Origin of the sequence: Pseudomonas sp. BNK-15 (assembly GCF_047456105.1) — a bacterium.
In the GTDB taxonomy this organism is placed as follows: Bacteria; Pseudomonadota; Gammaproteobacteria; order Pseudomonadales; family Pseudomonadaceae; genus Aquipseudomonas; species Aquipseudomonas putida_E.
In genome coordinates, this window is the sequence record NZ_CP179898.1 from 2,478,533 (window position 1) to 2,536,203 (window position 57,671).

Below are 57,671 nucleotides of genomic sequence, written 5' to 3' on the forward strand. Positions count from 1 at the left end.
GCCCAAGGTGCAGGCGCAACTGGACCAGCAGCGCAACCGGCGCATGCTGCAACGCTTGACGCGCGAACTGGAGGCGGCCAGGGCGTTCAATGCGTCCATCCTGGAGAATGCCGCCGAAGGTATTCTGGTGGTCGACGCCCACGGCAACATCAGCTTTGCCAACCCGGCGATCTCGCGCTTGCTCGATGCCCCGGTCGAGCAATTGCAGGGCGTGCAGTTACTTGAGTTGCTGCAACTGCCCAATGCCACCCTCTGGAGCGAATCGGATTTCCATCAGGCCTACCAGTCACGGCAGATCTTCCGTGTACACGACGCCCACCTGCGCACGGCAGGCGGTCATCTGGTCCCGGTGGCATTGTCCTGCGCACCGCTGCCGGCCGATCAGCAGGCGATGGTGGTGACGGTGCTGGACATGTCGGCGGTGCGCAATTTGCACCAGCAGCTCGAATACCAGGCGGTCACCGACCCGCTTACCGGCCTGCTCAACCGCCGTGGGTTCTATCAGGCCGCTGAAAGCGTGCTGCTGCGCAACGAACGCTCAGACAAGGCCCAGGCCTTGATGTACATGGATTTGGATGGTTTCAAGCGGATCAATGACTCGCTCGGCCACGAGGCCGGGGACCGGGTACTGGGTTGGGTTGCCGAGCAGCTCAAAGACTGCCTTGGTAGTGAGGCGTTGCTGGCACGCATGGGCGGCGACGAGTTCACGGCGCTGTTCGATGGCCTGCCGTATCCGGAACAAGCCGGCCGCTTTGCCGAGCAACTGCTCGAGCGTATGTCCGTCCAGCGCCAGGTGGCCGGCCTGGATGTCTGCCTGGGTGTCAGCATCGGCATTGCCACCTTCCCGGACTGCGGTGCCACTGTCGAAGGCCTGTTGCGTGCCGCCGATGCGGCGATGTATGCGGCCAAGCAGGCTGGGCGCGGGCAGTACCGCTTCTATGACCAGGAGCTCAATGGCCGGGCGCGTTCACGGCTGATGCTTGAGGACAGCGTGCGGGGCGCCGTCGAGTCGCAAGGCTTCAACATGGTGTACCAGCCCCAGGTCGCTTTCGCCGATGGTCACCTGCGCGGTTTCGAAGCCCTGCTGCGCTGGCAGCACCCCAGCGTCGGCGATGTACCGCCGGGGCTGTTCATCCCTTTGCTTGAGGAGGCGCGACTGATAACGCGCCTGGCCAGCTGGATCTACCGCCAGGGGGCGGCGCAGCGTCAGGCCTGGTGTGAGCGTTTTGCCCCGGATCTGGTGCTGGGTATCAGCCTGAGCCGCGCTCAGTTCGCCATGCCTGGGCTTGTCGATGAGCTGCAGCGGGTGATACAGGATTACCGGCTCAACCCGGCGCAACTGGAAGTGGAAGTTGCCGAGACCTCACTGATGTACAACATCGACGCGGCGATCAAGCAGATCCACCGCCTGCGCGAGCTGGGAGTGCGCGTGGCGCTGGACGACTTTGGTGCTGGTGACTGCTCGCTGCGCATGCTGCGCGACTTGCCTGTCGACACCTTGAAGCTGGACCGCCATTTGGTGGCGCGCCTGCCCGATTCGGCGCCGGACGCCGCGTTGGTGCGCAGTGTCATCGGCCTGTGCGCCGAGTACAACGTCACGGTCATCGCCGAAGGCGTGGAAACTGCGGCCCAGGCTGCTTGGCTCAAGGCAAACGGTTGCGCCTACGTGCAGGGCTTCCTTGTCGCCCGGCCGATGACCGCCGCCGATGCCAGCGGCTTTCCGGCAATTTTTCCCTGGCCGCAGTCCTGATTGGCTAGAATCGGTATTCGTTACGCCGAATGTCATGCCATGACCGTATTACGCTATTTGCAAGCTTACCCGCCGCACCTGCAAGAGCAGGTGCAGCAGATGATCGACAGCGACCGCCTGGGCGACTACCTGCAACGCCGCTATCCCGATCGCCATGAAGTGCAGAGCGACAAGGCGCTGTACGGCTACGCCCAGGATATGCGCCAGCAATACCTGCGCAGTGCGCCAAGCCTGGACAAGGTACTGTTCGACAACCGCCTGGACCTCACCCACCGTGCGCTGGGGCTCAATACTGCGGTGTCGCGGGTACAGGGTGGCAAGCTCAAGGCGAAGAAGGAAATCCGCATCGCCTCGCTGTTCAAGGAGGCGGCGCCGCAGTTCCTGCGCATGATCGTGGTACATGAACTGGCGCACCTGCGCGAGCGTGACCACAGCAAAGCCTTCTACCAGCTTTGTCAGCACATGGAGCCGGACTACCACCAACTGGAATTCGACCTGCGCGTCTACCTGACCTATCGGGAGCTGCCGGGTAACCTGTAAGGATCACGCAGCATGGATGTGAGCAAGACCAAGAGCAGTTTCTATCGCCGCCTGTACGTGGCCTGGCTGATCGACAGCCAGACCGCTACCAGCGTGCCAGCCTTGATGGAAGCCACCGGGATGCCGCGCCGCACCGCGCAGGACACCATCGCTGCGTTGGCTGACCTGGACATTGTCTGCGAGTTCGAGCAGCAGGAAGGGGCGCGCAACCATGCCGGGCATTATCGCATCCATGACTGGGGTGCGATCGACAAGCAGTGGATCATCCGCCATCTGCGCCAGATCAGGGAAGTGCTCGGCTACCCGTAAATGCGGGGGGCTGCCTGCTTCGGCCAAAATAGAGGCTAATTGACACTATTGGCCGCTGCCCTGTGCGGCGGCTTTGTGTAGTCTCATGACTTGCGTTATCGAAGACCGCCATCAACAGCCTGTGCCTACCACTGCAAAAGGACTTGAGCATGCGGCCACTGCTTTGCGTTCTGGGATTGTTGGGTGTGATGCTGGCTGGGCCAGCCTTGGGCCAGGGCAAACTACGGCTGGTGGCCGATACCTGGCCGCCGTTCACTGATGCCGGCATGCCCGGTGGTGGCCTTGCCACCAGCATCGTCACCACGGCGCTGGCGCGTGCAGGTTACCCCAGCGAGTACGAGGAAGTACCGTGGGCGCGGGCGCTGCTCGGGGTTAGCGAAGGCCGTTACGACGTACTGATCAATGCCTGGTACAACGATACGCGTACCCGCATCGGCCAGTTTTCCAAGGCCTACCTGACCAACCGCATCCGTTTGCTCAAGCGCAAGGGCGACAGCTTCCGTTACAGGCGCCAGGCTGATCTGTATCCCTACAGCATTGCCGTGGTGCGTGATTATGCCTACTCACCCGAATTCGATAGCGACACCCGCTTGCACAAGGTGCCGGTACGCAACTTTTCCTCCGCCGTGCGCATGCTGGCGGCAGGGCGGGTGGATCTGGCAGTGGAAGATGAGTTCGTGGCGCGCTACAACCTGCAGCGCGAACCCGAGCAGGTGCGTGATGGGGTAGTGCTGGTCGAACCCGCGCTGGGCGAGAACACCCTGCATATTCTGGTGAGCCTCAAGCACCCTGAGCATCGGCAGATCGTCGAGCGGTTCGAACGCAGCATTGCAGCGATGAAGGCAGACGGCAGCTATGCACGGCTTCTGCGCCAGCATGGCTTTTGATGTGCAGCGCAGGCAACGAACAATCAGGCCGGTGAGCCCTCTTTGATCAGGTGCGCGGCCAAGGTCCGCAAGGGCCCCAACTGCCGGCAGATCAGCGCCAACTGAGTCTGCACCAATCGTTGATGTTCATCCAGTTCCTCAGGCATCTGCTCCAGCGTATTGGCCAAGGCTTCTTCGGCATCGCTGTGAATCGCCACGGGTAACCGCGCGGCCAGGCCGTTGGCGATTTCGTCGAGGCTGGCGGCCAACGCCTGCCCCGCCCCCTCTATCAACTGTTCATGGACCTCTGCCGGCAGCGCCGTATCACGGTGTGCCCCCAGCCCTGAGAGGTAGCTGAGCAAGGTATGCGACAGCACCAGGAAGCGGAAGCCCACGTCGGCCTCCTTACGGAAGTGCCCCGGCTCCATGAGCATGTTGGCCAGCGTGGTGGACAGCGCCGCGTCAGCGTTGTGTGCGTTGCGCCGGGCCAGGCGGTAAGCCAGGTCATCGCGCTTGCCGTGGGCATACTGCTGCATGATCTGACGCAGGTACACACTGGCGCAGGCTAAGGTATTGGCCAGCGCCTTGTTAAGGCGGCGGCCCTGCCAGTCGGGGAGGAACAGGAACACGGCGAGAATGGCGATCAGGCTACCGACCAAGGTATCGAACAGCCGTGGCAGGAACAGGCCGTAGCCATCGCCGATCTGGTTGAAGCAGAACAGGATCATCAGCGTGATCGCCGCCGTGGCCAAGGTGTAGCGGGTGGTCCGGTTGACGAAGAACACCACCCCGGCCACCACTGCGAACGCCGACTGGATGAGCGGATTCGGGAACAGGTCGAACAGGGCCCAGCCCACGGTCAGGCCGATGGCTGTGCCGAAGATCCTCTGCACCAGTTTGCGCCGGGTGGCGCCATAGTTGGGCTGGCAGACGAACAGGGTGGTGAGGATGATCCAGTAGCCTTGGGTCGGGTGAATCAAGTGCACCATGCCGTAGCCCACCGACAGCGCCAGCGACAGGCGCAGGGCATGGCGGAACAGCAGCGAGGTAGGTGTGAGCTGGGTGCGCAACCGCTTCCACACATCCTTGAGGTTGCGTGGCGAACGGTCGAGCAGGCTGCTGTCGCTGGCGTCGGCCAGGCTGTCGGGGTTGCTGGCGGCGCCAAGCAGGCGGTCCAGCGTGGCCAGGTTTGCGGCCAGGGCGCGTAGTGAGCGCAACAGGCCACGCCAGGCCGGGTTGTTCTGGTTACGCAGGTGCTCAAGCGAGGCATTGAGGTCCTCGAGGGCCTCGGCGAAGCCGGTGGCCAGAACGAACGGCTGGCGCAGCCGGATCGAGCGTGCCAGTTCCTGGCAGGATGCCCCTTGTTTGCGCAGTAGGCGCTGGCAGCGGAACATCACGTCGCTGTGGAAGAACGCCTCGGTGAGGGCGTTGTAAGGGTAGTGCGAGGCGCTCACCCTTTCGTGGATGTCCTGGGCCAGGAAGTACAGCTTCAGGTAGCGGCTGACCTTGGAGTTGGGCTGGCTGTTGCCTACCCGGTGCAGAATGATTTCCTTGGCGGCATTCAGCGCGGCCACCACCTTGCCGTTTTGCTGGGCCAGTGCCAGGCGCTGGGCTTCGACATCGAGTGTGCGAATCGGCTCGAACAGGCTGGCCTTGAGCTTGAGGTAAGTGCCCAGTTCGAAGAACAGTTTGGCCAGGCTCTGCTGTACCGGTTGGTTGGAGAACAGCGCCTGCCACAGCACCGAGAGCAGGCCATACCAGGCGGCACCGGCCACCAGCAGCAACGGTTCATGCCAGAAGTCGCTGACTTCGCCGCCGCGCTGGTCCACGCCGATCATGGTGTACACCGACAGAATCAGCGTTGCCGATGCGATCGCGCCGTAGCGTTCACCCAATGCGCCAAGCATGGTCAGGGAGAAGGCGGCCAAGGCCATGGAGACGGCGAAGATCCAGGGGTAGGGGAACAGCAGTTCCACCGAAAGCGCGGCAATGGCGAAACACAGCAGGGTGACGAGCAACGCGCTGAGGCGGCCTTGCCAGCTATCGTCGGTCTCGGCCAGGGCGCTGGCGATGATGCCGAGGAACAGCGGGATGAGCAGGCTCATCTCGTTCTGGTACCAGCACCAGGCCATGCTGCCGGTGAGCGCGATGGTCACGCGGATGGCGTAGCTGAACTTGTCTTGACCCCACAGGCGACGCAATGACTGACGGAACGAGCTCGATGACATGATGGCCTGCTGGCAGTGATCGATTGAATGCATTGCGGCACGGACCAGCAAGAAGCGTTCCGTGCTGCTGAATGGATTCTACTCTACACGAACTGTGCTGCAGCGTTGGCCGATGCCCAGGCCCATTGGAAATTGAAACCGCCCAGGTGGCCGGTGACATCCAGCACTTCACCGATGAAATAGAGGTTGGGGCTCTTCAGCGATTCCATGGTTTTCGACGACACCTCACGGGTATCGACGCCACCCAGGGTGACTTCGGCGGTGCGATAGCCTTCGGTACCTGCCGGTACCAGCTGCCAGGCCGCCAGCTTGTCGGCGATCTGCGCCAGCTCCGCCGGGGTGTACTGCTTCATCGGCTTTGACTCGAACCACTGCTCGGCCAGCAGGTTGGCCAGTTTGCGGGTGAACACCTCGCCCAATACGGTCTTGAGTTCCGCATTGGCGCGCTCGGTCTGCTGCTGTTGCAGCCAGGTCAGGGCATCACGGTCGGGCAGCAGGTTGATTTCGACCGTGTCGCCGGCCTCCCAGAACGACGAAATCTGCAGGATCGCCGGGCCGCTGAGGCCGCGGTGGGTGAACAGCAGGTTTTCGCGGAAGCTGGTGCCGTTGCAGCTGGCTGTGCAATCGAGCGAGGTGCCCGACAGCTCGGTGCACAGTGCCTTGAGTTGAGGCTCGGTAATGGTGAACGGCACCAGACCTGCGCGGGTCGGCAGCAAGGTATGGCCGAACTGGCGCGCTACCTGATAGCCGAAGCCGGTTGCGCCCAGCGTTGGAATCGACAGGCCTCCGGTGGCGATCACCAGCGACTGGCAGGCAAACTGGCCGGCGCTGGTTTGCAGCAGATAGCCGCTTTCGGTCTTCTCGATATGCTCGATGCTGGTTTGCATGCGCAGTTCGGCACCGGCTTCGTCGCATTCGGCCAACAGCATGTCGAGGATGTCGCTGGCCTTGTTGTCACAGAACAGCTGGCCGAGCTTCTTTTCGTGGTAGGGCACGCCATACTTGGCCACCAGCTCGATGAAGTCCCACTGTGTGTAGCGGGCAAGGGCCGACTTGCAGAAGTGTGCGTTCTGGGAGAGGAAGTTGGCCGGCTCGGTGTACAGGTTGGTGAAGTTGCAGCGCCCGCCACCAGACATGAGGATCTTCTTGCCTGGCTTGTTGGCGTGGTCGAGCAGCAGCACCCGGCGGCCACGGCGGGCGCTGAGCTGGGCGCACATCAGGCCGGCGGCGCCGGCGCCGAGGATGATCACGTCGGTGGTGTGCACGGGGTACCTCATTAAGAGTGCTGGGGCTGCTGCGCAGCCCTTTCGCTACAGGCGTACGCAACCCATTGTAGGAGCGGCCTTGTGTCGCGAAGGGCCGCAAAGCGGCCCCAAAAGATTTCAGAGAATGCGAACTTTCAGGGCGCGGCCCTTGATCTTGCCGCTGTTCAGGCGCTGCATCGCCTGCTTGGCCAGGGCCCGCTCCACCGCCACGAAGGCCTGGAAGTCGAAGATGGCGATCTTGCCCACCTGCTTGCCCGGGATGCCGGCATCACCGGTCAGCGCACCGAGGATGTCACCCGGGCGCAGCTTGTCCTTGCGGCCAGCGGCGATGCACAGCGTGGTCATGACCGGCAGCAGCGGTTCGCCACCTTTGTTCTTCAGGCTGTCTAGCTGGTCCCAGCGCAGCGGGCTCTTCTGCAGCGCCTCGATGGCCTGGGCCCGATGGCCTTCGGCCGGAGCGACCAGGCTCACGGCAAGGCCTTTCTCGCCCGCGCGACCGGTACGGCCGACGCGGTGCACGTGGATCTCGGCATCGCGCGCCAGCTCCACGTTGATGACCATGTCCAGGCCATCGATATCCAGGCCGCGTGCGGCTACATCAGTGGCCACCAGCACCGAACTGCTGCGGTTGGCGAACATGGTCAGCACCTGGTCGCGGTCGCGCTGCTCGAGGTCGCCGTGCAGGGCCTGGGCCACGATGCCCTTGGCGGTGAGGTGGGCGACCACGTCCTCGCACTGCTGCTTGGTGAAGCAGAACGCCACGCAGGACTGCGGGCGGTAGTGGCCGAGCACGCGGGTGACAGCCTCCAGGCGCTGTTGCGGGTCGATTTCGATGAAGCGCTGTTCGATCTGGTTGTCGGTGTGCAGGCTCTCGACCTTGACCTGCTGCGGCTTGCGCATGAAGTCGGCGGCCAATTGCTCGATACCGGCGGGGTAAGTGGCCGAGAACAGCAGGGTCTGGCGGCGCGACGGGGTCTTGCCGATGATGCTGGCGATAGCGTCGAAAAAGCCCATGTCGAGCATACGGTCGGCTTCGTCCAGCACCAGGGTATTGAGCCCGTCGAGCACCAGGGTGCCTTTGTCCAGGTGCTGCTGGATGCGCCCTGGGGTGCCGACGATGATGTGCGCGCCATGCTCCAGCGAAGCGATCTGCGGGCCCAGCGAGACGCCACCGCACAGGGTGAGGATCTTGATGTTGTCTTCAGCGCGGGCCAGGCGGCGCAGCTCTTTGGCAACCTGGTCGGCAAGCTCGCGGGTGGGGCACAGTACCAGTGCCTGGCAACCGAAGTAGCGCGGGTTGATCGGGTTGAGCAGGCCGATGCCGAAGGCGGCGGTCTTGCCGCTGCCGGTCTTGGCCTGGGCAATCAGGTCCTGGCCCCTGAGGATGACGGGCAGGCTCTGGGCCTGGATCGGCGTCATCGAGGCATAGCCGAGGGCGTCCAGGTTGGCCAGCATGGCGGCGGACAGCGGCAAGGTGGCAAAAGCGGTGGATTCGGTGGTCACGAGGCGGGCCTGCGTTGCGAAGCGAAAAATGCCGCATAGTCTACCAGCCTCGTGGCCATTCGCCCTAAGACTCCATGTGCGGTTCCGGACGACGGGCACGCCTTCCGTCCGTCGGCGACAGCTGCAGGAAGATCGCCGCCGCCAGCATGGCCATGATACCGATGGTCACGAAGGTCAGCTGGAAGGCGCCCAGGGTGGTTTCCACACCATCGGCATTGCCGGCTGCAGTGAAACCGCCCAGCAGTGCGCCTGCGCAGGCCACGCCCAGGCTCAGTGACAGCTGCGCGACCACCGACAGCAGGCTGTTGCCGCTGCTGGCGCTGGCATCGTCGAGGTCGATCAGGGTTACCGTGTTCATGGCGGTGAACTGCATGGAGTTCACGGCGCCCAGCAGGGCCAGTTGCACCAGCAGTACGGCATACGGGGTCTGCCCGTCGACCAGCCCCAGGCTGGCCAGCAGCAGGCCGAGCAGCACGGTGTTGCCGGTGAGGACGATGCGGTAACCGAGGCGTTCGATCAGCGGCCGGGCAACGGACTTGGCGACCATTGCCGCCGCCGCCAGCGGGATCATGCTCATGCCGGCCTGCGCCGGCGAATAGCCCAGTGCCACCTGCAGCAGCAACGGCACCAGGAAGGGCAGGGCGCCGCTGCCCAGGCGTGCGAACAGGTTGCCCAGAATACCGATGGCGAAGGTGCGCACCCGGAACAGGCTGGGCGAGAACAGTGGTTCGGGATCGCGCCCGGCGCGCAGCCAGTAGGCCGCCAGGCAGGCCATGCCGGCGAACAACAGGAGCATCACCCGCAGGTGCGGCAGGTGCAACTCGCCCAGGCCTTCCATGGCGATGGTGATCAGCACCATCGCCGCGCCGAACAGGATGAAGCCTGGGCCATCGAAGGTGGTGCGTTCGGCACCGCGCAGGTCGGGGATGAACTTCCACACGGCGTAACAGCCCAGCGCGCCCACGGGCAGGTTGAGCAGGAAGATCCAGTGCCAGGTGAGGATCTCGACCAACCAGCCGCCCAACGTCGGGCCTAGCAGTGGGCCCAGCAGGCCGGGGATGGTGATGAAGCTCATGATCCGCACCAGTTCGCTACGTGGATAGGCGCGCAGCACCACCAGCCGCCCGACCGGCAGCATCAGTGCGCCGCCCAGGCCCTGCACCACACGGGCGAAAATCAGAAAGCCCAGGCTGTTGGCCATGGCACACAGCAGTGAACCGAAACTGAACAGCACGATGGCGCTGAAGAAGATACGCTTGGTGCCGAAACGGTCGGCGATCCAGCCCGAGGCGGGGATCAGCAGGGCCACGGTGAGCATGTAGGCGATGATCACACCCTGCATGCGCAGCGGGTTCTCTTCGAGCGAGCGGGCCATGGCCGGCAGTGCGGTGTTGAGGATGGTGCCGTCCAGGGATTGCATGAAGAAGGCGATCGCCACTACCCAGGGGATCCAGCGGGCGGTGACAGGGTCCAGCGGAGTGCGTTCGGGCATATGAACCTCAATGTTCAGTGTTGCCTGTCCTGGCCTCATCGCAGGCAAGCCGGCGATGAGGCCGGGATAGCCGATCACAATGTCAGGGTCAGCCCTTTGACCAGCGCCCCCGGCAAATGACTCGAACCGGTACTGCGCTGTCCATAGGTGCTGGTCGACAGGATCATCTCTCGCTCACAGGTCAGGTCTTCCAGCTGGCTGCCCAGCAGACTGTACAGGCTGTCATCGAAACGCATGGTGCTTACCGGCCCCTGAATCTGGCCGTTTTCCACCCAGAAGGTGGCGAAGCGGGTGAGCCCGGTCATGCGCGCAGCCGGCAGGTCCGAGTAGTTCAGGTACCACAGGTTGCTGATGTACAAGCCAGTGCCCAACCGCGCAAGGATGTCTGCGTTGGCAAGATTCCCCGCTGCAAGGCTGAGTGCGCAGGGCGATTCGTAGCTGTCCGCGCCATTGGCAAGCAGCTCGAACTCGGCGGCACTGCGGGCACTGACCAGCCTGCCCAGCGCTTGCCCTTCCCTTATCAGTGGTACGTCCTGGCGCGGCGAACCCTCATCGGAAAACGCCGGGCTCAACGACCCGCTGACCTGCTCGTGGAAACACACCAGCGGGCTCAGCCGGGCATCGCCGCTGTACAGGCGCTGCAACGCACTGTTGCCAGTGGCCAGAGACTGCGCAGAGAAACCGCCCCAGCACAGCATGCCGGCGATTTCGTCCATCGCGGCAGGCGCCAGATAGGCGCGGTAGCTACCAGGCTTCAGGGTAATTGCCGGGCGGCCGAGGAAGCCCAGCTGTTCGCGGGCCTGGCGCAGGCGGGCGGTGAATTCGTCTGCATTCCACGCCTGGCCGGCATAATTCGCCTTCACGGCCTGGCCGTTACTGTGGAACAGGCTCCAGTCGAAGTTGAAACTGTTGGCCTGGTGCCAGCCGAAGGCCCCGTAAGAGCTGGCAAAGCCCCTGCAGATCGGGCCAGCGGCATAGATCCCAACCAGGTCCAGGTCGCCTGCTTCGCCGTCGAGCAGCGCCAGTACTTCGCCCAGCTCAGGCAGCGCCTGATCCTGCAGGCTGTGGCTGTGCCAAGCGCTCTGGTCCAGGCGCAGGTAGGGGTCCGCAGGCAGAAGGGGCAGCGTCTGGCGCAGCTGTTCAAGGGCTTCGCCCAGGCGCTGACGGTCCACTTGCGCATCGCCGCTCAGGGTCACTTGCTGTTCAGCCTGGCGCCCGTCGCGGATCAGCCTCAGGTGCGCACTGGCCTGGCTGACCTCGCCGGCCTGGCGCACCTTGGCATGGTTGAAACGCACGAATTGCGATTGTTCAGCGCTGTAGCCCAGGGTGAACTGTTCTTCTGCATGTTTCACTTCACGCAAGGCACTGACCAGTTGTTCGAAAGCATGCTGTGGTGTTGCGCTCATCAGGCGTCCCCCCCGAATACGTCGATCTGGCGGAACACGCAGGCCGGAGCGGCATGGCCCACCCGCACCACCTGGTTGGGTTCGCCCTTGCCGCAGTTGGGCGTGCCCAGTACCTGGAAGGTGCTACGGTCACCAACCGCCGCGAGGTTGCGCCAGAACTGCGCGGAGATGCCGCGGTAGTTGGGGTTTTTGACGATGCCTTTGAGCTCGCCGTTTTCAATCAACTGGCCCCATTCACAGCCAAACTGGAACTTGTTGCGCGCATCGTCGATGGACCAGGAACGGTTGGTGCGCATCAGGATGCCGTGCTCGATTCCCTGAATCAGTTGTTCAAGGGTTCGATCACCCGGCTCGACATTGAGGTTGGCCATACGGTCGATCGGTGCGCGGTTCCAGCCGCAGGCGCGGCTGTTGGCCACGCCATCGAGCCCGGAACGGAACTGCGACAGCGCGCCGCCCAGCGGGCGCAGCAACAGACCGTCACGGATCAGGAACTGCTTGCTGGCTTGGCTGCCGTCGTCGTCATGGCTGTAGCTGGCGAGTTCCTCCCCGATGGTCGGGTCGAAGGTCACGTTGAGCACTGGCGAGCCGTATTGCAGGTGGCCGAAATCACTGGCTTTGACGAAGCTGGTGCCCGCGTAGTTGCGCTCGTCGCCGAGGATGCGGTCCATTTCCAGTGGGTGGCCGATCGACTCATGGATCTGCAGCATCATCTGGTCTGGCATCAGCAGCAGGTCACGCTGGCCGCTGGGTGTGTTGGCCGCCAGCAGCAGCTGCAGCGCCTCGTCGGCCACATGCTGAGCAGCACCGACCAGGCCGCAGCGTTCGATGATTTCGAAGCCACCCTGCTGGCCGAAGTTGTCCCGGCCCAGGCTACGGGTCTGGCTGTCCTGGCCGTCGCTGGCGGTGACACTCAGCCCCGGGAACAGGAACCGCTGAGCATGGCGCAGTTCGGCACCGGCGGAGTTCAGGTAGGTCTGCTCGACCAGGCTTTGGCTCAGGCTGGTCTGCCAGTCCACCAGGCGGCTGTCCTTGGGTATGCTGGCTGATTCGGCGGCGAGCAGGCCCAGGCAGTCGGCGAGGCTGGGCAGTGGGCGGTCGAAATTTGGCGAAACATGGTCGTGGCGCGAGCTGGGCACCGGCTGGTCGCGCAGGTCAAGCAGGCTGTGCCTGGCGATCTGCCGGGCCATGGCTTCGGCATGTTCCAATGCTCGTTGTAGCCCTTGCTGGGACAGATCGGCGGTGGCCGCGTAGGCCTCTACGCCGTTGACCCGCACCGTGAGCATGGCGCCCTCGTCCTGGCTGAAGAATGGCGGTTCGGCCACGTTACGGCGTACCGAAAGCGCCTGGTGGGACTGTTTCACATGGCGCAGGGAAAACAACTCGGCCGTGCTGCGCAGCGTGGCAAAGCGCTGGCGCAGCAGGGCGCTGGAATCGAACATGGAAAACCTCCGTGTGCACGGTGGCTCCCCCTAGAACCACCCATCTTGCATGGCCAGGCAGGTATCGTCGCGTGCCTCGAGCAATGCCAGCTCATTATGGCAGCCTGGTACCTCCCAGGTCAGGAAATAACGGGCTGCCTGCAGTTTGCCCAGGTAGAAGTCGCGGTCTGCGGCATTGCCCTTGAGCAGGCCTAGCTCGGCATGTATCGCTTGTTCCAGCCAGCGCCAGCCGATCACGCAATGGCCAAAGGCCTTGAGGTACAGGGCCGAGTTGGCAAGGGCGCCGGCAGTCTGGCCTTGGGCGAGATCACCCAGCAGGCCGAGGGTCACGGCTTGCAGGCGAGTGACCAGTTGCTCAAGCGGTTGGCGCAAGGCATCAAGATTGGGGTGGTGGCTGGCGCGCTCACCGGTACTTGCGATCAGGCGAATCAGTTGTTTGAGGCCGGCTCCGTTGTGCTGTGCCAGCTTACGGCCCAGCAGGTCGAGTGACTGGATGCCTTCGGTGCCCTCGTGGATCGGGTTCAGGCGGTTGTCGCGGTAGTATTGTTCTACCGGGTATTCGCGGGTGTAACCGTGGCCACCCAGGATCTGGATGGCCAGTTCGTTGGCCTTCAGGCAGAAGGTCGAAGGCCAGGATTTGACAATCGGCGTCAGCAGATCGAGCAACGCTTGTGCCTGCTGGCGTGCACTTTCGTCCTCTGCGGTCTGGGTGTCGTCGAATAGGCGCGCCGCGTACAGGCCCAGGTCGAAGGCGCCTTCCACGTAAGCCTTCTGTGCCAGCAGCATGCGTTTCACATCGGTGTGCTCGATGATCGGCACCGCCGGGCTGAGAGGGTCCTTGCTGTCCGGCAGCCGGCCTTGCGGCCGCTGGCGGGCATACTCCAGCGAATACAGGTAGCCAGCGTAGCCCAGCATCACTGCGCCCATGCCAACACCGATGCGTGCCTCGTTCATCATCTGGAACATGCAGGCAAGGCCCTGGTGTGGCTGGCCGATCAGGTAGCCGACGCACTGGCCGTTGTCGCCAAAGTTCAGTGCCGTGGAGGTGGTGCCGCGCCAACCCATCTTGTGGAACAGCCCGGCCAGCAGTACGTCGTTGCGCTCGCCACGGCGGCCATCCTGATTGACCAGATACTTGGGCACGATGAACAGCGAGATGCCTTTCACACCGGGTGGCGCGTCCGGCAGCTTGGCCAGGACCATGTGCACGATGTTTTCCGACAGTTCGTGGTCCCCGCCGGAGATGAAGATCTTGTTGCCCTTGATCCGGTAGCTGCCGTCTGCGCAGGGTTCGGCGCGTGTGCGGATGTCGGCCAGGGACGAACCTGCGTGCGGCTCGGTCAGCGCCATGGTGCCGAAGAACCGGCCTTCGATCATTGGCTGCAGGAACAGGCGTTTTTGCTCGTCGCTGCCGAAGCTTTCGATCAGGTTGGCCGCGCCCATGGTCAGGAAGGGGTAGGCCGTGGTACCAGCGTTGGCGGCCTGGAAGTGGGCGAAGCAGGCCTGCGAGACCAGGCTGGGTAGCTGCATGCCGCCGACCTCGAAGTCGCGATTGGCGTTGAGGAAGCCGGCCTTGAGGAAGGCATCGACGGCAGGCTTGACCTCGGGGATCAGTTCAGCGCGGCCGTCCACGTAGCGCGGCTCGTTTTCGTCGGCCTTGCGGTTGTGCGGGGCGAAGTACTTTTCGGCGATGGTGCGCGCGGTGGTCAGCGCCGCGTCGAAGGTTTCGCGGCTGTGCTCGGCAAAGCGCGGGCGCTGGGTGAGGGCTTGGGCGTCGAGCACTTCGTAGAGTTCGAAGGCCAGGTTGCGGGGGCTGAGCAGGGTCTCGGGCATGGGGGCGGTCCTTGAGCGGGCTTGAGGCGAGTCTAGGATTGGCCGAATAAGACTGGCTACCATGATTGATTGAGATGATGTTCAGTCAAAAATCCTCGCATTTGGAGCCTCTGATGTTGGTTGACGGGGGAAGGGGCTGGGTTGAGTGAGCGTCAAGGCCACCCGTTCGCAGCAAATCTTGAAGCACGTGTGAGATCAAAAGGCATTCATCTGTCAGCCTTGGCACCTTTTAAGCTCTGCTATTCCACTGACTGCATGAAAAATTTGAGGCGTCAGAGGCGTGCTTGTAGAAGGCGACAGGAATATTCCTACGCGCTGCGCCGAAATCTCCTACGACCGCAGTGATGGAAAATGAGGTAGATATTGATTCTTCACTGTGGAGGAATTCTATGGACAGGATTTGTGAGTGGCGCGACGTTTGGAAAGAAGATTTAGAGAGGGTTGAAGACCCTTTTTTTGCTTGTTCGGTAGTTCAGAGGGCTTTGCTGGAAAATACGACCCTGCGTGGATTGTGTGACTTCCAGAAAGCATGTGATTTGCCTCTGGGGCGTCCTTTGCTGCAGGATGATATCTGGCGAGCTTTGAAGCTGGTGGAAGACGGCAGGTGGTTCCTTATTCGGGAGCAGCCAATTTCTCCAATTGATGTGTCGCGTTACCCTCGTTTGAGATGGGCGGAATCAAAGCTGGATTTACTGCTGTCTGAGAGTAAATACCCAGAAGCTGATGGCCCTGGCAAGTGGAAAACATTTAGTATTGATACAGATTTATTGTGGTCTGGGGTGGCGTTGGCCGCAAACTTTTTAACATCCCGAGGTGACGAGGGACGTCTTTTTTCGAGCGAGGGGAAAGACTATGCTAATACCCGTAGATTGGTAAGTCAGAGGTGGGTGCCATTAGGCGAAAAGGAGCGGAGCTTCGCCAGACTATCGGCTACACATCGATATGGGGATGTACGACGGATAACGCAAAACTATGTACAGGCAGATGATGCCTGGGCGATCACGGGGGAGTCCTGGCACTGGCGTCCTGTGGTACCTGACGAGGAGTATGAATATAGAATAGGGGCCTATTGATGGTGTCAACTACCAATAAGCAGCGAGCTCTATATTTGCTTTGGGCAAGTATGGATGCGTTTTATATTATTTTGTACATCTTGCGTAATATCGCCCGAGGCGCAATACCTTTTTTGTCGGATTTGAATAGTGGTCTTGACGTAGTGCGGAATTGGGGTGGTTCAGGCATTGTGATCTGGGCCGGGCTGTTTTTACAGTTTTCAGTTATTGTTACATGCGTGGGTTTTTTCAGGTGTAAAAAAATCGTGGTGTTTTTGGCGCTGGTGCAGATGCCATTCAGATTTTTTTTCATCGTTCCGTCAGTTTCGGTGGTTTTGCTCTTGCCTATGGTCGTTGCTGGCATCAATAACTGGATATGGGTTGGGTTGTTGCTTGCTTCAGAAGCGTTTAAGGGGTGGAGTATCTGGTGGCTTTGGCGTAACTCTGGGGCGCGCATGGTGGAAAGATAGCGTGGCAACTGCTCGGCCATGGTTGCCCGCTTTGTGGTTTGACGGTATTTCCCTGTTGGCGCGGCTGCCGCCCCGCATTCCTTCGCTCATGCGACAAGGCTGACAACCATGGCCTCACAGGCATGGCCACGTTGCAACAAATGTGAGCAGCCTTGTGCTGCGCAGCGCCGCGCGGGCGGCGCTCGGCCTCACAGGCGCTGAAAAGGGTGAGGCGCGAACACCTGCCAGTCTCACCGCATTCCGGCCAGTTTCGGCAGATCATTTTAGGTTTTCACCTATTCCATGTAGTCCATTTCCCAAACATACTCCCAACCCCCTCCAAGCCATTGCGGTGCTCTGGGTAGGGCCCTAGTCTCGGGTGGTCGCTGCCGAATCAGTGACCGGCTTTGACAGGCCGCTTAGGTCAAACCGAATCGCTTTGCCTTTATGGCAGCTGTGCATGGGGCACTTCGTGTGCGCCGGGTTTTGGTTTGCCTACCGGTCTGTCAACCCATGTACAGCTGCCACCCTCTTGTTTGACAGCAGGTGTGTAGTGGCCTTTATCACTAGGTGAACCATGATGCTGAAGATAGTCCCCGATCCACCCTAACGCCCATTCCCTTGAAGACACCCTGATCCAGGCCACGGATCACGCGCTGTGTGCCGCAACCGTGGTGCACCACGCCATGCAGCTGCAGCCCAGGTCGCCGGCTTCGATCCTGATGATGACCACGATGCATGAACTGGAGGCGCTGCGGGCTTTGCTTGAGTCTGCATTGGTTCAGGTGCAGATGCCCGCTGAGGCCAGACCTGTGCATTGAGGCTGCGTAATGTGTTGCCTGGGCTGGCCTCTTCGCGGGTAAACCCGCTCCCACAGGTACTGTGCAAGCCTTGGGGCTTGTGATGAACCTGTGGGAGCGGGTTCACCCGCGAAAGGGCCAGGCCAGGCAGTCGAGAATTATCAGGGGATTGAACAATGACAACAGAAGACACCCAGTTCACCGTCGGCAAGACCACCTTCTACCAGGGCGAGAATGGCACACATCCACTGTTTCGCATCGAGCCGGGTATCCCGTGCCGGGATGCCTGAGAGCAGTCTTCGGAGTTGATGGGCTATGTGCGCGAACTGACCATTACCGGGTTGATGGATGAGAAAACGATGATGCTCTGGGCTGCGCATTATTTGAGTGCGATGGCCAAGGCACTGATGGATGATGCTGAGTTGGGGATGAAGCAGTGAGGGCCTGGCTTCAGGCTGCATGAAGGCCCCAATGTATTCGCCGCAGCAGTTTCAGCGCCTGTGAGATCGAGCGCCGCGCGGGCGGCGCTCGATCTCACAGGCGCCAAACATCTCAAGATATGCGCCCATAAAAAAGGAGAGCCGAAGCTCCCCTTTTTTATCAACAGCAATCAGCCAATGGTCATCAAGCTGGCATTCCCCCCCGCCGCCGCGGTGTTCACACTCACCGCCCGCTCAATCACCAGCCGCTCCAGCGCAATCTGGTGATCCCCGCTGGACAGCCCGTGCACACCGACGATCGCACCAGCACGCTTGGCCACCTGCTGGCACACGCTGCGCAGCTGGTCCGAATCGCCATGGTGAATCACGGCGTCGAACGCCACTTCATCCTTGTTCCAGTCCGCCACCAGCTTGACCTTGGCCTGCAGCTCACGCGGCAGGCGGGCACGCAGGGCTTTGCCAGGCTCGCTGTCTGCCCACACCGCCGAGCTGCCGACGGCCAGTACTGCGGCCAACTGCGCCAGCAGGTCAGCCTCGTTGTCGGCCAGGCACAGCACGTGCTCGCGTGGCAGGATGGTGTAGCTGTTGCGCTCGCCGGTCGGGCCTGGCAGCAGGCGGGCGATGCCGCTCTGCGACTGGCTGGCGAACTGGTCGCACAGCGCAGCCAAGTCGGCCAGCTGGTTGCTCTCGGCCCAGGCCTTGAGGCTGTGCAGCGGCTTGATCAGCTGATCGTGCAGGGTACGGTCCGGTTTGCCTTCGCCATCCTGTTGCTGGAAGTGACGGCCAATGGCGTCTGCCGGGCGGGTCGACAGCAGGCGGTACAGGTACAGCGGGCCACCCGCTTTCGGGCCGGTACCGGACAGGCCTTCACCACCGAACGGCTGCACGCCCACCACCGCACCAACGATGTTGCGGTTGACGTACATGTTGCCGGCGTTGGCGTTCTCCACCACCTTGGCGATGGTCTCGTCGATGCGGGTGTGCACGCCGAGGGTCAGGCCGTAGCCGGAGTTGTTGATCTGCTCGATCAACTGGTCGAGGTTGCGGCGGTTGTAACGCACCACGTGCAGTACCGGGCCGAAGATCTCGCGCTTGAGCTCATCGAAGCTCTCCAGCTCGATCAGCGTTGGCATCACGAAGGTGCCACGCTTGGTTTCAGCAGCATCGGCGATGGCGACCTGATAAACAGGGCGGCCTTTTTCGCGCATGCCCTGGATGTGCTTCTCGATACCGGCCTTGGCTTCGGCATCGATCACCGGGCCAATGTCCACGGCCAGGCGGTCCGGGTTGCCCAGGCGGCTTTCGGCCATGGCGCCTTTGAGCATCTCGATCACGCGGTCAGCCGAGTCTTCCTGCAGGCACAGTACGCGCAGGGCCGAGCAGCGCTGGCCGGCACTGTCGAAGGCCGAGGACACCACGTCGATCACCACCTGCTCGGTCAGCGCCGAGGAATCGACGATCATCGCGTTCTGGCCACCGGTTTCGGCGATCAGCGGGATCGGACGGCCCTGGTTGTCCAGGCGCCCGGCGACGTTGCGCTGCAGCAGGCGCGCCACTTCGGTGGACCCGGTGAACATCACGCCCTTGACGCGTTCGTCGCCGACCAGGCCGGCACCAACGGTTTCGCCGCGCCCTGGCAGCAGTTGCAGCACGCCTTCCGGAATGCCGGCTTCGAGCAGCAGGCGCACAGCCTGGGCTGCGATCAGTGGGGTCTGTTCGGCTGGTTTGGCCAGTACCGGGTTGCCGGCAGCCAAGGCTGCGGCCACCTGGCCGGTGAAGATGGCCAGCGGGAAGTTCCACGGGCTGATGCACACCACTGGCCCCAGTGGGCGGTGGGCGTCATTGCTGAAATCGTTGCGCGCCTGCACGGCGTAGTAGCGCAGGAAGTCAACGGCCTCGCGCACCTCGGCGATGGCGTTGGCGAAGGTCTTGCCGGCCTCGCGGATGAGCAGGCCCATCAGCGGCTGGATCTCGGCTTCCATCAGGTCAGCGGTGCGCTCCAGAATCGCTGCGCGCTCGGCGGGTGGAGTGGCCTGCCAGATGGGGGCGGCATTGAGCGCGCACTGGATGGCGTTGTCGACGTCGGCAACGGTGGCTTCCTGCACGTGGCCGACCACGTCGCGATGATCTGCCGGGTTCAGTACCGCTGTGGCAGCGCCTTCGCTGGCGGCGCAGGCCAGCAATGGGGTGGCTTTCCAGTCATTGTGGGCCGTGGCCAGCATGGCGCAGGACAGCGACGCCAGGCGGTGTTCGTTGGCCATGTCGATACCGGCCGAGTTGGCCCGCTCACTGCCATACAGGTCACGCGGCAACGGGATGCGCGGGTGCGGCAGGCCGATGCTGCCTTCCTGGGTGGCCATGCGCTCGATACTGGCGACCGGGTCGGCGACCAGTTCCTGGATGGAGATCGAGTGGTCGGCGATACGGTTGACGAACGAGGTGTTCGCGCCGTTTTCCAGCAGGCGGCGCACCAGGTAGGCCAGCAAGGTTTCGTGGGTGCCGACCGGCGCGTAGACGCGGCACGGGCGATTAAGCTTGCCTTCCGAGACCTTGCCTACAACCTGCTCGTACAGCGGTTCGCCCATGCCGTGCAGGCACTGGAACTCGTACTGCCCCGGGTAATAATTCTGACCGGCGATGTGGTAGATAGCCGACAGAGTGTGTGCGTTGTGAGTAGCAAATTGCGGATAGATGGCTTCCGGTACCGCCAGCAACTTGCGGGCGCAGGCGACGTAGGAAACGTCGGTGTACACCTTGCGGGTGTAGACCGGATAGCCTTCCAGGCCCTCGACCTGGGCGCGCTTGATTTCGCTGTCCCAGTAGGCGCCTTTCACCAGGCGGATCATCAGGCGGTGACGGCTGCGTTTGGCCAGGTCGATGACGTAGTCGATGACATACGGGCAGCGCTTCTGGTAGGCCTGGATGACGAAGCCGATCCCGTTCCAGCCGGCCAGTGAAGGCTCGAAGCACAGGCGCTCGAGCAGGTCGAGCGACAGCTCCAGGCGGTCGGCCTCTTCAGCGTCGATGTTCAGGCCGATGTCATACTGCTTGGCCAGCAGAGTCAGCGACAGCAGGCGCGGGTACAACTCTTCCATCACCCGCTCGTATTGAGCGCGGCTGTAGCGTGGGTGCAGTGCCGAGAGCTTGATCGAGATGCCCGGGCCTTCGTAGATGCCGCGGCCGTGGGAGGCCTTGCCGATCGAGTGGATCGCCTGCTCATAGGAGGCCAGGTACTTCTGCGCATCATGCTCGGTCAGCGCGGCTTCGCCGAGCATGTCGTAGGAGTAGCGGAAGCCTTTGGACTCGAAGCGGCTGGCATTGGCCAGCGCTTCGGCGATGGTCTCGCCGGTGACAAACTGTTCGCCCATCAGGCGCATGGCCATGTCGACGCCCTTGCGGATCATCGGCTCGCCGCTCTTGCCGATGATGCGGGTGAGCGAGGTGGTGAGGCCGGCTTCGTTGTGGGTGGAAACCAGCTTGCCGGTCAGCAGCAGGCCCCAGGTGGCCGCGTTGACGAACAGCGACGGGCTGTTGCCCAGGTGCGGGTGCCAGTTGCCGCTGCTGATCTTGTCGCGGATCAGCGCGTCACGAGTGCCTTTGTCGGGAATGCGCAGCAGGGCTTCGGCCAGGCACATCAGCGCCACGCCTTCCTGGGACGACAGCGAGAACTCCTGCAGCAGGCCCTGGACGATGCCGGCGCGGCCTCCGGCGCTCTTCTGGTTGCGCAGCTTCTCGGCGATGCCGGCGGCCATCTTGTTGGTCGCCTCGGCCAGGGGCGCGCTCAGGCGCGCCTGTTCCAGCAGCATCGGCACCACTTCCTGCTCGGGGCGGCGATAGGCGGCTGTAATGGCCGAGCGCAGCACCGACTGGGGCAGGATGCTCTCAGCGAACTCCAGGAAGCACTGGTGCGCATGGTCGGGCTGTACTTCACCGGCATCGTCGGCCGGGCTGTTGGCCTGACCGTTGAGTTCGGTCAGGGTGGCGCCACCCTCGAGCTTCTCCAGGTAGTTGAAGATTGCTTGCTTGATCAACCAGTGCGGCGTGCGGTCGATGGACTGCGCAGCTGCCTTGAGTCGCTCACGGGTAGGGTCATCGAGTTTGACCCCAAGGGTGGTCGTCGCCATTTCTTATCCTCGTTATTGCCACGGTTGTGGCCTAAGCTAACGCCAAGAGTAGCCGTAGGACATTTCGGGTGCAACCAGGTGCAACCCGATTTTTTGACGGAAAAGGTGCAACTCGTCCGATGAATGATCCTACGCTTCAAATACGTTTTTTTCTGATGCGTTTTGTTCTGAAAAACGCGGGTTTTGCTCCATAAAGGAGCAAAAAAGCGGCATTACCTGAAAATGCACGAGAAGGTGCAACTGGCGGACGAAAAGTGGTTGCACCCTATTAACGTTGTTGCATAGGATTCGCCGCCTGGGTGCAACCGTCTCGATTCGGTTGTGCATGAAATAAAAACAAACGCCAGGGCACAAGCATGGGCAATCCACTAACGATCACTTTCGTGATCTATATCGCGGTAATGGTACTGATCGGCTTTGCCGCCTATCGCTCCACCAAGAACCTTTCCGACTACATTCTGGGCGGTCGCAGCCTGGGTAGCGTTGTCACCGCGCTTTCCGCTGGTGCTTCCGACATGAGCGGCTGGCTGCTGATGGGCCTGCCGGGCGCCATCTACTTTTCAGGTCTGTCCGAGGCCTGGATCGCCATCGGCCTGACCGTCGGTGCCTACCTCAACTGGTTGTTCGTCGCTGGCCGTCTGCGCGTGCAGACAGAGCACAACGGCGATGCGCTGACCCTGCCGGACTACTTCTCCAGCCGCTTCGAAGACAGCAGCGGCCTGCTGCGGATCATTTCGGCCATCGTCATCCTGGTGTTCTTCACCATCTATTGCGCCTCCGGTATCGTCGCCGGTGCCCGTCTGTTCGAAAGTACCTTCGGCATGTCGTACGAGACTGCGCTGTGGGCCGGTGCTGCGGCAACCATCGCCTACACCTTCATCGGTGGCTTCCTGGCGGTGAGCTGGACAGACACCGTGCAGGCTTCGCTGATGATCTTCGCGCTGATCCTGACCCCGATCATCGTGCTGATCTCCACGGGCGGCTTCGACACGACCTTCCTGGCCATCGAAGCGCAGAACCCGGCGCACTTCGACATGCTCAAGGGTGCTTCTTTCATCGGCATCATTTCGCTGATGGGTTGGGGCCTGGGCTACTTCGGTCAGCCGCACATCCTGGCGCGCTTCATGGCCGCCGATTCGGTCAAATCCATCGCCAAGGCGCGCCGCATTTCCATGACCTGGATGATCCTGTGTCTGGTCGGTACCTGCGCCGTGGGCTTCTTCGGTATCGCTTATTTCTCCGCGAACCCTGACCTGGCAGGCCCGGTCACCGAGAACCACGAGCGTGTGTTCATCGAGCTGGCGAAGATCCTGTTCAACCCTTGGGTGGCCGGTGTGCTGCTGTCGGCCATTCTGGCCGCGGTGATGAGTACCTTGAGCTGCCAGTTGCTGGTGTGCTCCAGTGCGCTGACCGAGGACTTCTACAAGGCCTTCCTGCGCAAGAATGCCTCGCAGCGTGAATTGGTCTGGGTCGGTCGCCTGATGGTGCTGGCCGTGGCCCTGATCGCCATCGCCATGGCTGCCAACCCGGAAAACCGCGTGCTGGGCCTGGTGGCCTACGCCTGGGCCGGCTTCGGTGCCGCCTTCGGCCCGGTCGTGCTGATCTCGGTGCTGTGGAAAGGCATGACCCGTAACGGCGCGCTGGCCGGTATCGTGGTCGGTGCGCTGACCGTGATCCTGTGGAAACAGTTCGACACCATCGGTTTGTACGAAATCATCCCGGGCTTCCTGTTCGCCAGCATCGCCATTGTCGTGGTGAGCAAGCTGAGCAGCCCGTCGAGCAGCATGGTTTCGCGCTTTGAAACCGCTGATGCCGCGTATCACGCTGAAAAGTAATACCTGACACCTGTCGGGTCGAGGTGCCCCGGCCGCCGCTAAACCGGCGGTCGGGGCGCTGTCGATCGGCAGCCAGGCCTGACTCCGCCGGCAAGGCAAGGTAAACTTGCCGCTCGCGCAGGAGTTGCCATGAACTATCGTCACGCCTTCCACGCCGGCAACCATGCCGACGTCCTCAAGCACATCGTGCTGACCCGCCTCATCGCCCTGATGTCGCGCAAAGAACAGCCGTTCGCCTATATCGACACCCACGCCGGTTTGGGCCTGTATGACCTGCAAGGCGACCAGGCCACCCGTACCGGTGAGTACCTGGAAGGGGTCGCGCGCCTGTGGAACCGCGATGATCTACCGGCCATGGCCGCCGATTACCTGCGCATCATCAAGCGCCTGAACAGCGATGGCGAGTTGCGCTACTACCCCGGCTCGCCGGAGCTGGCCCGCCGCCTGATGCGCCAGCAGGACCGCGCCCTGCTCAACGAGAAGCACCCCGAAGACGGGCCGCTGCTCAAAGAGAACATGAAGAAAGACCCGCGCGTGGTGGTGCACCTGGGTGAAGGCTGGCATGTGCCGCGGGCGTTGCTGCCGGTGCCGGAAAAGCGCGCGATCATGCTGATCGACCCGCCGTTCGAACAGGCCGATGAGCTCAAACGTTGCACCACCTCGATGAAAGAGGCGATCGGCCGCATGCGCCAGACCGTCGCGGCCATCTGGTACCCGATCAAGGACCAGCGCTCGCTCACCCGGTTCTACCAGGACCTGACCAGCACTGGTGCGCCCAAGCTGCTGCGGGTCGAGCTGTACGTTCACCACCAGGACAGCCCGCAGGGCCTCAATGGTTCGGGCCTGGCAATTGCCAACCCGCCATGGGGGCTGGAAGAAGAACTCAAGGAACTGCTGCCCTGGCTGGCCAGAGAACTGGCGCAGACGGCCGGCAGCTACCGGATGGACTGGCTGATCGCTGAATAAAGCGGGTGCCCAGGCCGGCCCTGTCGCCGCCGCGGCGCCGCTCTTTGCGCGGCGCCGCGCCTGTCGGTGCCGGCTTGCCGGCGATAGGGCCAGTTGGAAGTGTTTGCGTTATAATCCCGCCTTTTAGCCGCCACCCGCCCCTGAGGCCGCTGGCGCATCTCTACCGAATGAAGAGGCTAATCCCTTGGCATTGACGATTCTTGGCCTGTCCGGCGCCCTTAGCCATGACCCTTCCGCGGCCCTGTACATCGACGGCAAACTGATTGCCGCCGCCGAAGAAGAGCGCTTCGTGCGTGACAAGCATGCGAAGAACCGCATGCCTTACGAGTCGGCGAAGTTCTGTCTGGAACAGGCCGGCATCAAGCCGTCCGATGTCGACGTGGTCGCCATCCCGTTCGCCCCGATCAGCCTGTTCGGCAAGGCTCGCTGGCACTATGCCAAGCGCTACTGGTATGCCCCGGACCGTGCCCTCGACGCGATCCTGATGGGCAACCGCCGTTACAAGCGCTACCGCAAGAAGATCGTCTGGTGCCTGGAGCAACTGGGCTTCGACCCGAAAAAAGTCAAGATCGAGCCGGTCGAGCACCACCTGGCGCATGCCTCCAGTGCCTATCACTGCTCGGGCTTCAAGGAAAAGACCGCGATCCTGGGTATCGACGGCAAGGGTGAGTACGCCACCACTTTCTTCGGCTATGGCGAAAACGGCAAGATCCACAAGATCAAGGAATTCTTCGACCCGGATTCGCTGGGCGGCCTGTACGGCGCGATCACCGAATTCCTCGGCTTCGAAATGCTCGATGGCGAATTCAAGGTCATGGGCATGGCGCCCTATGGCGATGCCAGCAAATATGACTTCTCCCGCCTGGCCAGCTTCGAGAACGGCGAACTGGTGATCAACACCGAGTATGCCAACGTCATCGGCCTGCGCCGCTATAAAGAGAAGGGCAAGGGCTTCTACTTCTCGCCGAAACTGATCGAATGGCTGGGCCCAAAGCGCGAAGGCGACATTGCCGACGAGCCCTATATCCATTACGCAGCGAGCATGCAGGCGCTGTTCGAGAAGCTGGCCTTGCAGATGATCGACCACTACCTGGGCGACACCCTGCGTGAAACCGGCAAGCTGGCCTTCGCTGGCGGCTGCGCGCTGAACGTCAAGCTCAACCAGAAGATCATCGCCCGTCCGGACGTCAAAGAGCTGTTCGTCCAGCCGGCCTCCGGTGACGCCGGTACTGCAGTCGGTGCTGCGGCCTATGTGTCGCATGCCCGTGGCGTACCGGTCGAGAAGATGGAGCACGTCTACCTCGGCCCTTCGTACTCCAACGAAGACGTGATTGCCGCCTGTGCCCGTCACCCGAACCAGCCGAAATGGCGCAAGCTCGACGACATGCCCCAGCAGATCGCCCGGATCATGGTCGACGGTAACCCGGTGGCCTGGTTCCAGGGCCGCATGGAATTCGGCCCGCGCGCGTTGGGTGGCCGTTCGATCATCGGCTGCCCGAGCGTCGAAGGTGTGGCTGACCGCATCAACCACCAGATCAAGTTCCGCGAACGCTGGAGACCTTTCTGCCCGTCGATGCTCGACACCGTCGCCCCGCAAATGATCAAGATCGATCACCCGGCGCCGTTCATGACCTTCACCTTCGAAGTGGCCGAAGAGTGGAAAACCCGTGTGCCGGAAGTGGTTCACGAGGATGGCACTTCGCGTGCCCAGGTGCTCAAGCGTGAGTACAACCCGCGTTACTACGACATGATGAAGGCACTGGAAGACCTGACCGGCAATGGCGTGTCGCTGAACACTTCGCTCAACCGCCGTGGCGAGCCGATGATCTGCTCGCCGACCGATGCGCTGAACATGTTCTTCGGTTCGGACCTGCAGTACCTGATCATGGAAGACATTCTTGTTGTGAAGGACGGCGCCGCCGCGTATGACCAGCCGCTCTGAACCGCGCATCCTGCAGTTCTGCCATGGCTACGACGGGCCGTTCCTCGACTGCGCCCGTCAGTACGCCAGCCTGTTCCAGGGCAGCGGCTACAAGGTCACCACGGTATTTCTCACCGGCGCCGCCGACCCGCAGGTTGCGGCTGGCTGCGCGTCGGACGAGGTGCTGTTCCTCCAATTCAGCTCCAAGGCCGTCCGCGGCCTGAAGCTCGGCGCCATACGCGCCCTGCGCCGCATCGCGGCCGAGCGCAATTTCAGCTTCTGCATCGCCCACCGTTTCAAGCCGATCTACGTGGCTTTGCTGGCGACGGGCCTGCCGGTGATCGGCGTGCACCATGCGTTCGGCGACTATGAGCGCAAGGGGCGGCGCCTGTTCGCCAACCTGTTCAGCAAACGGCTGAGCCTGCTTGGCGTGTCGGACGCCGTGCGTGACGACATGCGTCGTTGCCTGCCTCAGTGGCCGGCCGAACGTATCCAGACGCTGTACAACCGTATCGACATCGAGGCCCTGCAGGCCGCACTGGTACCGCGCGCTGAAGCGCGTCAGGCCCTTGGCCTGGATGCGCAGGCGTGGGTCGTCGGCAATGTCGGGCGCCTGCACCCGGACAAGGACCAGGCGACCTTGCTGCGCGGCTTTGCCCAGGCCCTGCCTGAGCTGCCGGCCGGCGCTCGTCTGGCGATCCTCGGCATGGGGCGCCTGGAAGACAAGCTCAAGGCGCTGGCTGGCGAGCTGGGCATTGCCGGGCAAGTCGACTTTCTGGGCCAGGTCCCGGATGCGCGCCACTACTTCCAGGCATTCGACGTGTTTGCCCTGAGCTCCGACCATGAACCGTTCGGTATGGTCCTGCTCGAAGCCATGGTGGCCGGCGTACCTGTGCTGGCAACGGCCTGCGGCGGGGCTCGTGAAGTGGTCGAGGGCGTGGGTGTGTTGTTCCCGCTCGGCGATGCCTCGCAGCTGGCCCAAGGCTTGAAGCATATGGCGTTGCTGGACGAGCAGCAGCGCGATGCATGCGCCTCGCACATGCTGCAGCGCCTGCACGAGCGTTTCTCCGATCAGGCCGTGCGCGAAGCCTTCTGGCAGCTGCCGCAGGTAAGCGCGCTGGTGGTGGGCAAGTGATGCTCAATCATATTCAGGCTTGGCGAGAACGCGGATGGCAGGTGATCGACGCTGCCGCCTACGCCGAGGCGTGGGCACGCTTCGGTGGCAGCGTTGCCACGCACCCGCTGGTGATCGAGCAGTTGGCGGACCTGGCGCAGATACCCGTGCGTTACCTGGGCTGGCATCAGGCAGGCGAGCTGAAGGCTGGCGTTGCGACCTGGGGGCGTCATTTGGCGCTGTCCAAGGACGTGCTCAAGCGTGCCGGCAAGAAAGGCCTGTTTGACCTGGGCAATGCCGAGATCATTCTGCCAGCCGCTGGCGATGCCGCCGCACCCTTGCGCCATACCGCGCGCTACCTGTCCGAGCTGAACCAGGGGCGCTTCAGCGGCCTGAAGGCTCAGAAAGAGCAGTTGGCGATGGCCCGGGCGCATGAAGACCTGTCGAAGAAATTCCGCTACAACCAGCGCCGCGAGTTGCGCCTGCTGGAAGAGGCGGGTGGTGTGGTGCGCCCTATTACCGATTTCAATACCCAGCAGATCGCGGCCATGTATTGCGACCTGTTCCAGCGCCGCTGGGGGTTCCCGGCCACCGGTGCCGAGCGTATGGCCGATGTGCTCGAGCGCCTGCGTGAGCTGCTGATCGGCTCGGTGCTGTTGCTCGACGACAAGCCCATCGCCATCCAGCTGGTCTATCGGGTCGAAGCGCCGCAGTGGATCAGTGTCGAGTACGTCAACGGCGGCGTCGACCCTGAGACCAAGGCCTTCAGCCCTGGCAGCGTGCTGAGCTTCCTCAACACCCAAGCTGCCTGGGACGATGCCCGCGCACGCAACAAACCTCTGCGCTTCTCGTTTGGCCGTGCCGACCGCGAGTACAAGGACCGTTGGTGCAACCCCGTGCCGGTGTTCCAGGCGTGAGCCGCAAACAGCAGTTGCTCAAGCGCCACCGGCGCAACAAGCGCCTGGGGCTGCTGGCCGGCCTGGCGGTGCTGGTTGCCCTGGGCGTATTCGCCTGGTGGTGGCTGCCGTTGTTGCTGCTGCCGCTGCTCTGGGCTGCCCACGAAGCTTGGTTCGCTGATCATCTGTTCTATGCACCGGGCGAAGATTACGCCTATAACTTCGGCGAGCAGACCGGCGAAGCGCCTGTCACCTTGCGTGACGGCGTGCTCAACGTCGATACGGCGCTGCAGGGTAATGAAACGCTGATCCTCGAAGTGCGGGTCAAAAGCGGATGGCTGGGGCGTTTTCTCGACCCGTGTGTCGAGCTGCTGGCCGATGAGTGTGCTGACCGGCAGGCGTTCGAGCGCGGTGTCGACGGCGTTCGCTTCCTGAACCTGACCGGGCTGGCTGCACCGCTGCAGGCCGGTACGCTGCGCGTGCGCGGCCGTCACTGTCGTTTGCAGGGCCAGCCGCGTCTGTGGATAACCGCCGGCGTCGAAACGCAGCGCCGTCGCGTGATGGTGATCGCGCCGCATGCCGATGATGCCGAGCTGGCGGCCTATGGCCTTTACAGCCAGGCGGACGAAGCCTGGGTGGTGACCTTGACCGCTGGCGAAATCGAAGCAGAGCACTACCAGCAGATGGGCATGGGCAAGGCCGAGGCGGCACGGCTGAAGGGCCGTCTGCGCGCCTGGGACAGCATTGCCGTGCCGCGCTGGGCCGGGGTGCCAGAGGCGCGTTGCGTGCAATTAGGCTACTTCTGCCTGCAACTGCCCGCCATGCAGGCAGCGCCCGATGTGCCGGCCGTTTCCCGAGAAGCCGACATGGCCGATATCCGCCCGTTCCGTCGCTTCAACCCGTTGCGGTTGCCGGCCGACAGCGATGGCGCGCCAACCTGGAACAACCTGCTGGCTGACTTGCGTGCGCTGCTGGAGATGGCCCGGCCTGAAGTGCTGGTCATGCCGCACCCGCAACTGGACCCGCACCCTGATCACATCTGCGCCCATGTTGCCGTCATGCAGGCGCTGCAGGGCTTGGCGTGGCAGCCGCAGACGCTGCTGTGCTATGCCAACCATCTGCACGACAACGACCGCTGGCCCATGGGCAACAGCGGCGATGGAGTGGCCTTGCCACCGCAATTGAGTGCCGACCAGCCGTGGGCACCCTGCAGCCTGGTGCTGGACCTGCCAACGCAGCGCGACAAGGCGATGGCCCTGGGCATGATGCACGACCTGCAACCTGGCGCACCGTTCAAGCGCCGAGTGCGTCGGCTGTTGCAGCGCTGGCTGGCCGGGCGCCGGCCATCGCCTTACGGTGAGAACGAGTTCTTCCGCAAGGCCGTGCGCCGGCATGAACTGTTCTGGCGCCGTGAGCTGTAGATGATGCCGATGGTTGACCGCGAAGGCGCAGAGCGCCCAAGGAAAGCAATGAAAGTCTTATTTCTGGTGCAGAAGGAACAGCGGGCGATCCTCGATCGCCTGTACGACGGCGTCGCGGCCAACTGTGAGTGCGACCTGCGCTGGTTGACCAGCGATGACCAGCGCAACCTGCGCCGTTATTTCAAACGTGAAGTGCAGGTCGAGCGCTATGACCGCATCGTCTTCTTCCTGCGCTTCAAGCAGGAGATACGCCAGGCGGCGTTCATCCGTACCGTGCCGAACCTGGTGATCCTCGAGCATGATGCCTACCAGAACTACATCCCCTGCAAGTACACCGGCAAGTTCAGTGCGCATTACCGCAAGCTGCCGTGGGCACGGGTGATCAGTTCCGGCTACATGGTCAGTGAGCGCCTGCGCCAGGAAGGTTTCGATGCGGTGTTCGTGCCCAAGGGTTATGACGAGCGCCTGCTCACGGACCAAGGGCTTGAGCGTGATATCGAGCTGGCGTTCGTCGGCAGTACCAACAGTGTTGCCTACAGCGGGCGCAAGGCGTTGCTGGATGAGCTGGGGCGGGTGGAAAACCTGGTGGTGACCCGCACCAAATCCGGCGAAGACTATTGCAACACCCTCAACCGGATCCGTTTCTTCGTCAGTGCCGATGTGGGCATGGGCGAGTACATGATCAAGAACTTCGAGGCCATGGCCTGCGGCTGCGTGTTGCTGGCGTTCGACCAAGGGGCAGAAGAAAATAGCGCCCTGGGCCTGCAGGATATGCACAACGTGGTGTTATACGACAGCATTCCGACGCTCCAGGCGAAGCTGAGCACCCTGCGCGCCGATCCGGGCCTGGCGCAGCAAATTGCGGAAAATGGGCGGGACCTGGCGGTTTCCCGCTTCAGTTTCGCTGAAGTTGGCCGTAGCATCGTCGACCATATGCGCCCGGCACTCAGGCCGCACCCGCCCTTGTCCACCTGGCAGAGGCTGCGGTTGACGCTGGGCATTTAATCTAAAGAGCTTTCGTGGCCAGGGAGTGGCTACGCAAAGTCTGTTGTCGCAACGCGGAGGGAGTCCGGTGCGCTTTTCAAATGATAGTGATGTCACGCTTGTCGTGACCAGCTGCGGTCGGTTCGATCTGCTCAAGGAAACCCTTGAGAGCTTCGATCGCTACAACACAGCGCCCATTCGCGAGGTCTTCATTACCGAGGACTCCGGTGACGACGCTGTTCACGGTGCCGTACCCGAGCACTGGAAACCCCACTGCACGGTGTTCGTCAACCGCCCCAAGCTTGGGCAGCTGGCGTCGATCGACCTGGCGTACAGCCATGTGAAGACGGCTTACATCTTCCATTGCGAGGACGACTGGCGCTTCTATCGCCAGGCCTTCGTCGAAGACTCCAAGGCGATCCTCGAGGTCAGCCCCGATGTGCTGCAAGTCTGGTTGCGCAGCCACGCCCATGACTTGTCGATCCACAGCCCTTACATTCATCTGGGGGATCGCCAGGTGATCGCCGGCGTGCCGTGCTATCCATTGCACTCCGAGAAAGCCGAATGGCAGGCCTTTTCCCTCAACCCGGGCTTGCGTCGGCTGAGCGATTATCAGCGCTGTGCGCCATTTGCCGCCTATGCCGGCGAGAAGGCGTTGTCGCGCCGTTACGCGGAGTTGAAACTGACAGCGGTGACCCTGGAGGGTGACGCGGTACTGCACACAGGCTTTGGCAGCCACGTCACCGTGCCTGAAGAAGTGCACCGCAAGGCCAAGCGGCGTAATCGCGACCGGGTCAAGCTCGCATTGACGCTGGTGATCGGTGCCTTGGCAGGTATGGGTATATCCATCTTCGTGCACTGACACCGCGCCTGGCAGGTTTTTTCAACGGCCTGCCAGGCGCTGCCGGGCTGATGTTCAACGCGCCAGCAGGGCCGCTTGGAAATCGGCGAGGGGGAAGCGGTCGCCCAGTTTCTCGCGTGCGATGTAACTCACCATATGTTGCACGTTGCGTCGAACCATACGGGCAGACAGCGGCGGGCGCAGGAAGCGCATGTCCGCAACGTCGATCAGGCCCAGCTGCTGGTCGGGCGTGACCACCACATTGCCCAGGTGCAGCGAGCGGAAGTACACGCCGCTACGGTGCAACTGGCGGATCAGGGTGATCAGGCGGGGCAGGTAGATGTCCCAGCTGAAGCCTTCGTCCCGCGACATCTGCAGCAGCGTGCGCCCCGGCAATGGCCGGTACAGCACCGCTGTTCTGCCCGGCAGGTCGAGCTTGTGCTGGCTGATTACCTCGAGCGTAGGGATGCCCAGCTGCGCAAGGCGCGCAGCGTTGTCCACGAAGCGCTGGGAGTAGGGGCGCAGCAGCGCAGATGAAATCAGACGCTTGCGCCGAAAAACCTTGAGGAAGTTACCATCCTCAAGCAGGTAGACTTTGGCGCCATGGCTGTCCGCCTCCAGTATCTGGGCGCCAAGTGTCAGCTGATCGAAGTCGACCTGGGTGAGCCGAGAGCATTGCATGAGTTGAGCCTTGTCGTCTGGCGAGCAAAATGACCGGCAATAATGCCGAAAATAATCCTCCAGCACCACGTTGGTCTCTTTTGACTGACCAGGGGGGCTCATACCGTACGAAAAAAACCGGGTGCAAGCCTTGTGGGCCGCCGGCCTGGCATGTTGTTGCCTCGCAGGCGTGCCGAAAATGACGCCTGTGGTAAAATTTCCGGTTCAACCTGAACAGCGAGCTCGATGATGGCCGAAACACCGCTACCGGCGGAGCACACCTCCAGCCTGAAGATCTACTTCCGGTTGCTGAGCTACGTGAAACCCTATATCGGCATTTTCCTGCTGAGTATTATCGGTTTCGTGATCTTTGCCTCGACCCAGCCAATGCTGGCCGGGATCCTCAAGTACTTTGTCGATGGCCTGAGCAACCCCGAAGCGGTGTTGTTCCCCAACGTGCCCTACTTGCGCGACCTGCAATTGCTGCAGGCGGTACCGCTGCTGATCATCCTGATCGCCGCATGGCAGGGCCTGGGTTCGTTCCTCGGCAACTATTTCCTGGCCAAGGTTTCCCTTTCCCTGGTGCATGACCTGCGCGTGGAGTTGTTCAACAAGCTGCTGGTACTGCCCAACCGCTATTTCGACAATCACAACTCCGGGCACCTGATTTCACGCATCACCTTCAACGTGACCATGGTAACGGGGGCCGCCACCGATGCAATCAAGGTGGTGATCCGTGAAGGCCTGACCGTGGTGTTCCTGTTTGCCTACCTGCTTTGGATGAACTGGCACCTGACCCTGGTAATGGTCGCCATCCTGCCGGTGATCGCGGTAATGGTCAGCGTCGCCAGCAAGAAATTCCGTAAACAGAGCAAGAAGATCCAGGTGGCGATGGGCGACGTGACCCACGTAGCTTCCGAAACCATCCAGGGCTACCGTGTGGTGCGCAGCTTCGGCGGCGAGGCTTACGAGCAGCAGCGCTTTGGCCGTGCCAGCCAGAGCAACACCGACAAACAGCTGCGCATGACCAAGACAGGCGCCCTGTACACGCCGATGCTGCAACTGGTGATCTACAGCGCCATGGCCGCGTTGATGTTCCTGGTGCTGTTCCTGCGGGGCGACTCGACCGCCGGTGATCTGGTGGCCTACATCACTGCAGCGGGCCTGCTGCCAAAGCCGATCCGCCAGCTTTCTGAGGTCAGCTCGACCATCCAGAAAGGCCTTGCCGGTGCTGAAAGCATCTTCGAGCAGCTCGACGAGCAGCCCGAGATCGACCGCGGTACGATCGAGAAGGAGCGGGTGGCCGGTCGCCTCGAAGTACGCAACCTGAGCTTCACCTACCCAGGTACCGATCGCGAAGTGCTGAGCGACATCAGCTTTACCGCCGAGCCTGGGCAGATGATCGCACTGGTCGGGCGCTCTGGTAGCGGCAAGTCGACCCTGGCGGCGCTGATCCCGCGCTTCTATCACCACGATCAGGGGCAGATTCTGCTCGATGGCGTGGAGATCGAAGACTACCGCCTGCGCAACCTGCGCCGGCACGTTTCGCAGGTGACCCAGCATGTGACCCTGTTCAACGACACAGTGGCCAACAACATTGCCTACGGCGACCTGGCCGGCGCGCCGCGCGCAGACATCGAAGCTGCGGCTGCCGATGCCTATGCCAAGGAGTTCGTCGACCAGCTGCCCAAGGGCTTTGACACCGACGTGGGTGAAAACGGCGTGCTGCTGTCCGGTGGCCAGCGCCAGCGCCTGGCGATTGCCCGGGCCCTGTTGAAGAACGCGCCGCTGCTGATCCTCGACGAAGCGACTTCGGCACTGGACACGGAGTCCGAGCGGCATATCCAGGCTGCCCTGGACCATGTCATGCAGGGCCGCACCACGCTGGTGATCGCGCACCGCCTGTCGACCATCGAAAAAGCCGACCAGATCCTGGTGATGGACCAGGGCCGCCTGGTGGAGCGCGGTACCCATGCCGAGCTGCTGGCAGCCAATGGCTATTATGCCCGCTTGCACGCCATGGGGCTGGACGAGCCGGCGAAGGCCGATATCACCTGAGTTGCCCTTGATCGGGGCCGTACGGCCCCGATTGTCACCGGAATTTTCCAGGGCCCGATCTGGCCGTAAAGCCGTCGCCTACCCTGTGCTAATATCCTGCCCCTGTTCATTATTTTCATATGGGTTGCCCATGAAGTTGTCCATGCCGCGTTTCGATCAAGCCCCGGTATTGGTGGTCGGCGATGTCATGCTGGACCGCTACTGGCATGGCGGTACTTCGCGTATCTCGCCTGAAGCGCCAGTGCCGGTGGTCAAGGTCGATCAGATCGAGGATCGCCCCGGCGGCGCGGCCAACGTTGCGTTGAACATCGCCGCCCTCGGTGCCCCGGCGGCACTGATCGGCGTTACCGGCCAGGATGAGGCCGCCGACAGCCTGGCCAACAGCCTGCAGGCTGCGGGGGTGCGTTCGGTGTTCCAGCGCATTGCGCACCAGCCGACCATCGTCAAGCTGCGGGTCATGAGCCGTCACCAGCAGCTGTTGCGCATCGATTTCGAAGAGCCGTTCGCCACTGACCCGCTGTCGCTGGGCGCCGAAGTCGAGAGCCTGCTCGAGGGTGTCAAGGTGCTGGTGTTGTCCGACTACGGCAAAGGCGCACTGAAAAATCATCAGAGCCTGATCGAGGCCGCACGTGCCAAGGGTATTCCGGTACTGGCCGACCCCAAGGGCAAGGACTTCTCCATCTACCGCGGTGCCAGCCTGATCACGCCGAACCTCAGCGAGTTCGAGACCATTGTCGGCCGCTGCGCCGATGAGGCCGAACTGGTCGCCAAGGGCCTGCAGCTGCTGCTGGACCTTGACCTGGGCGCGTTGCTGGTGACCCGTGGCGAGCACGGCATGACCCTGCTGCGCACCGGCCAGCCGGCGCTGCACCTGCCGGCCCGTGCCCGCGAAGTGTTCGATGTGACCGGCGCTGGCGATACCGTGATTTCCACCCTGGCTGCGGCCATCGCGGCCGGTGAAGACCTGCCCCACGCGGTCGCCCTGGCCAACCTTGCGGCTGGCATCGTGGTTGGCAAACTGGGTACTGCAGCGATCAGCGCACCTGAGCTGCGTCGCGCGATCCAGCGCGAGGAAGGTTCCGAGCGTGGCGTGCTGGGCCTGGAGCAATTGCTGCTGGCCATCGACGATGCGCGTGCGCACAACGAGAAGATCGTGTTCACCAATGGTTGTTTCGACATCCTGCATGCAGGGCATGTGACGTACCTCGAGCAGGCGCGTGCCCAGGGTGATCGTCTTATCGTCGCGGTCAACGACGATGCCTCGGTAAGCCGCCTGAAGGGCCCTGGCCGCCCGATCAACAGTGTCGATCGGCGCATGGCCGTGCTGGCTGGGCTGGGCGCGGTGGACTGGGTCATCAGCTTCCCTGAAGGTACGCCGGAGAACCTGCTGAGCCAGGTGAAACCGGATGTGCTGGTCAAGGGCGGTGACTACGGTATCGACCAGGTGGTGGGTGCCGATATCGTCAAGGGCTACGGCGGCACCGTGAAGGTGTTGGGCTTGGTCGAGAACAGCTCGACGACCGCGATAGTCGAAAAAATCCGCAAGAACTGATGTGCCCGGGGCCGTAAGGCGGCCCCGGATATTCATTTGTTCAGCGAGGTGCGCGCGCGCTCCAGCAGTGCTCGCGCCTTGTCGCCAAAGCGTCGCAGGTGTGAAGCCTTTGCGGTTTTGCGCTCCACCAGCCCCTGCTGCTTTACCCAATCCTTCCAGCGTATCCGCTCGTCCGCGACCACCCACCCGTCCTGCCGGGCAAAGCTCTCCGCCAGGAACAGCCCGCGGGTGCTGGCCGGCACCAGTTCATCTTTCCTCAATGTATACAGCTCGGCCTGCGGCTGACCGTCCTGCACCGGCATCAGGTACAGGTCGGGCCGTTTACGGTTGAGCCGGGCGACCAGCTGATCACCTTCAAGGCGTTCATCGACATGGAACAGGCTCAGCTTCTTGGCGTCCCTGGGTACTTGCAGGCGCATGTCGTAGATCAGTTGCAGCGATGCCGTAGGCAGGTGCACGTAGGCCCGTGGGCGCTCCAGCAACATCAGGTTGCCGCAATGCACCGGCCGGGCGGCACCCGATTCCGGCGTCAGCACGAACGGCAGCGCTTCCCGGTAGTGCAGGGCAGCAGCGTAAGGTGCAGGTAGCCAGGTGTCGTTGAAGCGACCACCCAGCCAGCCTTCCGGCGTTTCCAGCAGGCACTCTTCCGCCACTTCCTGTACCGCGGTGTGCAGCGGCAGGTTGAGCTCCTGAGCCGGGACATACCCTGAAATCAATTTAAGCACCACGTCGCCCCGGTCCTGGCGGCGCTGACGCACCAGTACCCAGTAGTCGCGGTTCTGCCAGTGCAGGGTCAGGCGTACCGATACACCCAGGTTGGCCAGTTCAGCTACGAAACGCTGGTTATCGGGTAGCTGGATGGCCCGGCGCCGTTGTTGGGTCTGGGCGAAGTTCACCGGCATGCCGATGCTCTGGTAGACCAGGCTCTCGGAGGTGGCTTCGACATGCAATGGCAGTGTTTTGAAGTTGCTCGGGTTCTTGCGAATCAGCGTACGCGGCACGAGGCTCCTCCTTGCGTCGGGTCAGTCTCCAGGCCCGGGGTGGGGACAACTCAATGCTGGCCCAAAATGCGGGCGACCGTGGCCACGTTGTGGGCCAGGTGCAACGGGTTGATGGTGCCGACGATAGCACTGCTGACGCCAGGGTGGGCGAACAGCAGTTCGAAGCTGGCGTGTACCGGGTCGACACCAGGTGCGAGGCAGACATGCCCACTGGCCAAGGCCTTCTTCACCAGAATGGCTTTGCCGTGCTCGGCAGCGTAGTCCAGTACCGGTCGTTCTGCCTGCTCGTTGAGGTTGAAGGTGACCATGGCACAGTCGCCCTGCTCGAGTGCCTTCAGCCCGCCGGCGACAGTTTTGCCCGACAGGCCGTAGCCGAGGATCTTGCCCTCTTGCTTGAGGGCTGCGAGGGTCTGGTAGACCTCTTGCTGCTCGAGAATCTCCAGGTCGTTGCCATCGGAGTGCACCAGCACCAGTTCGATACGGTCGGTTTCCAGCCGGCGCAGGCTGCGTTCGACCGAAAGACGGGTGTGGGCTGCACTGAAGTCGAAGCGCGACAGGCCGTTTTCGAACTCTTCGCCAACCTTGCTGACGATCACCCATTCATCGCGCTGGCCGCGCAGCAGCGGCCCCAGGCGCTCTTCGCTGCGGCCATAGGCCGGTGCCGTGTCGATCAGGTTGATACCCAGTTCGCGCGCCTGGGCCAGCAGCAGGCGCGCTTCGTCATCGCCGGGGATCGTGAACCCGGTGGGGTACTTCACGCCTTGGTCGCGGCCAAGCTTGACCGTGCCCAGGCCCAGAGGGGACACCTTCAAGCCTGTGCTGCCCAGCGGGCGGTAGAAGTCGTGCAGGGTCGGCAAGGTCATGGCAGCAGTTGCTCCCAGGCGGGCACGCCGAGTGGCGGGCGTGGCAGCCCTGCAAGCTCGGCCTGGGCGCTTGGGCGGATGCCGTCACGTTCCAGGCTGGCCAGCACACGGTCACTGAAGTCGGGCGCCAGGGCAAGTTTGGTCGGCCAGCCCACCAGTAGGCGCTGCTGGTCGGCGAGGAACGCGTTGTCGGGCCGCACCAGGCCCGATTGTGCAGGCTCTGCGCGGTCGACCCGCAGCGTGGCCCAGCGGACCAGGCGTTGATCTACCCACGGCAAGAGCTGGCTGACTTCCTTCTGGGCTGCGGCAATCTGTGCCGCCGTGTCGCGTGCTACGCCATCGGCTTCAGCCAGGTCGCCGCCCAGGTACCAGACCCATTGGCCATCGGCTGCGGGGTGGGTGGTGATGGTGACGCGCGGCTTGGGGCCGCCGCCCAGGCAGTGGGCATACAGTGGTTTGAGGTTAGGGCCTTTGGCCATGACCATATGCAGCGGCCGTGTTTGCATGGCCGGTTGCTCAAGGCCCAGGGCGTGAAGCAGGCCCTCGGTGCCCGCGCCAGCACTGAGCACGATGCGCTGGGCCCGTATTTCACGGCCGTCCACGCGCAGGCCAACCAGTGAATCACCTTCACGCAGGGGCTCGATGTGCTCACCGGCGAGCAAGGAGTCGCCAGCCAGTTCAGCCAGGTTGGCCAGCAGGCTGGGGACATCGATCACCAGTTCGGCCAAGCGATACACCTTGCCTTTGAAGGCGCGGTCCTGCAGTGCGGGAGGCAACTGGTCCCCCTTGACCTGGTCAACCCGGCCGCGCACGGCTTTGCTGGCGAAGAAGCTGGTGAGGTTGCCGGCCAGGGTGCCGGGCGACCACAGGTAGTGGGCGTCGGAAAGCAGGCGGGTGCGGCTCAGGTCCAGTTCGCCGCTGCCGGCCACGGCTTCGCGCCAGCGCCGTGGCATGTCGGCGATGGCTTCCGAGGCCCCCGTCAACGCACCGTGCAGGGCGTACTTGGTACCGCCATGGATGATGCCCTGGGACTTGATGGTCTGTTCGCCGCCAAGGCTGGCGCGCTCCACCAGCACTGTCGAATAACCCAGGCGGCGCAGGCGGGCATTGAGCCACAGGCCTGCGACCCCGGCGCCGACGATGAGCACGTCAGTGGAAATGGCGGATGGCATGGCGGTACCTCGAAGTCTGGGACAGCTGGCAAGTATACAGGCTATGCCTGGCTTGGCTCATCGCCGACAGGCCCCATCAATGCCCGGCAGTCTTGGAGAACAACTGGATCACCACCACGCCGCCAACGATCATCGCCATCCCCAGCATCGCCGGCACATCGAGTTTCTGCCCATAGATCACCAGCGCCGCCACGCTGATCAGCACAATCCCAAGCCCCGACCAGATCGCATAGGCGATACCCACCGGAATGCTGCGCACCACCAGCGTCAGCATCCAGAACGCGATGGCATAGCCGACCACCATCAGCAGCAGGGGCAATGGCGTGCTCAGGCCTTTCACAGCCTTCATGGAGGCTGTGGCGATGACTTCGGCGACAATGGCGATGGCGAGGTAGGTGTAGGCGTTCATGGTTCGTTCCTCCGGTTCTGGGCGGGCATTCTAGAGTGTCCCTGAATGCGGTAAAGTCATTACCTATCACTCTGGGAGATAGGTTGATGGCCGAAAAGTGGAGCCTCGAGCAGTTGCGTACCTTTGTACGCGTCGTCGAACTGCGCTCGTTTTCTGCCGTCGCCCGCGAGCAGCGCAAAGCGCAGTCCGCCGTCAGCAATGCCATTGCAATGCTCGAAGCGGACCTCGGCGTCACTTTGTTCGAGCGCAGCAGCGGCCGTCAGCCCGGGCTAACCGAAAACGGTACCGCGCTGCTGGAGGATGCCCGCGAACTGCTGCGCCAGTGCGAACGGCTCGATGGCCGCGCTCTGGCCCTGATGCGTGGCCAGGAAGCCTTGTTGCGGGTGGCCCAGGATGAAGCCATGCCTTATCAACCTGTGATCGACAGCCTCGACGAACTGGCCAGTCATTACCCTTTTCTGGAAGTGCAACTGGCCAGCGGTGCCCAAGGTGATGTAGCGCGCAAGCTGGTGGAGCGACGTGCAGACCTGGGTTTGTTTTTCCACCATGAAAGCATGCCTGCCTCACTGGAGCGGCGTGCCCTGGGTAGCGTGGAGATGGTCACGGTGTGCGCGGTGGATCATCCATTGGCGCGTGAAAGCCGCGTCACACGCCAGCAGCTGGCACGTTACCGCCAGTTGCTGATCGCCCCGCAGCAAAGTGGCTACCCCGGCGGCGAAGCGATCAGCCCGCAGGTATGGCGCGCCGACAGCTTCTACGCCATGGCCGAGCTGTTGATGCGAGGGCTGGGCTGGGCGTGGCTGCCACGCCACGTGGTGCAATACCCGACCTACCAGGCGCACATGGTCGAGCTGGCCAGCGAATGGCGGCCCCCGGCCTTGGTCGTCGAACTGGCCTGGCGCCGTGACGAACCGCTGGGGCCCGCCGCGCAATGGCTGGCCGAGCGCTTTGCGGTGCACTTGCGCGCGATCGGGTAAACTTCGCCGCCATGAACAGAACTCTCTATACCCTGTTGTTCCACCTGGGCCTGCCGCTGGTCGCGCTGCGCCTTTACCTGCGTGCCCGCAAGGCCCCGGCCTACGGCCAGCGTATCGGCGAACGTTTCGCCCGCAACCTGCCGGCGATGCGCCAGGGTGGCATCTGGGTACATGCCGTATCGGTAGGTGAAAGCATTGCCGCCGCGCCCCTGGTGCGAGCCTTGCTCAAGGCCTACCCGGACCTGCCGGTCACGCTCACCTGCATGACCCCCACCGGCTCAGAGCGCATTCGCGCGCTGTTCGCCGATGAACCACGCATCCAGCATTGCTACCTGCCTTATGACCTGCCGTGGGCGGCGGGGCGTTTTCTCGACCATGTGCGCCCGCGGCTGGGCATCATCATGGAAACCGAGCTGTGGCCCAACCACATTCACCAATGCGCCAAGCGTGGCATTCCGGTTGCGCTGGCCAATGCTCGGTTGTCCGAGCGTTCCGCTCGTGGCTACGCGCGTTTCGCCAAACTGACCCGGCCGATGCTCGCCGAGATGAACCTGATTGCAGTGCAGACCGAAACCGAGGCGCAACGCTTCCGCGACTTGGGTGCGCGTCCTGAGTGCGTGCAGGTCACAGGTTCGATCAAGTTCGACCTGAAGGTCGATGACCAGCTTTTGCCGCGTGCCAGGGTACTGCGTGAACAGTGGGGCGCAAGCGAGCGGCCGGTGTGGATTGCGGCCAGTACCCATGAGGGTGAGGACGCGCTGATCCTGCAGGCTCATCAGCAGTTGCTGCAGGCGCATGGCGACGCGCTGCTGATCCTGGTGCCGCGCCACCCCGAGCGTTTCGATGCAGTGCATGCCTTGTGCTGCGGGCAGTTCGCTACCGTGCGCCGTTCTGCCGGTGCGGCGGTCGATGGCCAGACCCGCGTGCTGCTCGGCGATACCATGGGCGAGCTGCTGTTCCTCTACGCACTGGCCGACATCGCTTTCGTTGGCGGTAGCCTGGTCGCCACTGGCGGCCACAACCCACTGGAGCCGGCAGCGCTGGCACTGCCGGTGATCATGGGGCCGCATGTGTTCAACTTCCTCGAAATCAGCGCGATGTTGCGTGATGCCGGGGCGTTGCAGCAGGTGGACGATGCCCAAGGGTTGGCACAGGCAGTGCGGCAGTTGATCGAATTGCCGCAGGATGCCCGGCGCATGGGTGAGGCGGGCAGGGCGGTGATGCAGGCCAATCAGGGGGCCTTGCAGCGGTTGCTGGATGGGCTGGCGCGGTTGATCCGCTGAGCCGCATCACGGTTCGTGAGCCCCCTGCGGCCCTGTTCATCTCTAGTAGAAAAGCCGCGGCTCGGACGAATCCAGCAAGCTGGCGAGTTTGGTCAGGGCAAAGCTCAGCTCGGCGCGGCTTGGCGTCATCAGGGCGATGCGCACGCCACAGCTGGCTGGGCTGCGCTCAGGCAGGAACTGGCTGCCGCTGACCACGGTTACGCCATTGTTGCGAGCCAGGTTGGCGAACTCATCGCTGGTCCATGGCTCTGGGAGTTCCAGCCAGATATGGAAGCTGTTGGGCTGGCTGCGCACCTTGTACCTGCCAAGGATTTCCTGGGCCATCAACTGGCGTGCGGCGGCTTCTTCCTGCTGCACCCGCACCAACTGCTCGGCCATGCCGCTGTTGATCAGGTTGCTGGCCAGCTGAGCCATCAGCGGGGAGGGCATCCAGACGCTGCTGCGCACCATAGACGACAACCGTGACAGCGTTTGTGGCGGCGCGTAGAGGTAGCCGATACGCAGGGCCGGCAGCACGCTCTTGGACAGGCTGGTCAGGTACACCGAGCGCTCAGGTGCATAGGCGGCCAAGGGCTTGTAGTCAGGCGCCGGTTCGAGGAAGCCGTAGATATCGTCATCCACGATGAACAGGTCGAACTCGCGGGCAATCTGGGCGATAGCCTCGCGACGCGCGTGCGGCATTACCGAGTTGGTCGGGTTCTGGTGAGTGGTCACACATACCAGCAGCGAGGGGCGGTGCTCCAGGCAGGCGGCCCGCAAGGCCTCGGGCATCAGGCCGTGCTCGTCCATGGCTACCCCGCGCAAGCGGCGGCCCATGCTGTGGGCAAGGGAAATGATGCCGGGGTAGCAGAGCGACTCGCAGAGGATCACATCATCGCTTTTCGACAGGCTGCTGATCGCTACCAGCAGGCCATGCTGGGCGCCGGAGGTCAGCACCACCTGTTGCGCGCGAGCTTCGGGCAACCAGCGCTGAATCCATGTGGCGCCAGCCTGCTTGTGCGTCGCATGGCCACCGTCGGTAACGTAGTCGAGCACTTGGTCAAGGTCGGGGGAAGCCGCCAGCTCGGTGATCGCTCCGCGCAGCCAGTCGGCCATGTGCGCATCGTTGGGCTTGATGATCGAAAGGTCGATCTGGCCGCTTTCATGCTTGAGCGGTGCGGGCCGCGAGAATGCGGTGGGGGTAGGCGCCGGTCGTTGCTGCAGGACGAAAGTACCGCGGCCAACCTCGCCCACCACCAAGCCCCGCTTGGCGGCTTCGTCATAGGCTCGGCCAATGGTGCCAGGCGTCACGTGCAATGACTCGGCAAGATCCTTGAGTGTTGGCAGGCGGTCGCCAGGCGCCAGCCGGCCGTTGCCTATGTCCTGTTCAAGAGCATCGGCAATCATCAGGTAGACCGGCTGCGCCAGGTCGCTGTAGTGAGGAACCCACATGGAAATGGCACCAGAATCTGCAAGAACGCGGAAGCCTAGCACGAAAGGCAAGATCGGAGTAATCGCGTTTTTTGTATGTGAATTGCCTCTATTGATATGACTTGAAGGCTTGTCGCAGCGGGTCCTCCCTACACAACGGGAGCGCAAGCGTGAGCGCGATCAATCCACGTTCAGAAGAAATCTTTTGAAATCAATAAGTTGATTGATTCGATTCAATGCTGATGGCAATCGGCCAATGAAATAAATTGAATCGATTCTATTTTTGTAATTACAATGATTGAGTCGGTGCAATGTGGTGGTGCCTGGAGCAGCACCCCTCGTTCGCATCGCTTAGCTGTGAACGGTTTCAAAAAAAGACAATGACTGCCGCCTCTGCCCGGCATGGCACGACACCGAATGGCCAATGGAATAGCACTCGAAATGGAAAGCGCATACCTGCAACAAGCAGCCGAGCCTCAGACTTCACTGGAGATCCGCCTGCCCTGGGTTGTCTCCAGTGCCTGGCAAACCTTGCTGAGCAACACCCCGCTCGATTTCGAAACCAGCAAAGAGCTTTATCCGCAACTCAAGGAGCAGGCGCAGGAGGTCTTGGGCAAAGCGCTGTGCCAGCAAATCCGGGGGTTCGTTGAAGATCCGCAACTGACCAGCATGATCGTACGTAATTGCCCGCGCGATCGCGATGTGCCTCCTACCCCTTACTCCGGTGTGCTCAGCCCACGCAGCACGCCGATTGCCTGCCTGGTCAGCCTGACCATGCAGAACCTGATGGGCATCAACCCGGTTGTCTACGAGGGTGAAAATGACGGTCGGCTGTTTCGCCATGTCATCCCGGCCCGTACTTCATCCAGCCACAAGAGCTCGCATGGTTCACGGCTGCGATTTTCCTATCACGTTGACAATCCCGACCTGCCATTGTCTTCCGAGCCGCTGGGTACGGTTTCCTGCTGCCCGGAATACCTGTCGTTCTTTGGCATGCGCTGCGATCCACGTATCAGCACAACCTTGGTCAACCTTGATGCAGTGATCGCATCGCTGCCCTTGGCTACCGTGCGCGAACTGTGCGAAGCGCAATTCGAAATCCGCCGCCCTGACTCGTTCACCGGTAACCGCCGCTGCACCGCCGAGCTGCCGGTGCTGGTGCGTGGCCATTCAGGCGAGTGGTTATGCCGCTTCGACAGCGAGAACACCCACGGGCTGAACCTGCGCGCCGAGCAGGCCCTGGCCACCCTGCGCGGCTTGCTGGAAACCCGGCGTTTCGATGAGCCACACCTGCTGCTGCCAGGCGATTTCATGATCTTCAAGAACCAGCGCGTGCTGCATGCCCGCGATGGCTTCGAGCCGCAGAACGACGGCGCTGACCGTTGGCTGCTGCGGGTGTTCGCGGTCAACGACCTGAACCGGGTGCGCTTCGCCCGGGCCGACCACCTTTACGAAGTGCTCTCCTGATTTCTTTTCATTTTTCGACGGAATTACTGCTATGGAACTGTTAGGCGCTTACTGGGCAGAACACTGGCTGCTGGCGATCCTGCTGCTGGGCGCCATTGCCTTTGTCGCAGGCTTTGTGGACAGCATTGCCGGGGGTGGCGGGTTGTTCCTGGTACCAGGGTTTCTGCTGGTGGGCATGCCGCCTCAGGTAGCCCTGGGGCAGGAAAAACTGGTCAGTACGCTGGGCACGCTGGCTGCCATCCGCAATTTCCTGGCCAACAGCAAGATGGTCTGGCAGGTGGCACTGGTCGGCGTGCCGTTCTCACTGCTCGGCGCCTACCTGGGGGCGCACCTGATCGTGTCGATCTCTCAGGAAACCGTAGGCAAGATCATTCTGGCGTTGATCCCTTTCGGCATCCTCATCTTCCTCACCCCCAAAGACCGCCCGATAGAGGAGCGAGAGCTGTCGGCGCGGATGCTCTACACCGTCGTGCCGGTGACCTGCCTGGCCATCGGTTTTTACGACGGCTTCTTCGGCCCAGGTACTGGCAGCATGTTCATCATCGCCTTCCACTACCTGCTGCGCATGGACCTGGTTTCCAGTTCGGCCAACTCCAAGACCTTCAACTTCGCCTCCAACATCGGTGCGCTGGTCGCATTCATCATGGCCGGCAAGGTGGTCTACCTGCTGGCGTTGCCGCTGGTGGCCTGCAACATCCTCGGTAATCACATGGGCAGTGCACTGGCGCTGCGCAAAGGCAACGACGTGGTGCGCAAGGCGCTGGTGTTCTCGATGTTGTGCCTGTTCACCAGCCTTGGCGTGAAGTACCTGGTCTGACATTACCTTCTGGGAGACAAACCTGATGAAAACTGCATTCGTAACCGGCGCCTCCTCAGGCTTTGGCCGGGCCATATGCCGCACCCTGGTTGCCAAGGGCTATCGCGTGATCGGTGGCGCCCGCCGTATGGACAAGTTGCAGGCCCTGGAGCATGAACTTGGCGACAACTTCATTCCACTGGCGCTGGATGTGACTGATGTGCAGTCGGTCAGCGCAGCGGTGGCGCAGATCAACGAAGCTGCGCCGGGCATCGATGTGCTGGTCAACAACGCAGGGTTGGCGCTGGGTATCGAGCGGGCCCAGGCCTGCAGCGCCGAGAACTGGCAGCGCATGATCGACACCAACATCACTGGCCTAGCCATGGTCACCCATGCGGTATTGCCGCAGATGGTCCGGGCCGACAGCGGCATGATCATCAACATTGGTTCGATTGCCGGCACTTATCCCTACCCGGGGGGCAACGTTTATGGCGCGAGCAAGGCGTTCGTGCGTCAGTTCAGCCTGAACCTGCGCGCCGATCTGGCAGGGACCCGTGTGCGGGTCAGCAACATCGAGCCCGGGCTGTGTTCCGGGACCGATTTTTCGGTGGTGCGCCTGAACGGCGACCTGAATGCAGTGGATGCGTTGTACCGTGATGTGCAGGCGATTTTGCCCCAGGACATTGCTGCCACGGTTGCGTGGATCGCTGAACAGCCGCCACACGTAAACATCAACACGCTCGAAATCATGCCGGTGGCGCAGAGCAGCGCGGCCTTGAATGTGGCGCGCAATCTGCCGCCTTGCTGACCGGGGTCAATCGCACTTTTGGCATTCTTGGCTAGTCTTAACGGTTGGCGGCATCACTTTGCCGCCACCGTGATGACCCGAGGCGCCGGCAATGCCCCGAGCGCCCGAAACCTGATCAGGAGTGCACGATGGACCTCAACCGTCGGCAATTCTTCAAGGTCGCCGCTGTCGGCCTTGGAGGCTCGAGCCTGGCGGCGTTGGGCATGGCCCCGACGCCGGCGTTCGCCGAGCAGGTGCGCCACTTCAAGCTGGCGCACACCAAGGAAACCCGCAACACCTGCCCCTACTGCTCGGTCGGCTGCGGCCTGATCCTCTATAGCCAGGGCGATGCGGGCAAGAACGTCAAACAGAACATCATCCATATCGAAGGCGACGCCGACCACCCGGTCAACCGCGGCACCCTGTGCCCGAAAGGCGCCGGCCTGCTGGACTTCATCCACAGCGAGAGCCGCCTCAAATACCCTGAGGTGCGCAAGGCGGGCAGCAAGGAGTGGGTGCGGGTCAGTTGGGACGAGGCACTCGACCGCGTCGCCGGACTGATGAAGCAGGACCGCGACGCCAACTTCATCGAAAAGAACGCCCAGGGGCAAACCGTCAACCGCTGGCTTACCACCGGTTTTCTCGCTGCCTCCGCAGCCTCCAGCGAGGCCGGCTACCTGACCCACAAGGTCATCCGCGCAACCGGCATGCTGGGGTTCGATAACCAGGCACGTGTCTGACATGGCCCGACGGTGGCAAGTCTTGCCCCGACGTACGGCCGTGGCGCCATGACCAACCACTGGTCAGATATCGCCAACGCGAATCTGGTCCTGGTGATGGGTGGCAACGCAGCAGAAGCGCACCCGTGCGGCTTCAAGTGGGTGACCGAGGCCAAAGCGCACAACAAGGCGCGGCTGATCGTGGTCGACCCGCGGTTTACCCGTACCGCCTCGGTGGCGGACTACTACGCGCCAATTCGTACCGGCAGCGACATCGCCTTCATGGGCGGGTTGATCAACTACCTGCTGAGCAATGACAAGATCCAGCACGAGTACGTGCGCAACTACACCGACGTGTCGTTCATCGTCAAAGAAACCTATGGTTTCGAAGACGGGCTGTTCAGTGGTTACGACGCGGCCAAGCGTGTGTATGCCGACAAGTCCGGCTGGGGGTACGAACTGGGCGAGGACGGTTTCGCCAAGGTCGATCCGACCCTGCAGCACCCGCGTTGCGTGTTCCAGTTGATGAAGCAGCATTACAGCCGCTATACCCCGGAACTGGCGAGCATGACCTGTGGCATGCCGCAGGACGCCATGATGAAGATCTGGGAAGAGATCGCCACCTGCTCGGTACCGGGCAAGACCATGACGATCCTCTATGCACTGGGCTGGACGCAGCATTCGATCGGCGCGCAGATCATCCGCAGTGCGGCCATGGTCCAGTTGCTGCTGGGCAACGTCGGCATGCCGGGTGGCGGGGTCAATGCCCTGCGCGGGCATTCCAACATCCAGGGCCTGACCGACCTTGGCTTGCTGTCCAACTCGCTGCCGGGCTACTTGAGCCTGCCTGGCGATGCCGAGCAGGACTATGCCGCCTACATTGACAAGCGGGCCTCCAAGCCGCTGCGCCCTGGGCAGTTGTCCTACTGGCAGAACTACGGCAAGTTCCATGTCAGCCTGATGAAGGCCTGGTATGGCGCCAATGCCACGGCAGAAAACAATTGGGGTTACGACTGGTTGCCCAAGCTCGACGTGCCGGCCTATGACGTGCTGCGCATGTTCGAGATGATGAGCCAAGGCAAGGTCAACGGTTACATCTGCCAAGGCTTCAACCCGATCGCCGCGTTGCCCGACAAGAACCGCGTGACTGCTGCCCTGGGCAAGCTCAAGTGGCTGGTGGTCATGGACCCGCTGGCCACCGAGACCTCGGAGTTCTGGCGCAATGCCGGGCCCTTTAACGATGTCGACACGGCCAATATCCAGACCGAAGTGATTCGCCTGCCCACCACCTGTTTCGCCGAGGAGGATGGTTCGCTGGTCAACAGCAGCCGCTGGCTGCAGTGGCACTGGAAGGGCGCCGACGGCCCGGGCGAGACCCGCACCGACGTGCAGATCATGAGCGAGTTGTTCCTGCGCATGCGTCAGCGCTATCAGACCGAGGGTGGCACTTACCCTGATCCGATCATGAACATCAGTTGGCCCTACAAGCTGCCTGACGAGCCGTCCCCGGAGGAACTGGCCAAGGAAATGAACGGCTGGGCGGTCACTGATGTGACCGACCCCACCGGCGCGCTCATCAAGGCCGGGCAACAGTTGGCAGGCTTCGGCCAACTCAAGGACGACGGCAGCACTGCGTCCGGCTGCTGGATCTTCGCCGGTTGCTGGACCGAGCAGGGCAACCAGATGGCGCGGCGTGACAACAGCGACCCGTATGGCATGCACCAGGCGCAGAACTGGGCCTGGGCCTGGCCGGCCAACCGCCGCATCCTGTACAACCGTGCCTCCAGTGACCTGCAAGGCAAGCCATGGGACCCGGAGAAAAAGCGCCTGGTGTGGTGGAACGGCAAGGCCTGGACCGGCACCGACGTGCCCGACTTCAAGGTCGATTCACCACCGCAAGCGGGCATGAACCCGTTCATCATGAACCCCGAGGGCGTGGCGCGGTTCTTTGCCATCGACAAGATGGCCGAAGGGCCGTTCCCCGAGCACTACGAGCCGTTCGAGACGCCGATCGGCATCAACCCGCTGCACCCGAAGAACAACAAGGCCACCAGCAACCCGGCCGGGCGGATCTTCGATTCGGTGTGGGACACCCTCGGCAAGCACGACGAATTCCCGTATGCGGCGACGACGTACCGGCTGACCGAGCACTTCCACTTCTGGAGCAAGCATTGCCGGCTCAACGCCATTGCCCAGCCCGAGCAGTTCGTCGAGATCGGTGAGGTGCTGGCCAACGAGAAAGGCATCAAGGCGGGCGACCGGGTGCGGGTGTCGAGCAAGCGCGGGCATATCGAAGCGGTGGCGGTGGTGACCAAGCGGATTCGCCCGCTGCAGGTCAACAACCAGACCGTGCACCAGATCGGCATCCCGTTGCACTGGGGCTTCACCGGCGCGACACGGCACGGTTACCTGACCAACACCTTGGTGCCCTTCCTCGGTGACGGCAACACGCAGACGCCGGAGTCCAAGTCGTTCCTCGTCAAAGTGGAGAAAATCTGATGGCCAGCCAAGACATCATTGCCCGCTCGGCCACCACCACCGTACCGCCTTCGGTACGCCTGCAGCAGGAAGTCGCCAAACTGATCGATACCACCAAGTGCATCGGCTGCAAGGCCTGCCAGGTGGCGTGTTCAGAGTGGAACGAGCTGCGTGACGAGGTCGGCCACAACCACGGTACCTACGACAACCCCCAGGACCTGACGGCCGATACCTGGACCCTGATGCGCTTCACTGAACACGAGCGCGACGATGGCAACCTGGAGTGGCTGATCCGCAAGGACGGCTGCATGCATTGCGCCGAGCCGGGTTGCCTGAAGGCGTGCCCGAGCCCGGGAGCGATCATCAAGCACGCCAACGGCATCGTCGATTTCAACCAGGACCATTGCATCGGCTGTGGCTATTGCATCACTGGCTGCCCGTTCAACATTCCGCGCATCTCGCAGAAAGACCACAAGGCCTACAAGTGCTCGCTGTGTTCCGACCGCGTGAGCGTGGGCCTGGAGCCTGCCTGCGTGAAAACCTGCCCGACCGGCGCGATCGTCTTTGGCAGCAAGGACGAAATGAAGGTGCATGCTGCCGAACGCATCGTCGACCTCAAATCGCGTGGCTACGACAACGCCGGGCTCTACGACCCGGACGGCGTCGGTGGCACGCACGTGATGTATGTACTGCACCATGCCGATACGCCCCGCTTGTATGCCGGCCTGCCGGACCAGCCGGTGATCAGCCCGCTGGTGGGCTTGTGGAAGGGCATCACCAAGCCGCTGGCACTGCTGGCGATGGGCGCGGCGGTGCTGGCCGGGTTCTTCCACTATGTGCGGGTTGGCCCGCAGCGGGTCGAGGAGGACGAACACCCCAGCCCCACGCCACCTGATGACAGCGTGCACCAGGTGGACCCGGCGGTGCATGTCTATGATCCGAAGCAGCCCGGTGGGCAAGGGGAGCAGCGGCCATGAACGACGACAAACCCATCCTGCGCTACAACGCCAACGAGCGGACCAACCACTGGATCGTCGCCATCCTGTTCGTGCTGGCCGGGCTTTCGGGGCTGGCGCTGTTCCATCCGGCGCTGTTCTGGCTCAGCCATCTGTTCGGCGGCGGGCCGTGGACACGCATCCTGCACCCCTTCATCGGGGTGGCCATGTTCGTGTTCTTTCTGTTCCTGGTGGTGCGTTTCTGGCGCGCCAACTTCATCACTGCCAACGACCGCCTGTGGCTGCGCCGCATCGACCGGGTGATGCTCAACAAGGAGGAGGGCGTGCCGCCGATCGGCAAATATAACGCCGGGCAGAAGCTGCTGTTCTGGACGTTGTTGGTGTGCATGCTGGTGTTGCTGCTCAGTGGCGTGGTGATCTGGCGTGCGTACTTCAGCCATTTCTTCGGCATAGGTTCGATTCGCCTGGCGTCGTTGGCCCATGCGCTGGCGGGCTTCGTGCTGATTCTCAGCATCATCGTGCACATCTACGCCGGTATCTGGATCAAGGGCTCGATCGGCGCCATGCTGCATGGCTGGGTCAGCCGCGCCTGGGCGCGCAAACACCATCAGTTGTGGTACCGCGAGGTGACCGGCGACAAGACGCCGAGTGACCATGGACGTAAAGAAGGATGAACGCTTGAGCACGATACTCGAACCGGGGCAGATCGAAGCGTCGGCGGTGATGCCGCCGTTTCTTCACCTGCCGCCCGCCAACCTGTTCGAACTGCGCGCCATGCGCCTCGAACAGCTCGCTGCAGGGCATGCCCTTGGCGACTACCTGCGCCTGATCGCCCGGCTGTGTCGCATTCAGCAGCAGCTTGTGGATAACCCGCCTGGTGGTTTGCCAGTGGCCGATGACCGACAGCGCCTGTGCATAAGTCATGGTTTGCCACCCCTTGCGGCCGACGGCCTGGTGCGCGAGGGGCCGTGGCTGGCGTGGTTGCAGGCGCTGATCGATCATTTCGACGGCGAGGCCAATGGCCCTTTGGCGGCAGCACTGCTGGCGCTGCGTGGCAGTGATGACAGCCAGCGCAAAGGCTGGGGGAGCGCATTGCTGGCCGGGCAGTACGACGCTGTGCCCGCAGCACTGGTGCCGTTTCTGGGGGCCGCGCTGCAGGCGGCCTGGTCCAGCTGGTTGCTGGCGCTGCCGGCAGTTGAACTCAAGCCGTCGGGCAGCCAGGCCCAGTGCCCGGCCTGTGGTTCGCCGGCCATGGCGGGGGTGGTGCGTAACCGTGGCAAGCACAACGGCCTGCGTTACCTGGCGTGCTCCTTGTGTGCCTGCGAATGGCATGTGGTGCGGGTCAAGTGCGTGTATTGCGAATCGAGCAAGGGCTTGTGCTACACCAGCCTGGAGGATGACCGCCATGCGCCGGGCAAGGCGCCGCTGCGGGCGGAGTGCTGCCCGGGGTGCAATGCCTACCTGAAACAGAATTACCTTGAGAACGACGCTGCTGCCGAGCCGTTGGCCGATGACCTGGCCAGCCTGGCGCTGGATATCCGGTTGGACGAGGAGGGCTTTCATCGGCTGGCACCCAACCTGATGCTGGCGCCGGGTGGTGGGTGAGTGTCTACACTGCACAATTGAGTTGCCCCCATCGCCGGCAAGCCGGCTCCCGCAGCTATTTCACCGCTCCCCAGAGCGATGCAGTCCTGTAGGAGCCGGCTTGCCGGCGATGAGGCCCGAACAGACAATGGATAAGGTAGTACCCGATGTCTTCAAGCCTTGCCAGCAATACACCGCGGCTCCCTGCCATCGACACCCTGCTACGCCACCCGGCCTGCCTCCCGCTGATCGAGCGCCATGGCCGCGACGCTGTGCTCGCCACCCTGCGCCAGCTGCTCGGCGACCTGCGCGAACCTGTTCGCAACGGCCAACTCGGCGCTGCCGAACTGGGCGCTGAAATCCTCCTGGGCCGCAGCGGCGAGCGCCTGGCCGCCCAGCAGCGCAGCCAGGTACGCCGCGTCTTCAACCTCACCGGCACGGTACTGCACACCAACCTCGGTCGTGCCCTGTTGCCGGAGGAAGCCGTTCAAGCCATGCAGACCGCCGCCCGCTATCCGCTCAACCTGGAGTTCGACCTTGCCACCGGCAAGCGTGGCGACCGAGATGATCTGATCGAAGGGCTGATCCGCGAGCTGACCGGCGCCGAAGCGGTCACCGTGGTCAACAACAACGCTGCCGCCGTGCTGCTTGCGCTCAACAGCCTGAGCGCGCGCAAGGAGGGCATCATTTCCCGAGGTGAGCTGATCGAGATCGGCGGCGCCTTTCGCATTCCCGACATCATGGCCCGTGCCGGTGTACGCCTGCACGAGGTCGGCACCACCAACCGCACCCATGCCCGCGACTATGAAGCTGCCATCGGCCCGCGTACCGGCTTGTTGATGCGGGTGCATTGCAGCAACTACAGCATCCAGGGCTTCACCACCCAGGTGCCGACCGCGGAGCTTGCGCGAATCGCCCATCAGCATGAACTGCCGCTGCTGGAAGACCTGGGCAGCGGCAGCCTGCTCGACCTGACCCGCTGGGGCCTGCCCGCCGAGCCGACCGTGCGCCAGGCCCTGGCCGATGGTGCGGATATCGTGACCTTCAGCGGTGACAAGCTGCTTGGCGGCCCGCAGGCGGGGATCATCGTCGGTCGCAAGGATTTGATCGCGAGGATCAAGAAGAACCCGCTGAAACGTGCACTGCGCGTCGACAAGATCACCCTCGCCGCTCTCGAAGCCGTGCTGGCGCTGTACCGCAACCCGGACAGGCTGGCCGAGCGCTTGCCCAGCCTGCGCCTGTTGACCCGCAGCCAGGCTGAAATCCACGCCCAGGCCGAGCGCCTGGCACCCGAGCTCAAGGCTCGCCTCGGGGGGCAATGGGCCGTCAGCGTCGAGCCGGCGCTCGGCATGATCGGCAGCGGCAGCCAGCCGGTTGCGCGCCTGCCCAGCGCCGCGCTGTGCCTGCGCCCACAGGTGTCGAAGAAACTGCGCGGGCGCAGCCTGCATGTGCTGGAGCGCGCCTTGCGCGATCTGGCGGTGCCCGTGCTCGGCCGTATCGACGATGACGCGCTGTGGCTCGACCTGCGCCAGCTGGACGATGAAGCCCAGTGGCTGGCGCAGCTACCGGCCCTGCAACTGGGGCCGGTGCAGTGATCGTAGGTACCGCTGGCCACATCGACCACGGCAAGACCGCATTGCTCCAGGCCCTGACCGGGCAGGCCGGCGACCATCGCCAGGAAGAACGCGAGCGCGGCATGACCATCGACCTGGGCTATCGCTATGCCGCCTTGGCTGAAGGCGCGCCACTGACGGGCTTCATCGATGTGCCCGGCCACGAGCGTTTCATCCACAACATGCTTGCCGGCGCCCAGGGTATCGATCTGGTGTTGCTGGTGGTGGCTGCTGATGACGGCGTCATGCCGCAGACCCGTGAGCACCTGGCGATCATCGAGTTGCTGGGCATTCCCCAGGCGCTGGTAGCAATCAGCAAGTGCGACCGGGTCACGCCGGCGCGCGTGGCCCAAGTGCAGGTGCAGATTGCGCAGTTGCTGGCGCCCGGGCCTTATGCCGGGGCGGCGCAGTTCCCGCTGTCGAGTGTCACCGGCGCGGGGGTCGAGGCGCTGCGTCATGCGTTGCTGGCGGCGGGCGAGGGTTTGAAGCAGCGCAGCGTGCGTGGCGGCTTTCGGTTGGCTATCGACCGCGCCTTCGCGGTCACCGGGGCTGGCCTGGTGGTCACGGGTACGGCGCTGGCCGGGCGTGTCAGTGCGGGTGATACGTTGTTGCTGGGCAAGGCCGGTAAAGCGGTGCGGGTACGTGGCCTGCATGCGCAGAACCAGGCGGCGCTGGTGGCTGAAGCGGGGCAGCGTGTAGCGCTGAACATTGCTGCCGAGCGCCTCGCGGTGGAGCAGGTGCGCCGTGGCGATTGGCTGGTATCGCAATGGCTGCACGCGCCCAGCACACGGGTCGATATCGAACTGCAGCTGCTCGCCGGCGAGTCCCGTCCTTTCGAACATTTCAGTGCCGTGCATGTACATCTGGGGACCCAGGACGTCACCGCACGGGTCGCCCTGCTCGAAGGCGAGCGTCTGCTTGCAGGCCAGCGCATGTTCGCCCAATTGTTGCTCAATGCGCCGCTGCAAGCCGTGCATGGCGACCGCCTGGTGCTGCGTGACCAGCGTGCCCAACGCACTCTTGGCGGCGGTACGGTGCTGGACCCGTTCGCACCGAGCCGGCAGCGTCGCAGCGAGGCGCGCTTGCGCCAGTTGGAAGTGCTGCGTGATGCCGAGGGCCTGGAGCAGGCCTTGATGGCGTTGCTCGACAACGCACCAGGCGGGCTCGACCCGCAGCGGCTGGAGCGCCAGTTCAACCGCTTGCGTGAGGGCTGGCAGTTGCCAGCTGACGTGCTGGTGGTCGCAACCAGGCAAGGCCAGTTGTTGTTCGCTAAAGCCCAGTGGCAGGCGCTCAAACACCAGGTGCGCGAACAACTGGCGTTGTTCCATGAGCAGGAACCCGACCAGCTTGGCCCGGACCGTGACCGCCTGCGCCGCTTCGCCGCCCTGCCTGTCGAGCGTCCCGCATTCGTCAGCCTGCTCGAGGAGATGCTCGGCGAAGGCACTATTGCCAGCAGCGGGCCGTGGTTGCATCTGCCTGGTCACAAAGTGCAGTTGAGCGACGCCGACAGCGCGCTATGGGCGCGGCTGCAGCCAAGGTTGCTGGAAGGGCGCTTCGATCCGCCTTGGGTGCGGACGCTGGCCAGCGAAGAGAAATGTGCCGAGGCGGATGTGCGCCTGTTGTTGCGAAAGTTGGCCAGGCTCGGCGTAGTGCATCAGGTGGTACGTGACCTGTTCTACCCCGAGGCGACGCTACAGCGCATGGCAGAGCTGCTGCTTGGGCAAGCGAATGAAACACCGATAGTGCAGGTGGCCGCATTTCGCGATATGTTGGGCATCGGTCGCAAGCGCAGTGTGCAGATTCTGGAATACTTCGACCGTATCGGCCTGACCCGCAGGGTTGCCGATCAGCGTCACATCCGCGCCGACAGCGCCCTGGCCCAACAGCAGGCCAGGCACTGAGTTCAAGGAAGGCAATCGCGCCCGGTGGCGCGGCCGGGCTTCAAACCCGGTTGGGGACGGCAGCCGTTCCCGGGCAGGTTCGACTCCCGCTGCCTTCCGCCAATTTCCTGTTCAAGCGCGCTCGCCGCACAGGTCCAGCGCAAACCACTGCTCTGCAGCATCTGCATCCAGCCCCGCGCCCAGCAGCGCAAACATCTTGCCCAGCGCCGCCTCACGGGTCATGCCACCGCCACTGACCAGCCCGGCACCGCGCAGGCGGTTGCCCGCCGCATAGGTATCGAACACCACCGAACCCTCGGGGCACTGGCTGATGGCAACCAGCATCACCCCACGCTGGCGCGCCGAGCGCAGCACGTCGAGCAAGGCTTGGTCATCCGACGGCCCGGTGCCGCTGCCGTAACATTCAAGCAGTAGCCCTTGCACCCCGGTGTCGAGCACCGCACGCAGGTGTTCGGCCTGCAAACCGGGGAATACCGGCATCACGGCAATGTTCACCGGTTGGCGCTGCTGGCGATAACCCAAGGTGGCAGGTACGTCGTTCGCCCGCTCGCCTTCACGATGACGCGGCAACGCGGCGAAGGCGTCGAACGCTTCGCTGCGAAGCTTCGAGGCGCGGCAGCCCTGCAACAGCTGGCCATGGAAGTACAGCTGCACGCCAGCCTCAAGGCCTTGCTCGAACTGGCGCAGGGCACCGCACAGGTTGTCCCAGGCATCACTGCCCGGTGCACCGGCCGGCAACATTGACCCGGTCAGCAGTACTGGTACCGGCAGGCCCAGCAGCAGGAACGACAACGCCGCAGCGCTGTGGGCGAGGGTGTCGGTGCCATGCAGCACCAGCACGCCATCGTGGCCGTCATTGTCCACTGCACGGACGATGGCATCGCGCATTGCCAGCCAGTTGTGCTGCTGCATGTTGGCACTGTCGAGCAGCGGGTTCATTTCCTGCAGCGTCCACTGCACCTGGGGTGCGTCGCCCAGTTGGGCGAAGTGTTCGCGCATCCGCGCATCGAAACCACCGGCCGGCGCCAGGCCTTCGGCGGTTTCGAGCATGCCGATGGTGCCGCCGGTGTAGAGGACGAGAAGATTCGTGACTGCACGCATGGAAAGCATCCGTAGCGGTGAGCTGAGAGTAGGCAGCCGCCCGCGAACGGGGCGGCTGGGCAGGCGAGGATATCAGCGCTGCGGCTGAACTTCGCCGACGGCTTTGTCAACGGCTGTTTCGGCCTGCGGATTGGCCGGCCAGGCGTTGCGGTCCAGGTCCAGGTCGGCGAACTTGCTCGAGTCGAACACGGGCTGCTTGATGCCGGCTTTGCGCTGGTCATCGTAATCGCGCATCACACGCAGGCCGACCTTGAACAGCAAGGCCAAGGCGACCAGGTTGACGAAGGCCAGGCAGGTCATGGTGATGTCGGCGAAGGCGAACACGGTGGTCAGGTCCTGTACCGAACCCCAGACCACCAGCGCCAGTACCAGGCCACGGAACACCAGCAGTACCAGGCGGTTGCGGCTGAGGAACTGCAGGCTGTTCTCGCCCAGGTAGTAGTTGTAGAGGATGCAGGTGAAGACGAACAGCGACAGCGCGACGCTGACGAACAGGCGGCCCCAGTCACCGACCACGGCGGCCAGCGAGTTCTGCGTCAGGACGATACCGTCACCTTCGAAACCCGGGGTATAGAAGCCAGACAGCAGGATCAGCAGGGCGGTGCAGGTGCAGATCAGGAAGGTGTCGAGGAACACGCTGAAAGCCTGGACCACGCCTTGCGCACCCGGGTGCTTCACGGCAGCCACGGCAGCGACGTTGGGCGCACTGCCCAAGCCTGCTTCGTTGGCGAACACGCCGCGTTTCACGCCCATGACGATGGCGCTGCCGAGCAGGCCGGCGAATGCAGGGTCCAGGCCGAAGGCGCTTTTGAAGATGGTTTCCAGCATTGCCGGTACGTGTTCGATCTGGGTTCCGATCACGTACAGGGTCACGCCGATGTAGGCCAGGGTCTTGACCGGTACCAGCAGGTCGGAGACTGCGGCGATACGCTTGATGCCACCCAGGAACACGATAGCCAGCAGTACCGCCAGGGCGATACCGGTGTGGCTTGGGTCGAAGCCGAAGGCGTTCTGCAGCGAATGTGTCACGGTGTACGACTGCAGGCCCATGAAGGCGAAGCCGTAGGTGACCAGCAGCAGGATCGAGAACACGATGGCCATGCTCCTGAGCTTCAGGCCGTGCAGGATGTAGTAGGCCGGGCCACCACGGTACAGGCCATCGCCATCGGCGCGCTTGTACACCTGGGCCAGGGTACATTCGAAGAAGCTGCTGGCCATGCCCACCAGTGCGGTGACCCACATCCAGAACACGGCCCCCGGGCCACCCAGGGTCACGGCGATGCCGACACCGGCGATGTTACCGGCGCCAACGCGGCCGGCCAGGCTCAGCATCAGGGCCTGGAAGGAGCTCAGCTGGCCTGCCTGGCCACGCAGCGATTCCTTGAACACACTGAACATGTGGGCGAA

Annotated in this window: 43 protein-coding genes, 1 tRNA gene and 2 pseudogenes (2 of these 46 running past the window's edge); 29 read left to right on the forward strand and 17 right to left on the reverse strand. The window is 63.0% G+C overall.

Annotation, left to right across the window (positions count from 1 at the left end; all coding sequences use genetic code 11):
* From ACMGF5_RS11335 to ACMGF5_RS11350, 4 genes are all read left to right on the forward strand, one after another.
* Window positions 1–1,750, forward strand: the 3' portion of a protein-coding gene (locus ACMGF5_RS11335; RefSeq protein WP_115273433.1) for a putative bifunctional diguanylate cyclase/phosphodiesterase. The gene continues 371 nt to the left of window position 1, outside the view; 1,750 of the gene's 2,121 nt are visible here — the last part of the coding sequence; its start codon lies beyond the left edge, outside the window; the stop codon is at window positions 1,748–1,750.
* A 39-nt stretch (window positions 1,751–1,789) separates the two neighbouring features.
* Window positions 1,790–2,290, forward strand: a complete 501-nt coding sequence (locus tag ACMGF5_RS11340) for a M48 family metallopeptidase (RefSeq protein ID WP_125923473.1) — start codon at window positions 1,790–1,792, stop codon at window positions 2,288–2,290.
* Window positions 2,291–2,302: 12 nt separating this feature from the next.
* Window positions 2,303–2,599 carry a winged helix-turn-helix domain-containing protein gene (locus ACMGF5_RS11345; protein WP_012312450.1) on the forward strand — a complete coding sequence of 99 codons (297 nt, stop codon included), beginning with the start codon at window positions 2,303–2,305 and terminating at the stop codon, window positions 2,597–2,599.
* A 149-nt stretch (window positions 2,600–2,748) separates the two neighbouring features.
* A complete protein-coding gene (locus tag ACMGF5_RS11350; RefSeq protein ID WP_046785053.1) occupies window positions 2,749–3,486 on the forward strand; it encodes a substrate-binding periplasmic protein in 738 nt (245 codons plus the stop codon).
* A gap of 23 nt (window positions 3,487–3,509) precedes the next feature.
* On the opposite strand, the gene yccS is transcribed toward ACMGF5_RS11350, so the two are convergent.
* From yccS to ACMGF5_RS11385, 7 genes are all read right to left on the reverse strand, one after another.
* Window positions 3,510–5,693 (reverse strand): YccS family putative transporter, encoded by a 2,184-nt coding sequence (gene yccS / locus ACMGF5_RS11355; RefSeq protein ID WP_046785174.1) that lies wholly within the window; start codon window positions 5,691–5,693, stop codon window positions 3,510–3,512.
* Between the two features lie 83 nt (window positions 5,694–5,776).
* Window positions 5,777–6,958 carry an NAD(P)/FAD-dependent oxidoreductase gene (locus ACMGF5_RS11360; RefSeq protein ID WP_414157787.1) on the reverse strand — a complete coding sequence of 394 codons (1,182 nt, stop codon included), beginning with the start codon at window positions 6,956–6,958 and terminating at the stop codon, window positions 5,777–5,779.
* Between the two features lie 117 nt (window positions 6,959–7,075).
* Window positions 7,076–8,413, reverse strand: a complete 1,338-nt coding sequence (gene dbpA, locus ACMGF5_RS11365; protein ID WP_237859352.1) for an ATP-dependent RNA helicase DbpA — start codon at window positions 8,411–8,413, stop codon at window positions 7,076–7,078.
* A gap of 112 nt (window positions 8,414–8,525) precedes the next feature.
* Window positions 8,526–9,953: a multidrug transporter subunit MdtD gene (gene mdtD, locus ACMGF5_RS11370; protein WP_039604767.1), complete on the reverse strand. Its 1,428-nt coding sequence runs from the start codon at window positions 9,951–9,953 to the stop codon at window positions 8,526–8,528.
* Between the two features lie 74 nt (window positions 9,954–10,027).
* On the reverse strand, window positions 10,028–11,359 hold the full coding sequence (locus ACMGF5_RS11375; protein ID WP_115273438.1) for a TldD/PmbA family protein: 1,332 nt from the start codon (window positions 11,357–11,359) through the stop codon (window positions 10,028–10,030).
* Entirely contained in the window at window positions 11,359–12,801 is a 1,443-nt protein-coding gene (locus ACMGF5_RS11380; protein WP_414157788.1) for a TldD/PmbA family protein, read from the reverse strand. The genes ACMGF5_RS11375 and ACMGF5_RS11380 overlap by 1 nt, the downstream gene beginning before the upstream one ends.
* Before the next feature lie 30 nt (window positions 12,802–12,831).
* A complete protein-coding gene (locus ACMGF5_RS11385) occupies window positions 12,832–14,634 on the reverse strand; it encodes an acyl-CoA dehydrogenase (RefSeq protein ID WP_414157789.1) in 1,803 nt (600 codons plus the stop codon).
* A gap of 344 nt (window positions 14,635–14,978) precedes the next feature.
* Between ACMGF5_RS11385 and ACMGF5_RS11390 the strand changes: the two genes are divergently transcribed.
* The gene (locus ACMGF5_RS11390; protein WP_144415439.1) at window positions 14,979–15,707 is read left to right on the forward strand and encodes a hypothetical protein; all 729 of its coding nucleotides are present in this window, start codon (window positions 14,979–14,981) and stop codon (window positions 15,705–15,707) included.
* 61 nt (window positions 15,708–15,768) lie between these two features.
* On the opposite strand, the gene ACMGF5_RS11395 is transcribed toward ACMGF5_RS11390, so the two are convergent.
* The gene (locus tag ACMGF5_RS11395) at window positions 15,769–16,176 is read right to left on the reverse strand and encodes a hypothetical protein (RefSeq protein WP_414157790.1); all 408 of its coding nucleotides are present in this window, start codon (window positions 16,174–16,176) and stop codon (window positions 15,769–15,771) included.
* Between the two features lie 539 nt (window positions 16,177–16,715).
* On the opposite strand from ACMGF5_RS11395, the pseudogene ACMGF5_RS11400 reads away from it, so the two are divergent.
* Both ACMGF5_RS11400 and ACMGF5_RS11405 read left to right on the forward strand, forming a co-directional pair.
* Window positions 16,716–16,956, forward strand: a pseudogene (locus tag ACMGF5_RS11400) (hypothetical protein).
* 155 nt (window positions 16,957–17,111) lie between these two features.
* Window positions 17,112–17,375 (forward strand): annotated as a pseudogene (locus tag ACMGF5_RS11405) (DUF3077 domain-containing protein).
* Between the two features lie 170 nt (window positions 17,376–17,545).
* On the opposite strand, the gene putA reads toward ACMGF5_RS11405, so the two are convergent.
* Window positions 17,546–21,499, reverse strand: coding sequence for a trifunctional transcriptional regulator/proline dehydrogenase/L-glutamate gamma-semialdehyde dehydrogenase (gene putA, locus ACMGF5_RS11410; protein WP_414157791.1), 3,954 nt, complete (start codon window positions 21,497–21,499; stop codon window positions 17,546–17,548).
* Window positions 21,500–21,855: 356 nt separating this feature from the next.
* Between putA and putP the strand changes: the two genes are divergently transcribed.
* The 8 genes from putP to ACMGF5_RS11450 all read left to right on the forward strand — a co-directional run bounded on the left by putP (window position 21,856) and on the right by ACMGF5_RS11450 (window position 31,498).
* Complete coding sequence (gene putP / locus ACMGF5_RS11415; protein WP_119688171.1) at window positions 21,856–23,334, forward strand: sodium/proline symporter PutP; 1,479 nt, start codon at window positions 21,856–21,858, stop codon at window positions 23,332–23,334.
* A gap of 129 nt (window positions 23,335–23,463) precedes the next feature.
* The gene (locus ACMGF5_RS11420) at window positions 23,464–24,300 is read left to right on the forward strand and encodes a 23S rRNA (adenine(2030)-N(6))-methyltransferase RlmJ (RefSeq protein ID WP_115273445.1); all 837 of its coding nucleotides are present in this window, start codon (window positions 23,464–23,466) and stop codon (window positions 24,298–24,300) included.
* 184 nt (window positions 24,301–24,484) lie between these two features.
* A complete protein-coding gene (locus ACMGF5_RS11425; protein WP_115273446.1) occupies window positions 24,485–26,242 on the forward strand; it encodes a carbamoyltransferase in 1,758 nt (585 codons plus the stop codon).
* A complete protein-coding gene (locus tag ACMGF5_RS11430) occupies window positions 26,226–27,356 on the forward strand; it encodes a glycosyltransferase (RefSeq protein WP_119688172.1) in 1,131 nt (376 codons plus the stop codon). The genes ACMGF5_RS11425 and ACMGF5_RS11430 overlap by 17 nt, the downstream gene beginning before the upstream one ends.
* Window positions 27,356–28,252, forward strand: coding sequence for an antimicrobial resistance protein Mig-14 (locus ACMGF5_RS11435; RefSeq protein WP_119688173.1), 897 nt, complete (start codon window positions 27,356–27,358; stop codon window positions 28,250–28,252). Before ACMGF5_RS11430 ends, ACMGF5_RS11435 begins: the two co-directional genes overlap by 1 nt.
* On the forward strand, window positions 28,249–29,652 hold the full coding sequence (locus ACMGF5_RS11440; protein ID WP_119688174.1) for a PIG-L family deacetylase: 1,404 nt from the start codon (window positions 28,249–28,251) through the stop codon (window positions 29,650–29,652). Before ACMGF5_RS11435 ends, ACMGF5_RS11440 begins: the two co-directional genes overlap by 4 nt.
* Window positions 29,653–29,700: 48 nt before the next feature.
* Window positions 29,701–30,657, forward strand: a complete 957-nt coding sequence (locus tag ACMGF5_RS11445; RefSeq protein WP_414157792.1) for a glycosyltransferase — start codon at window positions 29,701–29,703, stop codon at window positions 30,655–30,657.
* A gap of 67 nt (window positions 30,658–30,724) precedes the next feature.
* The gene (locus ACMGF5_RS11450) at window positions 30,725–31,498 is read left to right on the forward strand and encodes a glycosyltransferase family 2 protein (protein ID WP_046785067.1); all 774 of its coding nucleotides are present in this window, start codon (window positions 30,725–30,727) and stop codon (window positions 31,496–31,498) included.
* A gap of 54 nt (window positions 31,499–31,552) precedes the next feature.
* On the opposite strand, the gene ACMGF5_RS11455 is transcribed toward ACMGF5_RS11450, so the two are convergent.
* Window positions 31,553–32,158 (reverse strand): hypothetical protein, encoded by a 606-nt coding sequence (locus ACMGF5_RS11455; RefSeq protein ID WP_039603331.1) that lies wholly within the window; start codon window positions 32,156–32,158, stop codon window positions 31,553–31,555.
* A 228-nt stretch (window positions 32,159–32,386) separates the two neighbouring features.
* Between ACMGF5_RS11455 and msbA the strand changes: the two genes are divergently transcribed.
* Window positions 32,387–34,195, forward strand: coding sequence for a lipid A export permease/ATP-binding protein MsbA (gene msbA, locus ACMGF5_RS11460; protein WP_046785175.1), 1,809 nt, complete (start codon window positions 32,387–32,389; stop codon window positions 34,193–34,195).
* 130 nt (window positions 34,196–34,325) lie between these two features.
* On the forward strand, window positions 34,326–35,747 hold the full coding sequence (gene hldE / locus ACMGF5_RS11465; protein WP_039602848.1) for a bifunctional D-glycero-beta-D-manno-heptose-7-phosphate kinase/D-glycero-beta-D-manno-heptose 1-phosphate adenylyltransferase HldE: 1,422 nt from the start codon (window positions 34,326–34,328) through the stop codon (window positions 35,745–35,747).
* Between the two features lie 32 nt (window positions 35,748–35,779).
* Here the strand turns inward: hldE and ACMGF5_RS11470 are convergent, their stop codons facing one another.
* The 4 genes from ACMGF5_RS11470 to ACMGF5_RS11485 form a co-directional block, all read right to left on the reverse strand.
* Entirely contained in the window at window positions 35,780–36,748 is a 969-nt protein-coding gene (locus tag ACMGF5_RS11470; RefSeq protein WP_414157793.1) for a metal ABC transporter ATPase, read from the reverse strand.
* A 50-nt stretch (window positions 36,749–36,798) separates the two neighbouring features.
* The gene (locus tag ACMGF5_RS11475) at window positions 36,799–37,611 is read right to left on the reverse strand and encodes an aldo/keto reductase (protein ID WP_046785069.1); all 813 of its coding nucleotides are present in this window, start codon (window positions 37,609–37,611) and stop codon (window positions 36,799–36,801) included.
* Window positions 37,608–38,783: an NAD(P)/FAD-dependent oxidoreductase gene (locus tag ACMGF5_RS11480; protein WP_115273452.1), complete on the reverse strand. Its 1,176-nt coding sequence runs from the start codon at window positions 38,781–38,783 to the stop codon at window positions 37,608–37,610. Before ACMGF5_RS11480 ends, ACMGF5_RS11475 begins: the two co-directional genes overlap by 4 nt.
* 76 nt (window positions 38,784–38,859) lie before the next feature.
* A complete protein-coding gene (locus ACMGF5_RS11485; RefSeq protein ID WP_046785071.1) occupies window positions 38,860–39,192 on the reverse strand; it encodes a DMT family transporter in 333 nt (110 codons plus the stop codon).
* A gap of 86 nt (window positions 39,193–39,278) precedes the next feature.
* Here ACMGF5_RS11485 and ACMGF5_RS11490 point away from each other — a divergent pair, with 86 nt between their 5' ends.
* Entirely contained in the window at window positions 39,279–40,169 is an 891-nt protein-coding gene (locus ACMGF5_RS11490) for a LysR family transcriptional regulator (protein ID WP_119688177.1), read from the forward strand.
* Window positions 40,170–40,180: 11 nt separating this feature from the next.
* The gene (gene waaA / locus ACMGF5_RS11495; protein ID WP_204919464.1) at window positions 40,181–41,452 is read left to right on the forward strand and encodes a lipid IV(A) 3-deoxy-D-manno-octulosonic acid transferase; all 1,272 of its coding nucleotides are present in this window, start codon (window positions 40,181–40,183) and stop codon (window positions 41,450–41,452) included.
* A gap of 42 nt (window positions 41,453–41,494) precedes the next feature.
* On the opposite strand, the gene ACMGF5_RS11500 is transcribed toward waaA, so the two are convergent.
* Complete coding sequence (locus ACMGF5_RS11500) at window positions 41,495–42,883, reverse strand: PLP-dependent aminotransferase family protein (protein WP_046785074.1); 1,389 nt, start codon at window positions 42,881–42,883, stop codon at window positions 41,495–41,497.
* Window positions 42,884–43,303: 420 nt separating this feature from the next.
* Here ACMGF5_RS11500 and ACMGF5_RS11505 point away from each other — a divergent pair, with 420 nt between their 5' ends.
* The 10 genes from ACMGF5_RS11505 to ACMGF5_RS11550 all read left to right on the forward strand — a co-directional run bounded on the left by ACMGF5_RS11505 (window position 43,304) and on the right by ACMGF5_RS11550 (window position 55,265).
* On the forward strand, window positions 43,304–44,329 hold the full coding sequence (locus tag ACMGF5_RS11505; protein WP_046785075.1) for a TauD/TfdA family dioxygenase: 1,026 nt from the start codon (window positions 43,304–43,306) through the stop codon (window positions 44,327–44,329).
* 31 nt (window positions 44,330–44,360) lie between these two features.
* The gene (locus tag ACMGF5_RS11510) at window positions 44,361–45,146 is read left to right on the forward strand and encodes a sulfite exporter TauE/SafE family protein (protein WP_046785076.1); all 786 of its coding nucleotides are present in this window, start codon (window positions 44,361–44,363) and stop codon (window positions 45,144–45,146) included.
* A 25-nt stretch (window positions 45,147–45,171) separates the two neighbouring features.
* On the forward strand, window positions 45,172–45,933 hold the full coding sequence (locus tag ACMGF5_RS11515; RefSeq protein ID WP_115273454.1) for an SDR family NAD(P)-dependent oxidoreductase: 762 nt from the start codon (window positions 45,172–45,174) through the stop codon (window positions 45,931–45,933).
* Window positions 45,934–46,061: 128 nt separating this feature from the next.
* Entirely contained in the window at window positions 46,062–49,130 is a 3,069-nt protein-coding gene (fdnG, locus tag ACMGF5_RS11520) for a formate dehydrogenase-N subunit alpha (protein WP_148708297.1), read from the forward strand.
* Window positions 49,130–50,086, forward strand: a complete 957-nt coding sequence (gene fdxH / locus ACMGF5_RS11525; protein WP_046785079.1) for a formate dehydrogenase subunit beta — start codon at window positions 49,130–49,132, stop codon at window positions 50,084–50,086. Before fdnG ends, fdxH begins: the two co-directional genes overlap by 1 nt.
* Window positions 50,083–50,739 carry a formate dehydrogenase subunit gamma gene (locus tag ACMGF5_RS11530; RefSeq protein WP_115273456.1) on the forward strand — a complete coding sequence of 219 codons (657 nt, stop codon included), beginning with the start codon at window positions 50,083–50,085 and terminating at the stop codon, window positions 50,737–50,739. Before fdxH ends, ACMGF5_RS11530 begins: the two co-directional genes overlap by 4 nt.
* Window positions 50,740–50,743: 4 nt before the next feature.
* Window positions 50,744–51,670 (forward strand): formate dehydrogenase accessory protein FdhE, encoded by a 927-nt coding sequence (gene fdhE, locus ACMGF5_RS11535; protein ID WP_046785081.1) that lies wholly within the window; start codon window positions 50,744–50,746, stop codon window positions 51,668–51,670.
* Between the two features lie 146 nt (window positions 51,671–51,816).
* The gene (gene selA / locus ACMGF5_RS11540) at window positions 51,817–53,244 is read left to right on the forward strand and encodes an L-seryl-tRNA(Sec) selenium transferase (protein WP_414157794.1); all 1,428 of its coding nucleotides are present in this window, start codon (window positions 51,817–51,819) and stop codon (window positions 53,242–53,244) included.
* Window positions 53,241–55,163, forward strand: a complete 1,923-nt coding sequence (selB, locus tag ACMGF5_RS11545; RefSeq protein ID WP_414157795.1) for a selenocysteine-specific translation elongation factor — start codon at window positions 53,241–53,243, stop codon at window positions 55,161–55,163. Before selA ends, selB begins: the two co-directional genes overlap by 4 nt.
* Window positions 55,164–55,169: 6 nt before the next feature.
* A tRNA-Sec gene (locus ACMGF5_RS11550) sits at window positions 55,170–55,265 on the forward strand.
* A gap of 9 nt (window positions 55,266–55,274) precedes the next feature.
* Here ACMGF5_RS11550 and ACMGF5_RS11555 read toward each other — a convergent pair.
* Window positions 55,275–56,264, reverse strand: a complete 990-nt coding sequence (locus ACMGF5_RS11555) for an asparaginase (protein ID WP_115273459.1) — start codon at window positions 56,262–56,264, stop codon at window positions 55,275–55,277.
* A 72-nt stretch (window positions 56,265–56,336) separates the two neighbouring features.
* Window positions 56,337–57,671 carry the 3' portion of an alanine/glycine:cation symporter family protein gene (locus tag ACMGF5_RS11560; RefSeq protein WP_115273460.1) on the reverse strand. The gene runs 108 nt beyond the window's last position, so 1,335 of the gene's 1,443 nt are visible here — the last part of the coding sequence; the start codon falls outside the window, past its right edge; its stop codon occupies window positions 56,337–56,339.

Bases quoted from the DNA above. Each gene is read 5' to 3' on its own strand.
- ACMGF5_RS11340 (WP_125923473.1), top strand. From the start codon at position 1,790: ATGACCGTATTACGCTATTTGCAAGCTTACCCGCCGCACCTGCAAGAG.
- ACMGF5_RS11345 (WP_012312450.1), top strand. From the start codon at position 2,303: ATGGATGTGAGCAAGACCAAGAGCAGTTTCTATCGCCGCCTGTACGTG.
- ACMGF5_RS11350 (WP_046785053.1), top strand. From the start codon at position 2,749: ATGCGGCCACTGCTTTGCGTTCTGGGATTGTTGGGTGTGATGCTGGCT.
- yccS (WP_046785174.1), bottom strand. From the start codon at position 5,693: ATGTCATCGAGCTCGTTCCGTCAGTCATTGCGTCGCCTGTGGGGTCAA.
- dbpA (WP_237859352.1), bottom strand. From the start codon at position 8,413: ATGCTGGCCAACCTGGACGCCCTCGGCTATGCCTCGATGACGCCGATC.
- mdtD (WP_039604767.1), bottom strand. From the start codon at position 9,953: ATGCCCGAACGCACTCCGCTGGACCCTGTCACCGCCCGCTGGATCCCC.
- ACMGF5_RS11375 (WP_115273438.1), bottom strand. From the start codon at position 11,359: ATGAGCGCAACACCACAGCATGCTTTCGAACAACTGGTCAGTGCCTTG.
- ACMGF5_RS11380 (WP_414157788.1), bottom strand. From the start codon at position 12,801: ATGTTCGATTCCAGCGCCCTGCTGCGCCAGCGCTTTGCCACGCTGCGC.
- ACMGF5_RS11385 (WP_414157789.1), bottom strand. From the start codon at position 14,634: ATGCCCGAGACCCTGCTCAGCCCCCGCAACCTGGCCTTCGAACTCTAC.
- ACMGF5_RS11390 (WP_144415439.1), top strand. From the start codon at position 14,979: ATGGAAAATGAGGTAGATATTGATTCTTCACTGTGGAGGAATTCTATG.
- ACMGF5_RS11395 (WP_414157790.1), bottom strand. From the start codon at position 16,176: ATGGCCGAGCAGTTGCCACGCTATCTTTCCACCATGCGCGCCCCAGAG.
- putA (WP_414157791.1), bottom strand. From the start codon at position 21,499: ATGGCGACGACCACCCTTGGGGTCAAACTCGATGACCCTACCCGTGAG.
- putP (WP_119688171.1), top strand. From the start codon at position 21,856: ATGGGCAATCCACTAACGATCACTTTCGTGATCTATATCGCGGTAATG.
- ACMGF5_RS11420 (WP_115273445.1), top strand. From the start codon at position 23,464: ATGAACTATCGTCACGCCTTCCACGCCGGCAACCATGCCGACGTCCTC.
- ACMGF5_RS11430 (WP_119688172.1), top strand. From the start codon at position 26,226: ATGACCAGCCGCTCTGAACCGCGCATCCTGCAGTTCTGCCATGGCTAC.
- ACMGF5_RS11435 (WP_119688173.1), top strand. From the start codon at position 27,356: ATGCTCAATCATATTCAGGCTTGGCGAGAACGCGGATGGCAGGTGATC.
- ACMGF5_RS11445 (WP_414157792.1), top strand. From the start codon at position 29,701: ATGAAAGTCTTATTTCTGGTGCAGAAGGAACAGCGGGCGATCCTCGAT.
- ACMGF5_RS11455 (WP_039603331.1), bottom strand. From the start codon at position 32,158: ATGCAATGCTCTCGGCTCACCCAGGTCGACTTCGATCAGCTGACACTT.
- msbA (WP_046785175.1), top strand. From the start codon at position 32,387: ATGGCCGAAACACCGCTACCGGCGGAGCACACCTCCAGCCTGAAGATC.
- hldE (WP_039602848.1), top strand. From the start codon at position 34,326: ATGAAGTTGTCCATGCCGCGTTTCGATCAAGCCCCGGTATTGGTGGTC.
- ACMGF5_RS11475 (WP_046785069.1), bottom strand. From the start codon at position 37,611: ATGACCTTGCCGACCCTGCACGACTTCTACCGCCCGCTGGGCAGCACA.
- ACMGF5_RS11480 (WP_115273452.1), bottom strand. From the start codon at position 38,783: ATGCCATCCGCCATTTCCACTGACGTGCTCATCGTCGGCGCCGGGGTC.
- ACMGF5_RS11485 (WP_046785071.1), bottom strand. From the start codon at position 39,192: ATGAACGCCTACACCTACCTCGCCATCGCCATTGTCGCCGAAGTCATC.
- ACMGF5_RS11490 (WP_119688177.1), top strand. From the start codon at position 39,279: ATGGCCGAAAAGTGGAGCCTCGAGCAGTTGCGTACCTTTGTACGCGTC.
- waaA (WP_204919464.1), top strand. From the start codon at position 40,181: ATGAACAGAACTCTCTATACCCTGTTGTTCCACCTGGGCCTGCCGCTG.
- ACMGF5_RS11500 (WP_046785074.1), bottom strand. From the start codon at position 42,883: ATGTGGGTTCCTCACTACAGCGACCTGGCGCAGCCGGTCTACCTGATG.
- ACMGF5_RS11505 (WP_046785075.1), top strand. From the start codon at position 43,304: ATGGAAAGCGCATACCTGCAACAAGCAGCCGAGCCTCAGACTTCACTG.
- ACMGF5_RS11510 (WP_046785076.1), top strand. From the start codon at position 44,361: ATGGAACTGTTAGGCGCTTACTGGGCAGAACACTGGCTGCTGGCGATC.
- ACMGF5_RS11515 (WP_115273454.1), top strand. From the start codon at position 45,172: ATGAAAACTGCATTCGTAACCGGCGCCTCCTCAGGCTTTGGCCGGGCC.
- fdxH (WP_046785079.1), top strand. From the start codon at position 49,130: ATGGCCAGCCAAGACATCATTGCCCGCTCGGCCACCACCACCGTACCG.
- ACMGF5_RS11530 (WP_115273456.1), top strand. From the start codon at position 50,083: ATGAACGACGACAAACCCATCCTGCGCTACAACGCCAACGAGCGGACC.
- selA (WP_414157794.1), top strand. From the start codon at position 51,817: ATGTCTTCAAGCCTTGCCAGCAATACACCGCGGCTCCCTGCCATCGAC.
- ACMGF5_RS11555 (WP_115273459.1), bottom strand. From the start codon at position 56,264: ATGCGTGCAGTCACGAATCTTCTCGTCCTCTACACCGGCGGCACCATC.